A 57,671-nucleotide genomic window follows, 5' to 3' on the forward strand; every position below is an offset into this window, starting at 1 on the left:
GCCCGCCGGAGAATACCGAAGCGATGAACAAGGCGCTGATCGCCGCCGGCAACCCGCCGGAAGGCATGATGATCACTTCCGGCGAGATGCACGGTTTCTACAAGGACGAGAACAAGCTCAAGCTGTATACCGAGATGCTGGATTTCTTCGCGCGGCATATCGGCGGCAAACCGGCGGGCAGCGCGGCGCCCGGAAAATCGGCAAGCGCGCCGTAAGCCTCGCCTGCAACATCTCCGCCTGAAAGAACGGGCCGTTCGCCGGCCCGTTCTTGTCTAGCGGCTGCGCAGCGCACGCCGGCGATCACTCGCCGATGTGTTTCTTCAACCAGCCGTTGACCGTGTCGTGCCACTGCACGCTGTTCTGCGGCTTCAGTACCCAGTGGTTCTCGTCGGGGAAATACAGGAACTGCGAATCGATGCCCCGGCGCTGCAGCGCGGTGAACACGCCGATGCCCTGCTCGACCGGAATACGGAAGTCCTGCTGGCCGTGGATCACCAGCATCGGCGTCTTCCACTTCGAGACATGGTTCACCGGGTTGAACTGCTCGTAGTTCTTCGCCACGCCATACGGGGTGCCGCCCTGCTCCCATTCGGTGAACCAGAGTTCTTCGGTGGCGTAACCCATCATCCGCTGATCGAACACGCCGTCATGGCTGACCAGGCATTTGAACGGCGCGTTGCCCTGTTCGTCGAACCAGTTGCCGGCGATCCAGTTGACCATGAAACCGCCGTAGCTGGCGCCGAGCGCGCAGGCGCGATTGCCGTCGAGGAACGCATACTTCTTCTGCGCGGCGGCCCAGCCTTTCTGCAGGTCTTCCAGCGGACGGTCGCCCCAGTGCTGGCTGATCGCATCGGTGAACTTCTGGCCGTAGCCGGTGGAGCCGTGGAAATCGATCATCACCACCGCATAGCCCTGTCCGGCGTAGGTCTGCGGGTTCCAGCGATAGCTCCAGCCATCGCCGAAGCTGCCCTGCGGACCGCCGTGGATCAGGAACGCGACCGGATATTGTTTGCCTTCCTCGTAGTTCCACGGTTTCAGCACGTAACCGTGCACGGTCTCGTCGTTCCAACCCGGGAAGCGGAACTGTTCGTACGCACCGAAGCGCACCTCGGGCAGCATCTCGCCGGCGCTTGGCGTGATCGCACGCAGCGGCGCTTTGCCGTCGGCGCTGGTGGCGTAGATCACATCGCCGCTGTTCATCGAATTGGCGGACACGACCAGCGTGTCGCCCGCCAACTCGAACGCCGACACCGAACCGTCCTTGAAGATCGAGGTCACTTCGCCGCTGTCCACCGACACCGCGAACAGCGGGTGACGGCCGAGCTCCTGCGCGGTGGTGTAGATCGATGTGCCGTCGGCGGACAGGGTGATGCCGTCGGCGGACGCGTCCCACTTCGGCGCGAGGTCGCGCGCCTTGCCGGTGGCGAGATCCATCGCCATCAGCGCGAAGCGGTCGGCTTCGAAACCGGGGCGGGTCATCGCGCGGTAATACAGGGTCTTGCCGTCGGTGGAGAAGACGGGACCGGTGTCCCAGGCCTTGTTGGCTTCGGTCAGATTGCGCGCGGTGCCGCTGCCGTCGGCGGACACCAGGAACAGATCGAAATTGGTGTTCCACGGCTCGCTGCTGTCGGCCTTGCGCGCGGAGAGCACGAACGATGCGCCATCGGGCGACCATGCGAATTCGCTGGTGTCTCCGAACGGTTTCGACGGCACGTCGCCGATCACGTCGGTGCCGATCAGGGTCGCGGTCTTCAGCGGTGTTTCCTTGCCCTGCGGCAGGGTCGCGACGAACACGCGGTTGAGGCGGCCGTCGTTCCAGGTGTCCCAGTGGCGGATGAACATGCGCTCGTACACCACGCCGGTGGTCTTGCGCGCGCCGTTGTCGTCGAGGCGTTTTTTGGTGCAGGCGAGATCCGATTTGCAGTCGTCGAAGGTTTCCAGCGCCAGTGCGATGCGCTTGCCGTCGGGCGACAACTTGTAGGCACCGACATCCACCGGCAGTTCGGTCAGTGGCTTCGGCGTGCCGCCGGCGGCGGGAATGGCGTACAGCTGCTGGCTGCCGGTTTTCGCGCTGAGGAAATACACGGTCTTGCCGTCAGAGGAGAACGCCGGTGAGTTGACGTTCCAGCCTTCCGGGGTCAGCCGCTTCGGCGGCGCCGCGTCGCGGGCGGCCAGATCCTCGATCCACAGCGCGGTGGCGGATTTGTTCGCGGCGAAATCCACGCTGCGCTTGGCGAATACGACAACGCGACCATTGGGCGACAGGGTCGGCGAGGAATAACGATCGAGCGTGGCGAGATCGCGGACCTGCAATCCGCGGGCGGCTTCGGCGGCGGCGGGCATCAGCAGGCACAGGGCCAGCCACAGGGAGGTGCGCATCGGAGACATGGGACTTCCTGACGGGTTAGGCAGCGGATCGAACCGCGATGGTAGGCCTGCGGGTGGGGGGTCGCATAGCCCGAAAGACACCGTGCATACGGATGGTGGTGCCGGCCGGATCGGCGGACTAGTCTGGGGATGCAGGCATTCCGGTACCGCGCGGACCTGCACTCTGAACGATGGATCGCTGCTGCAACGCGGACAACGGAACTGCGAGGCATGGATCGCGCCGGCAATAAGCCAACCGCCCCAGAGCGGCCTGCCACCTGAACCGAGCAAGGGAGTTTGTCGATACCATGCCGCTGCGCATCCATCTTTATCGAAATCTGGCCTTGTGCTTCTCGAACAATCACCAGTCGAGCCTGCACGCGCATCAGGCGCTGCAGATGACCGTCGCACTGGATGGTCCGTTCGATCTCGAGATCGAAGAAGACGGTCGGCAGGACAGGACGCCGGAAGCGCAGTTCGCCTGCATCGCCCCGCAGAAGATGCATCAGATCGGCGCGAGGACATCGACGCTGGCCTACCTGTATCTGGACACCAATCCGGTGGCCTACACGAAATGGCGCGCGGCGGGCGGAACGCCGATCCCGCCGGACGCGTCGATCCTGGCCGCGTTGCGCGATCTGGTGCGAGACCGCAACGCCGACCGCGACACCGTGGAGGCATTGGCGTATCGCTGGTGCGAACACTCGCTGCCCGGCCTGCTCGCGGTCGGACCCTCCGATCCGCGGATCGCACGAGCGCTGGATATCATCGACCATGATCTGCTGCAGGCATTGAATTACGCAGGGTTGGCACGCCAGGTCCATCTGTCTCCCAGCCGCTTCGCGAACCTGTTCCGCGAACAGACCGGACTTCCGGTCAGGAACTACGTCCTGTGGCGACGGCTGGTGCATGTATTCGAACGCTTGGAACACGGCGACTCGATCACCTCCGCCGCGCACAACGCCGGCTTTTCCGACTGCGCGCATTTGAGCCGCAGCTTCCACCGGATCTGCGGCGCCAAGCCCTCCGACATGAATGTCGTGCAGCTTTCCGGACATTGATCAGGTTTCAAGCCGGTCGCCGTTGAAGTCAGCGATCTGATTCAAGCGCTGCGATGCGGGCGCTTGCTACAACACACTCATGTACGGAAACGTATCGCATCCGCCGATGCGCACACGCGACCCGGCTCCATGTATTGCCGGTTCCATGTATCGGGTGATGCACATCGCATTTTCCGTGGTATCGCCCGTGCCGGGCCCGTTCCTGCATGTACGGAGGGATCGCCGTGAGAACCTGGATCGTCAGCGCTGCATTCCTGTTGCTCGCGCTCTACCTGCTGCTGCACACCGAACCCGCCGCGACACGCGTGCAGTCGAGCGCGCTCGTGATCCAGGGAACGAAGGGGACCTACAGCGATGGTTCCCGCTCCGAACCCACCGCCGACACGCGGCTGTACTGGGCCGATGCGATGACCGGAACCATCCGTCGGAGCGCATTCGACGGCAGCGCGATGGAGATCGTCGCCGCAGAGGCGGGGTTGCCTTACGGCATGGCCTTCGATGCTGAAACGCAAGTCCTGCTGTGGACCGACTCCGCAGCGGAAACCGTGCGGAGCGTCGCTGTCGCTGGCGGTGTGCCGACGACACTGGCGACCGCGTTCGAGGAACCGTACGCGATCGATGTCTCCACCGGAACCGAATTCGCGTTCTACACCGCGACCGCGAACATCGTGTATCGCAACACCATCGATGTGCAGACCGGACAGGAAAGCAGCATCGAACTGCTGACGCTTCCGGACGCCGAAACCATCCACGGACTGGCGCTGGACAGCGATAACGGCGTGCTCTACGTGGGCGACGGAAACGGCCGCATGATCCGGAAATTCTCGCTGGCCGGAAAAGAAGCGCATTTGCTGCCGCATACCGACACCGAGGTGCCGCCGGATTCCACTCCGGCCGGCCCGCTGCCCGCGCTCGAACCGAATTGACGTCGAAAAGAACCGGACGTCGAAAGAAACGTTTGCCCGCACGGACATACCGCTTACGAGCAGAGGTGCGCCATGAAGCAATCCAGACGGTTTCTGATCAAGCTCGCCCTGGCGGTTTCCGCCGTTCTCGGCGGCGCCGCGCACGCGACAGTCGAAGGTTATGTCGACATGCACTCGCACCTGATGGGCGAGCATGCGTTCGGCGGAAGCTGGTTCTGGGGCAGCACCGAAGGGCCGATGCAGTCGGCGTTGGCGCGTTGCGACGGCAACTTCGGCTATCCCGCTGGAATGGGCAGCCACGCCGCAACCATCTTTCCTGGCGTCTCCGAAATACTGGGCAAGGACACCGGTTGGCATCTGTTCCGTCGACGCGGTTACGACAATCGCCGCTGCAGATATTTCCTGTGGTTTCCGATCCCGGGGACCTGCCCGCAGGAGCACTTCGAGGACTGGCCGAAGTGGGATGCGATCGCGCACCAGCAGATGTGGTTCGGGCATCTTCAGAAGGCGCACGCGAACGGCCTGCGGGTCATGGGCGTTTCGTTCGCCGAGTCGAACTTCCTGTGCCAGACAACGCCGCCGCTGCGCCGCCGCTACGATTGCGACGAAATGGCTTCGATCAAACGCCAGGCGCTGTTCCTGCGCGGCTTCGTATCCCGCAACAGCGGTTGGGTCGGGATCGCGGAAACGCCGGCGCAGGCAAGATCGCTGATCGCACAGGGAAAACTCGCGCTGGTGATGACCGCGGAAGTCACCCGGCTGTTCCCGGACGGCGACTACATTCCGCAGCTCAACGAATTGCATGCGCTGGGCATCCGTTCGCTGCAGCTTGTCCATCATGCGGACAACCGCTTCGCGGGCACTGCGCCGATCAACAATCTGCGCACGGCCGCCACCCTGGTCGAGGCGCTGACCTTCGGCGGCATCAACACCCGGATCAACGACACGGTCTGCAGGGATGGCAACGGCACGATCCAGATCGAAGGCATCCCTTCGTCGCAATGGATCATGCCGATCATCTATCGCCCGAAATGCGATGGCGAACTGCATCTCAACGACCAGGGGTTGACCCAGGACGGCAGAGGCCTGGTGAATGCGATGATCGATCGCGGGATGATCCTGGATGTCTCCCATCTCTCGCGAAAATCGCTGCAGCAGACGTATGGGATCGCGATGGGCAGGGGGCAGTATCCGTTGACCTATTCCCACGCGCACATGTGGGACATGATCGAGGGTGCGGGCCACGACGAGAAAAACGAGAAGTACATCCGCGCGGACGAGATCCACATGATCACCGACACCGGCGGCATGATCGGCCTGCGTACGGGCCCGGAAGCGGCCAATCCGTACATCCGGCCGCCGCAGTCGCAGCCGGTGGTCGCCAACAGTTGCAAGGGCAGCGTGCGGTCTTTCGCGCAATCGCTGATGTATGCGGTCGACAGGAACATCAATGTCGGCTTCGGCGGGGATTTCAATGGCTTCATCACCCAGAGCAAGGGCGTCTTCACCCGCTTCGACCGCAGCCCGCTGGGCGGTTCGCCGTTCTATCTGCCGGTCGGCTGCACCGAGGATTACCAGCAGCTCCTGGCGACGAACGGCTTCAACGATCTGCACAGGAAGGGCCTCGGCCATGTCGGCCTGCTGCCGGAATACATCGCCGATCTGAAACGCGTCGGGGTACCGGCGCAGTACATGGAGCATCTCGAAAAGCGTTCGGCGGAGACCTATCTGCGGATATGGGAACGCAGCCTCGCGCTCGCCGGTGGCGGCATTCCGTCCAACCTCGCGCTATCGGCCACCGCCACCGCTTCCAGCACGTACTGTGTCGGCCCGCCGCAGACTTCACCGGATTGTTACGCCGCATCGCGCGTCAACGACGGCATCGGCAGCACCGCGCTCGGCGGACAATCGAGCTGGGCGAACGACTGGGGCGTGCCGATGCCGCAGTGGGTCCAACTGACCTGGAGCGCTCCGGTCACGGCGTCGAGCGTTGTGGTGACCACGACCGCAGGCTACGCGGTGCGGGACTACGATATCGAGTACTGGAACGGCGCGACCTGGTTGCCGTTGGCGCATCGGGTCGGCAACACCGCACTCGGCAACACGGACAATTTCGCTCCGGTCTCGACCACGCGCATGCGCATTCTCGGCTGGCAGGGACCCGCCCATCAGCCGGGCCATGTTCGGATCAACGAGTTCGCCGTCTATTGAGGTGGTTGTCGCATCGTATTGGGTCTGTTGCCGCATTTTCCGGTCATGCGCCGCGGCAACGACCCGGTCTCCGCGTCGGGTGCAGGCGTCAGCACTCGCGTGCAGGTCTGTCGCTTCATGCTGCGGTCGCTTGATCGGAGCATGAGCGCCTGGCGCCATTGGAGTATTTCTCGTAACAACGCCATGGAGAACATCATGCACAAGCCAACAAGAGATTCGCGTTTCCGGCAAAAAGGACTGATGATCAAGGCTCGTATTCTGCTGCTTGTCCTGTCGGGCTCGGTATGCGCTTCCGTATTCGCGCAGTCCATCGATGACGGCGGCCAAAGCGGAGACCCCGGTTACAGCCAGCGGGTCATTTCCAGCGACGAGGGCTGGCAACTGATCGAAGCGACCGGCGTCATCGATTCAACCGGCAAACCCTTCAGCGAGCGCTATTACACGATCGACGGACCACTCGGCATCGCGACAGCGCCGATCCCCGAGCCCATCAAGCAAGGATTGATCGACGATCTGGCATCAAGACCGGAAGGCGAAGACCAGACCTTCGTGCTCAGCGCCTCTGTGGTCGAGGAAGTGCAGCGGTCGCTCGAACAAGGCAGCCCCACGCCGGGCCTGATCGAGATCGCATCGCAACCCGACGACGGGGATCCGTCCATCCCGCTGGCGCGCAGCGACGCTGCAAGAAGGCCTTGCACGGATGCCGACATCACCAAGAGCAAGCAGTTCAGCGCCAGTTCGCCGCTGAGTCGCAGTTGGGATCTGAACGGTGGGTTCACCGGAACCGTCGCCTTGACCGGCACGGCCGAGGTCAACGGTCTTGGCGAAATCAAGATCACCCTGAAAAAGACGCGCATCCTGTTTCTCTGCATACCTTACGGCGTGCGCTTCCGCCACGCGCGCGTGGCGGCGACTGCGATCGCCGACCCCGGCGCGACGGTCAGCGGGACGATCAGTTATTCGAATCCCGATCCGAAGGAGTGGCAGATCGCCAAACCGTTCCTGTTCTCGATCAATTTCATGGCGGGCCCGATTCCGGTCCATGTCGGCTTCAACCTGCCGATCACGGCGGGCTTCGATGCCAACGCCATCAATGCCAGCGTCACCGGCTCGGTCACTTACAGCGGGCGGCGCAGCGTCTCCGGCTATCTCGATTACTACTGCACGCCGGACGGCTGCACCGGAACCCGGAATTTCGACACCACCGACCTGGGCTCGCAGATATTCACCGCCGGGATCACCGCCCGGATCCAGCCATCGGTGTACCTGCAAGTGGCTTTCCGCGGCTACCTGTATTCGGAGAGCGTCGCCTACGCGCAAGCCGGTGTCCGTCCCTACCTGTACGCCGATCTCTGGGGCTATTACGGCAACAACTGCGGCGACGCCGACAGCGATGGCCATTTTGAAACCGTCGACGCGTTGACCTTCGATCTGGACTGGCAGCTGGCGATCACCGCGCAGGCGGATACCTTCCTGACCCGCGAATGGCGTCGCGAATTGTGGCGCTCGCAGCGTTGGCACGTGGGCTTCTGGGATCTCACGGAATCCGACGCGCTTTCGCCGATGCTGCAGGGCCCGGCCGTGGTGCCCGTCAACAGCGCCCAGAACTACGGCGCACGGATGCGGTCGTGCTGGCCATACACCGACAATGTCGACTACAGCCTCGACTGGGGAGATGGCAGCAGTGCGGCGTTCAACGGCCCTGCGGCAACCCTGACCGAGCACACGCACACATGGACGCAGTTGGGAGTCAAACCCCTGCGCCTGACCGCGCTTCGCGATGCGCACGGCCGGAATCTGAACCACAGCACGGCGCGCAACGTGCAGGTGAACGGCTACAGCGGACATGCGGGCATGACCTGGAAGTTGATCGAGCGCAACGGTTCCTACTCGCATGTCGGCGCCGACACGCAGACCAATCCATACATCGGCGATACCAACCCCGCCGTTTCGCTGCCGATCCTGTGCGTCCGCATCGACGGCCGCGCGCCGCCGCCGGGCATGAGTTTCGACTATTACAACGGCTGGGTCGCGGGCGAACTGCGCTTGACCGCACCGGTGAGCGGACTGTCGCTGACCTCGCGCGCGGTCTCCGACGGCCATTGCGCGAACATCTTCGGCCAAGGCTTCCGCATGGCCGAGTTCCACGATGGCGGCGGAGGCTGGACGTTCTGGGGACAGGGTGTACTCAGTGCCGCGAACCGCTTCTGGGTGGCGATCAACGATCAACCCGCCAACCCATGGGATTGATATCCACGGATCGTTGATTGCTTTCTCGAGACCCGCTTCACCGACCGCGCCGGCATCCGCCGGCGCGGTCGTATCGCTGATTCAACGGCGCCCGCATCCGCTTCCAGCGCCAGCCTCGCACGCAGGCTTGAGCCTGCAAGCAGCCGATCGCATATCCCGCCCGCCGCAGCGGAACGCATACGCGGTGTAGCGCGCCGGCACCAACCACGCATCTTCGCATCCGCATCGACGCGCCACGCATGCGCGTTGCGCGCTTCCGCGGGATCGGCGCGCATCGAGTCGCGCCGCGATCGATCCGCCGGGCATGGGCGCGCGCATCAATTTCCGTGCAATACGAATGCACACGCATGCATGCCGCGACAATTCCACTCGCGGCGCATCGACGGACCGCATGCATCGACGCATGAAATTTCTTTTTCGCCATCATCCCGATCGCTCGCACAAACGATCATTCGATGATCAACATCAGTGATCCGATTCAATCATGCGGCGAGCGATCGCGAGACACTGGTATCACAGACACAGATGATGAAATCAACAGTCACGTACACGAACGTGAGTCGAACAGAACAGCACTGAAAAGCACGACATCCGAACGCAGACGCCAAGCCGTCTCCGCGCTCCGGACACGCGTCACGACCATCGTCGCCCGAAATTCCGCCGCATCCGCGGCGGAGATGAACCCGCATGGCGGGCGATCCACTCCGCTCCACACTTCATCAGGAACAACATCATGAAAAAGAAAAATGTACTGGGCGTCGCAATCGCCTTCTCCTGCGTATTCTCTCCGATCGTTCTCGCCGAAAATTCGGAAGCCGAGACACCGCCGGAAGAATACGAGTTGGCCAGACAGACCGACCCGATGCCCGCATCCGTGAAATCCTTCATCGCACGCGTCCAGGATATCGACATGCGTTATCCGGACAGCGGCTCCGTGGACATCGATGCATTCATGGCGGCGGAGGGCGAACAGCTCGCGCTGAGCTATTGCGGCGCGATGGGATTCAAGGACGCCTGCACCGTCCAAGTGAAGGACGGCGTCGAAAGCTTCGTCGCGGTCGATGCGAAAGCCGTGGCGCGCGGGGCGGCAGGCAAGGAAAAATGGTGGCAATGGTTGTTCGACCATCTTTTCAATATCGGCGTCATCCCCGAAAAGGCCGCATGCCCCGCGCCGTACGCGTTGACCCAGATCCACATGGACGACGAGGATCGTCGCAACGCCAACGGCAGGGGCGGATGGATCGGTGCGATCACCTCGACGAACAACACGACGTATCGCTTCTGCAAGCTCGACACGCTGACGTCGCTGCTGTATCGCCCGCTCCCCAAGACCGGCAACGAGCACGACTACGCCGTGCTGAACATGGGCGTGCTGTGTCCTTCCGGCGCGCGCCGCGTGCTGCGCGTCGAAGAAGACGAGATCTGGCACAACACCAACAGCTCGAGCGGCGACAATTTCCCGAACTTCCGCATCTTCAATACCTGGTTCAATTTCTACTGCCATTTCGACGGCGGCGCGAAATCGGTGCTCGGGCAGATGCAGGCGTTCCCGAAACTCGGCTTCGCGCACGGCGTCTTCGCCCCCACCGCGCTGCCGGCGCCGTTCGCCCTGCAGCACGGCTGGGTCTTCCAGGACGACGAGGACACCCTCAACTGGAACGCCTGGTTCTTCGGCAGCGGCGACAGCGTGATGTACGACGGGCGCAACACGTGGCGCGGTACGGCCAAGGTGGAATGAGGGCCCGGGCGTATTGAAACCGCCCGTCCCGCCGGCCCGGCCGGGGCGAAGCCGCTGCGTAGGGGCTTCGTTCCGGCCTGCCCCGTGGCCAGGCGATGCACGGGCATGGGCGGTGACCGCCGCTATACTCCGGGACTGCCCGCTTCCCATTCCGGAGCCCGTCTTGAATTCGACCGCACCCGTCTCCGTACCGGCCCACGACGAACTGTTCGGCCATCCCAAAGGCCTCTACGTCTGCTTCCTGACCGAAATGTGGGAGCGCTTCGCGTTCTACGGCATGAAGGCGCTGCTGTTCCTGTACCTGACCAAGCATCACCTGTTCACCGACACCAACGGCTATCTGCTGCTCGGCACCTATGCCGGTCTGGCCTACGCATTGCCGCTGCTCGGCGGTCTGCTCGCCGATCGTTATCTCGGCATGCGCAAGGCGGTGGTGTTCGGCGGCATCCTGCTGGTGCTTGGGCAGCTTGGCATGGCCTATACCGGCCACGCCGCCAGCGGCACGGTCGACAGCGCGCAGCCGGACGCGTTCGCGGTGCAGATCATGTACGCCTCGCTGGCGCTGATCGGCGTGGGCGTGGGCTTCCTCAAACCGAACATCTCGACGATCGTCGGGCGGCTGTACAGCGACGCCGACCCGCGCCGCGATTCGGGGTTCACCATCTTCTACATGGGCATCAACGTCGGTGCGTGGCTGTCGTCGATCATCGTCGGTTACATCGGCATCGAATTCGGTTGGGGCTACGGTTTCGGCCTGTCCGGCGTGATGATGGCGCTGGGTCTGGTGCAGTTCGTGCTCGGCCGCAAACACCTGCTCGGACAGGCCGAGCCGGCGGATCCGGCATTGCTCAAGGCGCCGCTGTTCGCCGGCATTTCGCGCGAATGGGCGATCTATCTCGGCGGCATGGTCATGGTGGTCGCGGTGTGGCAGATCCTGCAGACGCGGATCGATCTCGGCCCGCTGTCCGCGCTCGCCGGTGGTCACGAAGTGACGCTCACCGAAGTGATCGCGGTGATCCTCGGCGCGGCGCTGTATCTGTGGTTCGTCCGCCTGCTGCTGTCGGGCATCAATGCGCGCGACAAGGGCCGGATGATCATGCTGATGATGCTGATCACGGTCAGCGCGCTGTTCTGGGGCCTGTACGAACAGACTTACGGCCCGTGGGTGGCGATGGCCGACCGCACGATGGATCTGACCACGTTCGGCATCACCTGGAACGGTCCGCAGACCACCAACTTCGGCGCGCTGTTCGTGATCCTGCTGGCGCCGGTCTTCGCTTGGCTGTGGCCGCGACTGGACAAGCTCGGCCTCAACCCCAGCTATCCGGGCAAATTCGCCTGGGGCCTGGTGTTCTGCGGTCTGGCGTTCGGCATCCTGGCGTTCTCGGCGGCCAATCCCGGCGCCGACGGCAAGGTCAGCCTGTGGTGGATGATCCTCGCCTACCTCGTGCTGGTGCTGGGCGAGATGGTGCTGTCGCCGATCGGCCTGTCGGCGGTGACGTCGCTGTCGATTCCGCGCGCGGTGGGCATGATGATGGGCGCGTGGTTCCTGTTCTCGGCGTTCGGCGAAATCATCGCTGGCCGGCTCGGGACCTGGGCCGCGATTCCGCCGGAGGCCTCGGTGGCCGATGCCTTGGCGACCTACGCCGATGTCTTCACCAAAATGATGTGGATTGGTTTGGCCGCCGGTGCGCTGCTGTTCCTCGCCACGCCGCTGTTGAAGCGCCTGACCCGCGAGTGACGATGCCGCCGCTGTCCGGCGGTGCCCGCACGGGCATTGCCGGATAGTGTCCGCCTCGGGCGCCGTGTCAACATTTGCGTATGCCTCCACACGATCATCATCACGACCACGCTGCGGAACACCCGCATGCTGAAGCACGCGAGCATGCCCATGGACATGGGCATGGGCATGATCGCGGCCACAGCCACGGCTTCGCCAGCGGCACCCGTGCGTTCGCGATCGCGACCCTGATCAATCTCGCTTACACCGCGCTGGAAGCGGGATATGGCTTCCATACCGATTCGCTGGCGCTGCTGTCCGATGCGCTGCACAACTTCGGCGATGTGCTGGGGCTCGCGCTGGCCTGGGGCGCGGCGACGATGGCCAAGCGCGCGCCGACCGGGCGCCACACCTACGGCTGGCGGCGCGCGACCCTGCTTTCGCCGTTGGGCAATGCGCTGCTGCTGGTCGGGTTCAGCGGCGCGCTGGGCTGGGAAGCGGTCCGCCGCTTCGCCGATCCGCCGCAGATCCCGGCGCTGCCGGTGATCATCGTGGCCGCGATCGGCATCGCGGTGAATCTGGGTGCGGCCTGGTTCGTGCGCGATGGTCACGGTGGACACAGCCACAGTCAGGATCTCAATCGTCGCGGTGCGTTCCTGCATCTCGTGGCCGATGCTGCGGTGTCGCTGGCGGCAGTGCTGGCCGGTTTCGGCATGCTGTGGCTGGACTGGCGCTGGCTGGACCCGGCGACGGCGGTGCTGGTGGCGGTGGTGGTCGCGCTGGGCGCGTTCCGGCTGCTGCGCGACGCCTTCGAGGCGGCGATGGACGCGGTGCCGCGCGGGATCGATCAGGGCGAGGTCCAGGCCTTCCTCTCCGACCAGCCGGGCGTGCAGGCGGTGCACCATCTGCACATCTGGTCGCTGGGTGCGGGCGAGATCGCGTTGACCGCGCACCTGGTGCGCCCCGGAGCGGCGGACCACGACGCCGCTTTCGACCACGACGCCTTCCTCGACAGCGTGGTGCATGCGCTCAACGACCGCTTCGGCATCAACCATCCGACGCTGCAGATCGAACACGGGCAGACTTGCGGTCACGACCGCCACGACCTCGCCCCGCACGGCGGCGGCCCGCATCCCGGCAACCCGCACGCCGGCCACTGACGGCCACCGACGGCCGGGAGCCGCGCATCGCTTATAATCGCCGGCCTTGGCGCTTTGGCCGCGCCGCACCACCGGCTGCGGCCCTCCACCAGACAGAAGCACCTGACGAAAACAGGAACCGGCATGCTCAACGACATCAAGAAAGAGACGCAGGCGCGCATGGCCAAAAGCGTCGAAGCGCTCCGCCACAGCCTGACCAAGGTCCGCACCGGTCGCGCTTCGCCTTCGCTGGTCGATCATCTCAAGGTCAATTACTACGGCTCGGACATGCCGCTGTCGCAGGTCGCCAGCATCGCCGTCGCCGATGCGCGTTCGCTGCTGATCACGCCCTGGGAAAAGAACATGGTGTCCGCGGTCGAGAAGGCGATCTACGCCTCCGACCTGGGCCTGACCCCGAATACCGCCGGCACCGCGATCCGCATCAATCTGCCGCCGCTCACCGAAGAACGTCGCAAGGAGCTGTCCAAGCACGTGCACGCCGAGGGCGAAGACACCAAGGTCGCGATCCGCAACATCCGTCGCGATTCCAACCAGCAGGTCAAAGAGCTGCTCAAGGAAAAGAAGATCACCGAGGACGAAGAGCGCCGCAGCGAGGACGACATCCAGAAGCTGACCGACAAGGCGATCAAGGACGTCGACGATGTGGTGAAGGCGAAAGAGCAGGAATTGATGGCCGTTTGAGGCCACGTCCCGCATGAGCGCTCCGCCAGCGTCCCCGCGCGTTCCGCGCCACCTCGCCGTGATCATGGACGGCAACGGCCGCTGGGCCGAACGCCGTCGGCGCCCGCGCATCATCGGCCATCGCGCCGGCGCGCGCGCGGTGAATCTGTGCATCGACTATTGCCTGCAGCGCGGCATCGAGGCGCTGACCCTGTTCGCGTTTTCCAGCGAAAACTGGGGCCGCCCCGAGGATGAAGTCGGCGCGCTGATGAAATTGTTCCTCAACGCGCTGGAGCGCGAAGTCGATGAACTGCACCGTCGCGGCGTGCGCCTGCGCTTCATCGGCGAACGCCAGCGCTTCGCGCCCGAAATCCTGGCGCAGATGCGCGATGCCGAGCAGCGCACCGCCGGCAACCACGCGCTGCATCTGAGCATCGCCGCGAGTTACGGCGGCCGTCAGGACATCGCCCAGGCCGCCCGCGCGCTGGCCGAAGAAGTGGCCGCCGGCCGGCTGCGGCCCGATCAGATCGACGAAGCCGCCGTCGCCCGGCACATGGCGCTGGCCGACCTGCCGACCCCGGACCTGTTCATCCGCACCGGCGGCGACCACCGGATCAGCAATTTCCTGCTGTGGCAGTTGGCGTATACCGAACTGTGGTTCACCGAAATGCTGTGGCCCGAGCTGGATGTCGCGACCCTCGACCGCGCGGTCGAGGATTTCGCCGGCCGCGAGCGCCGTTTCGGCCTGACCAGCGCGCAGGTCGCGCCCGCGCCACCCACTCACGACAGGACCGACGCATGACCAAAACGCGCTTGCTGGCTGCTCTGGTCATGGCGCCGCTCGCCATCGCCGCCGTGCTGCTGCTGCCCACGCCGTGGATGGCTGCACTGAGCGCCGCCATGTTCCTGATCGGCCTGTGGGAGTGGTTGAAGCTGGCGGAGATCGAAGACACCCTCTCCCGCAGCGTGCTGCTGGTGGTCAATCTGCTGCTGATGGTGGCCCTGGTCTGGGCTTCGCGTTCGGCCTCGGGCGGGTCGCTGGTGCTGCTGCAGATCATGGTGATGATCGGCGTCGGCTGGTGGTTCCTGGCCGCGCTGTGGCTGCGGCATTACGATTTCGCTTCGGACCACGACACCCACGCACGGGTGTTCAAACTCGCCGCCGCCACGCTCAGCGTGATCCCGGCATGGTGCGCGCTGGCGCTGATCCACGCCAGCCAGCCGCACGGCAACCGCTGGCTGCTGGTGGCGCTGATGATCATTTGGGCGGCGGACTCCGGCGCCTATTTCGCCGGGCGCAAGTTCGGCCGCACCAAACTCAGCCCGCGGATCAGCCCCAACAAGACCGTCGAAGGGATGGTCGGCGGCATGGTCGCCGGCATGCTGGTCGCGCTGGTCGCCGCACCGCTGGCCAACGACGCGATCACCATGAAACAGCTGCTGTACGTCGCCATCGTCGCGGTCTGGACCATCCTGTTCTCGGTGGTCGGCGATCTGTTCGAGAGCCTGCTCAAGCGCCACGTCGGCGCCAAGGACTCGGGCAACCTGATCCCGGGCCACGGCGGCGTGCTCGACCGCATCGACAGCGTGCTGGCGGCGCTGCCGGTGTTCGCGCTGGGCAAGCTGTTGTTCGGCTTCTGAGTCCTGAACTTGACCCGTCGCCCACGGTCCATGACCGCCATGCCCTCGCCCACCACGCGCTGCGCCACGCACGGCACCACTGCCGGAGAACGCCGATGAGGCGCGTCGCCGTGCTCGGCGCCACCGGCTCGATCGGCAGCTCGGCGCTGGACGTGATCGCGCGCCACCCGGACCGACTGCAGGCGCACGCGCTGGTCGCAGGACGCAATGTCGATGCGCTGATCGCGCTGTGCCGTACCCACCGCCCGGCGCATGCCGCCATCGCCGACGAACAGGGCTACGCCGCACTGCGCGACGGCCTGTGCGCGGCCGGTCTCGACACCGAAGCCCACGCCGGCATGACCGCGATCGACGCCCTCGCGGCGGACGCGGGCAACGACACCGTGGTCGCGGCGATCGTCGGCGCCGCCGGGCTGTCGTCCACGCTCGCTGCCGCACGCGCCGGCAAGCGCCTGCTGCTGGCGAACAAGGAGTCGCTGGTGCTGGCCGGCGAACTGCTGACCGCCGCCGCACGCGACGCTGGCGCGACGATCGTGCCGATCGACAGCGAGCACAACGCGATCTTCCAGTGTTTGCCGAACGCCGAAGCGCATGCCGGCCTGAAGCGGATCCAGCTCACCGCGTCCGGCGGCCCGTTCCGGGGTCGTTCACGCGCGGAACTGACCGAAGTCACGCCCGCGCAGGCGGTGGCGCATCCGAAGTGGTCGATGGGTCCGAAGATCTCGGTCGACTCGGCCACGCTGATGAACAAGGGCCTCGAAGTGATCGAGGCGCACCATCTGTTCGGCATGCCCGGCACGCGCATCGATGTACTGGTGCATCCGCAGAGTCTGGTCCATTCGCTGGTCGAATTCGTCGACGGCTCGATGCTGGCGCAGCTCGGCCTGCCCGACATGCGCACCGCGCTGGCGGTGGGATTCGCATGGCCGGAACGCATCGCCTCCGGTGTCGCCGGGCTCGATCTGCTCGCGCATGGGCGGCTCGATTTCGAACCGCCGGACCTCGACGCGTTCCCGTGTCTGCGTCTGGCCTACGCCGCGCTCGACGCCGGCGGCAGTGCGCCCGCCGTACTGAACGCCGCCAACGAGGAAGCGGTTTCAGCCTTTCTTCAGGGCCGGATCGGTTTCCTGTCCATCCCCGCTCTGGTCGAAGAGGCGCTGCAACACATGTCGCACGCCGCCGCCGATTCGCTCGATGCCCTGCTCGACGCCGACGCCTCCGCGCGCGCGGCGACTGTCGACGCCATCTCACGCAAGGTGAACGCATGATCGATGCCCTGAGTTCCATCTGGTGGTTGATCGTTGCGCTCGGCATCCTGGTCACCTTCCACGAATACGGCCATTACTGGGTCGCACGCCGCTGCGGCGTGAAAGTGCTGCGGTTTTCGGTCGGCTTCGGCAAACCGCTGTGGATGCGCAAGGGCAAGGACGGCACCGAATGGGTGGTCGCCGCGATCCCGCTGGGCGGTTACGTGAAGATGCTGGACGAGCGTGAAGGCGACGTGCGCGCCGACGAGCTCGATCAAGCCTTCAACCGCAAGACCGTCTGGCAACGCATGGCCGTGGTCGTGGCCGGCCCCCTCGCCAACCTGATCCTGTGCATCGCGCTGTTCTGGCTGATGTTCGTCATCGGTCGTCCGGACTACGCGCCGGTCGTCGGTGAGACCCAGGGCATCGCAGCCGAGTCCGGAATGCGTCGCGGCGACACCCTGCTCGCGATCGGCGAGCGCGAAACGCCGACCTGGACCGAGGCCAGCATGGCGCTGGTCACTTCGGCCATCGACCGCGCACGGACGCCGATCCGCGTCCGCACCCCCGAAGGCGCCGTGCTGACCCGCCAGGTCGACTTCTCCAGGTTGCCCAAGGGCAACGACCTGATGCAGACCCTCGGTCGGATCGGCATCATCCCGCGCCACCAGATGCAACCGGCCGTGGTCGGCGAAGTCGTGGCCGGTTCTGCGGGCGACGGCAAACTCCGCGTCGGCGACCGGATCGTCGCCATCGGCGGCACCAAGGTCCAGTACTGGGCCGATATTTCCCCGCTGGTCGCCAGGATCGGCGAGCTCGGGGGCGGCGACATCGATCTGGTCCGCAATGGCGCCCCGCTGACCGTCGTGGTCAGCCCGAAGTCGCAAAGCATCCCGGGCGACGCCGCCGGCAGTGCCCCCACATGGCTGCTGGGCGTGCGCGCCGCCGATACCGGCAAAGCGCCGAAAGACGCGGTCCTGCGCTACGGGCCATTGGCCGCTTTCCCGGCGGCGCTGCGCGAGACCCGGTTCCAGACCGGCGAGCTGTTCGGGATGATCCAACGGGCCTTCAGCGGCCGGCTGGCGGTGCAGAACACGGTTTCCGGCCCGATCGGCATCGCCCAGGCAGCCAACGCCTATGCCAAAAACGGGGTCGCCTGGTACCTCAGCCTGCTGGCCGCACTCAGTCTGAGCCTGGCGATTCTCAACATGCTGCCCATTCCGGTCTTGGATGGGGGGCACCTGCTGTATTACCTTATCGAGTTGCTCAAAGGCCGGCCGTTAAGCGAGCGTGCGATGGCCGCCGGGCAATATGTGGGGCTTGCCCTGTTGTTCGGGCTCATGGGCCTCGCCTTCTACAACGATCTGCAAAGGCTGATCCAATGACGCGACCCAGCACCACGCGCCACCGGCAGCACGTCCCATCGCCGCCTGATCCCGATGCCGATGGAACGGCTGCACCCGTTGCGCCGATTGCGATCCACCGTTCCGTTTCCAGTGTTGTTTCCTGATTTTTTCGCCGACCTCCGATCCACGTCGTGATCCACCTCCTGTCGATCCACATGTTGATCCGCCCGCTCCAGCCCCGCCCCATAACCGGACGTATTTGATGACGCGCACGCCACCCCGCCGCCTGTTGGCCCTTGCCCTTGCCACGAGCCTGGCTTCGCTCCACACCGCGCCGACCCTGGCGCAAACCGCGTCCGCGCCGTCCGCCTCCAGCTTCACCGTCTCCGACATCCGTATCGACGGCCTGCAGCGCATCGGGGCCGGCACCATCTTCACGTACCTCCCGATCGAGCGCGGCGACACGATCGACTCCGCACGTATCGGCGAGGCCATGCGCGCGCTGTACAAGACCGGCTTCTTCGAGGACATCCGCCTCGATCGGGACGGAGGCATTCTCGTGGTCACGGTCACCGAACGGCCCGCGATCAACACCCTCACGCTGTCCGGCAACAAGGACCTCAAGACCGAGGACCTGATGACGAACCTCAAGGAAATCGGTATCGCCGAGGGCGAAACCTACGACCGCCTGGCGCTGGACCGGGTCACGCTGGAACTCAACCGCGCCTACAACAATCGCGGCAAGTACAACGTCGAGATCAACCCGACCATCACCCGCCTGGACCGCAACCGCGTCGACGTCACCATCAACATCAACGAAGGCAAGGCCGCGCGCATCCGCCACATCAATCTGACCGGCAACGAGAAATTCGAGGAAGAGCAACTGCGCGAGCGCTGGGAATCGAACGAGAGCAACTGGCTCAGCTGGTATCGCCGCGACGACCAGTATTCCCGCGAAAAACTCTCCGGCGATCTTGAAAAACTCAACGAGTTCTACCTCGACCGCGGCTACGTCGACTTCAGCGTCGACAGCACCCAGGTGGCGATCAGTCCGGACAAGAAGGACATGTACGTCACCGCCGGCATGACCGAAGGCGAGATCTACACGCTGTCCGAGGTGAAGATCACCGGCGACACCGTGCTGTCGCAGGAACAGATCAAGCGTTACGTGCTGGTCAAGGAAGGCCAGATCTTCTCGCGCACCTTCCTGGAACTGACTTCCGACTCGATCATCGCGGCGCTCGGCAACATCGGCTACGCCTTCGCCGAAGTGAATCCGATCCCCGATATCAATCGCGAAAAACGCACCGTCGGCATCAATCTGCAGGTCGTGCCCGGCCCGCGCGTCACCGTGCGCCGCCTCGCCTTCAAGGGCAACACCCGCACCACCGACGAAGTGCTGCGCCGCGAAATGCGCCAGTTCGAGGGCGCGTGGTTCTCGCAGGCCGCGATCGACCGCTCCAAGGTCCGCCTGCAGCGGCTGGGCTTCTTCGAAAGCGGTTCGGTCGAAGTCGAAACCGTGCCCGTGGCCGGCACCAGCGACCAGGTCGATGTGGTCTTCAACGTCAAGGAAACCACGTCGGGCAGTTTCACCTTCGGCTTCGGGTATTCGCAGCTGTCGGGGCTGACCACCACCCTGCAGCTGTCGCAGAACAACTTCCTGGGCACCGGCAACCAGATCAGCGTGGAAGTGCAGCGCAACACTTACCTGCAGCGCTATTCGTTCTCGTTCCTGAACCCTTATTTCACCGATGAAGGCCTGTCGCTCGGCTACAACATGTGGTGGCGCGAGTTCGACAACTCCGACTTCAACACAGCGCAGTATTCGAGCACCAGCGCCGCAGCGCAGGCCGTGCTCGGCCTGCCGCTGACCGAGAACGACAGCGTCTCGCTGGTGTTCGGCATCGACCGCAACCAGATCCTGGCGTTCCCGGGCTCGTCGCCGCGAACGGTCACCGATTACATCGATGCCTTCGGCCAGAGCACGTTCCACTCCTGGCGTGCCGAGCTGGGCTGGGCGCGCGATACCCGCAACGACTTCTTCACGCCGACCTACGGTACCTACCAGCGCCTGTCGGCGGAAGTCACCCTGCCCGGCTCGACCGCCGAGTATTTCAAGCTCAATTACGAGTTCTCGAAATACTGGCCGTTGAACCGCTACATGGTCCTGAACACGCGCGCGCAGTTGGGTTATGGCGACAGCTACGGCAGCGACAGCATCCGCGTGATGTGCCGCGCTGAAGGCAGTCCGCCGCCGATTCCGCGCAAGACCTATTCCGACGCCGATTGCGCACCGGGCACCACGCTCGACCGTGTCGTCGTGGGGACCGGCCTGCCGTTCTTCGAGAACTTCTACGCCGGCGGCGTGCGCTCGTTGCGCGGTTTCCGCGACAACACCCTGGGTCCGGTCGATTTCGCGACCGGCAGTTCGTTCCGCCAGCCGATCGGCGGCGCGGTGAAGACCACCGGTTCGCTGGAAATGTATTTCCCGGCGCTGCTCGACACCCCCGCAGCGCGCGTCTCGGCGTTCCTCGATGCCGGCAACGTCTTCAAGGATGTCGACAGCTTCGACGTGGGCGAACTGCGCGCATCGGCCGGTGTCGCCCTGCTGTGGCGCGCACCGGTCGGCCCGATCTCGATCAGCTACGCGTTCCCGCTGCGCAGCGAGGAAACCGACGATCTGGAACGGCTGCAGTTCACCTTCGGCGGCGCGTTCTGACCACGACGCGCTGAGCTGCGGACCGCACGCCCCATGCCGACGCATCACCACACCGCCGCCGCGCTGGCCGAACGCTTCGACCTGATCCTGCGCGGCGACGGCGAGCGTCGCATCGATGGCGTCGCCACGCTTGCGCGCGCCGGCGCTTCGCAGCTCGCGTTCCTGGCCAATCCCCGCTATCGCAGCCAGCTCGACGACTGCCGCGCGGGCCTGGTGGTGATGCGCGAAGAGGACGCCGAAGGTTATGCCCGCGATGCGTTGATCGCAAAGGATCCCTACGCCGCGTTCGCGAAAATGTCCGCGTTGTTCGACCACCGCCCGGCATTCGTGCCGGGCATCCACGCCAGCGCGGCGATCGACCCGTCGGCGGAGATCGCGCCCGACGCCAGCATCGCGGCCTTCGTCAGCATCGGCCCGCGTACGCGCGTGGATGCCGGGGCCTTCATCGGCCCGGGCTGCGTCATCGGCGAGGACTGCGCGATCGGCGCCGGCAGCGAACTGAGCGCACGCGTCACCCTGGTCCGTCGCGTGCGCCTCGGCCGCAGGGTGCTGATCCATCCCGGCGCGGTGCTCGGGGCGGACGGCTTCGGCCTCGCGATGGAGCACGGCCACTGGCTCAAGGTGCCGCAACTCGGCGGCGTGACCATCGGCGACGATTGCGAGATCGGCGCCAACACCACCATCGACCGCGGCGCGCTCGACGATACCGTGCTCGAAGAAGACGTGCGCCTCGACAACCAGATCCAGATCGGCCACAACGCGCGTATCGGCGCGCACACCGCGATGGCAGGCTGTTCCGCCGTCGCCGGCAGCGCCACCATCGGCCGCTACTGCCTGATCGGCGGCGGCGCGGGTATCCTTGGCCATCTGGAAGTGTGCGACCGGGTGGTGGTCACGGCGATGAGCCTGGTCACCAGCACGATCCGCGAGCCCGGCGAGTATTCGTCGGGTACGCCGCTGATGGACAACCGCAGCTGGCGCAAGAGCGCCGCCCGCTTCAAACAGCTTGATGCCCTGGCCCGAGACATCGGCGGGCGAAACAAGGAACCGCGATGACGTCGATCGAGACCAGCGACACCGACCTGCAGCCCGCGCTGCCGCTCAGCGCGAGCGATATCCAGAAGCTGCTGCCGCATCGGTATCCGTTCCTGCTGATCGATCGCGTGATCGAATTCGAGCGCAACAAGCGCGTGGTCGCCTACAAGAACCTGACCATCAACGAACCCTTCTTCCAGGGCCACTTCCCGGCGCAGCCGGTGATGCCGGGCGTACTGGTGATCGAAGCGCTGGCGCAGGCCGGCGGCGTGCTCTACCAGTTGAGCAAAGGCGCCGCGATCGAGGACAAGGTGTTCTATCTGGTCAAGGTCGAGAATGCCCGCTTCAGCAAGATCATCGTCCCCGGTGATCGCATGACCCTGGAAGTGTCGATCAAGCGCCGCATCCGCAACATGGCCTGGTACAGCGGCACGGCCAGCGTCGACGGCAACGAGGCCGCGCGCGCCGATTTCCTCTGCGCCGAAGCGCAGAACTGAGGCGCGAAGACGATGAGCCGCACCGGCATCAGTCCGCTGGCGCAGATCGACCCCGGTGCACGCATCGGCGCGAACGTGGAGATCGGGCCGTTCACGGTGATCGGTCCAGGCGTCGAGATCGGCGACAACACCCGCATCGGCCCGCACTGCAGCCTGCACGGCCCGACCACGATCGGCCGCGACAATCGCATCCACGGCCACGCCGCGATCGGCGGCGACCCGCAGGACAAGAAATTCGCCGGCGAGCGCACCGCGCTGGCCATCGGCGACGGCAACACCATCCGCGAGTTCGTCACCATCAACCGCGGTACCGGCAGCGGCGGCGGCATCACCCGCATCGGCAACCACAACTGGTTCCTCGCCTACACCCATGTCGCCCACGACTGCCGGGTCGGCGATCATTGCGTGTTCTCGAACAACGCCACGCTCGCCGGCCATGTCGAAGTGGGCGACCACGTGATCCTCAGCGGTTTCACCGGCGTGCACCAGTTCTGCCGGATCGGCGCGCACGCCTTCATCGGCATGGGTGCGTTCGTCAACGGCGATGTGCCGCCGTATCTGATGGTGGCGCAGGAAGACTACGGCCGGCCGCGCGGCATCAACAGCGAAGGTCTCAAGCGCCGCGGTTTCGACAGCGAGCGCGTGGCCGCGATCAAACGCGCCTACCGCGCGCTGTACATGTCCGGCGCGAATCTGGTCGATGCCAAGCAGCAGCTCGCCGCACTGGCCGAATCCAGTGACGACGTGCGCGCGTTCCTCGATTTCATCGAACGCGGCGAACGGCCGCTGTTGCGCTGATCCGCGCATGGGCCTCGCGCCGTGACGGAGCTCCGATGAAGATCGCCCTGGTCGCAGGCGAAGCCTCCGGCGACCAGCTCGGTGCAGGTCTGATCGCCGAATTGCGGATACGCTTCCCCGACGCGGAATTCGCCGGCATCGGCGGCCCGGCGATGCGTGCGGAGGGTTTGGATGCCTGGCACGACAGTCAGGAACTTGCGGTGATGGGGCTGGCCGAAGTGCTGGCGCATCTGCCGCGCCTGCTGCGACTGCGCTGGCGTCTGCGCAAGCGCGTATCGGCCTGGAACCCCGACGTCTTCATCGGCATCGACGCGCCCGATTTCAATCTGGGCGTGGAGAAATGGCTCAAGCATCGCGGCATCCGCACCGTGCACTATGTCAGCCCGTCGGTCTGGGCCTGGCGGGAAGAGCGCGCCGCGAAGATCGGCGAAAGCGCGGACCGCGTGCTCTGCCTGTTCCCGATGGAGCCACCGATCTACGCGAAGCACGCGGTGGACGCGCGTTTCGTCGGCCATCCACTGGCCGATGCGATTCCGCTGGAGCCCGATCGCCGCGCCGCACGGCATGGGCTGGCGGTTCCCGAACACGGACCGGTGCTGGCGCTGCTGCCGGGCAGCCGGCTCGGCGAAATCGCGAGGATGCTGCCCATCTTCCTGGATGCCGCAGACCTGATCGCGCAGCGGATTCCGTCCCTGCTGATCCTGTTGCCGGCGGCGAACGCGCAATGCGCCGCCGCCATCCGCGAACAGTTGCATCTGCAGCCGAAACTCGCGGTGCGCGTGCAGGTGCTGGATGGCGACGCGCAGCGCGCGATGATCGCCAGCGACGTGGTGCTGTTGGCATCGGGCACGGCCGCGCTCGAAGGCATGCTCTGCAAACGGCCGATGGTGGTCGGCCACCGGATTTCGCCCACGACCTACCGCATCGTGACCCGGCTCGGCCTGCTCAAGTCGCGCTTCGTCAGTCTGCCGAACGTGCTGGCGGATGCGCCGCTGGTTCCGGAATTGCTGCAGCACGACTGCACGCCGGACAAGCTGGCCGCCGCCTGCCTGCGCTGGTTCGGCCAACCGGACATGGTGGACGCACTGCTGCCGCGCTTCGTCGATATCCACAGGCAATTGCGCTGCGACGCATCCGCCCGCGCCGCCGATGCGGTGGCCGCATTGATGGTTTCGACACCGGTCGACACCGCGCCTGCCACCATCGCACCATGAGCCGACGCAGAGCTTCGCGCGACGCCGGCCCCGGGACGCTGTTCGGGGGCCGACGGCTTGAAGGCATGCCGACCACGATCGCAGGCACGCCTGCACTGCGGATCGCTGGCGTCGATGAAGCCGGTCGCGGCCCGCTGGCGGGGCCGGTGTCGGTCGCGGCCGTCATCCTCGATCCGCAGCGCCCGATCGAGGGCTTGAACGACTCCAAGAAACTCAGCGAAATGCGGCGCGAAGCGCTCTATCCGCTGATCGTCGAGCGCGCGCTGGCATGGCGGATCGAATTCGTCGAATGCGGCGAGATCGACCGGCTCAACATCCTGCAGGCGACCCTCGTCGGCATGCGCCGCGCGATCGAGGGGCTGTCGCCATCGGCGGACGCCGCACGCATCGATGGCAACCGCCTGCCCCGGGGCCTGCCCTGCCCAGCGGAAGCGCTGGTCGGCGGCGATGCGATCGAGCCGGCGATCATGGCCGCCTCGATCCTCGCGAAAGTCGCGCGCGACCGGCGCATGCGCGAACTGCATGCCCTGCACCCGCAGTACGGTTTCGACCGCAACAAGGGCTATCCCAGCCCGGCGCATCTCACGGCGCTGGTCGCCTACGGGCCGTGCCCGGAGCATCGGCGCAGTTACGCGCCAGTACGGGAAGCCCTGGCCGTTCGCGGCACCCCTGCCCCTGGCCGATAGAGGACCATCCGTCGGCGCACCCCGTGATGGAACGCACGCGCCGGGCCACGGCAGGCGTCCGCAGCCTGGACGATTGATACCATCGATCGGCTGCAGCGCACGTCAGGGCACGCGCGTCGTCCTCCCACAGAGAACGACCGCACGCGCTGCAGTCAGGGGGACGCCCGATCCCGACACTGCACCCATAAGGAGATGAACATGCATCACGTATTCACCCGTACCGCAGCGCTCACTGCCGCACTCGCTGCAACCCTGTCCGCCGGTCTGATGACCCCTACCCCGGCGCAGGCCGCTGTTCCGACCATCACGACCTTCGCCTGCCCGCTGGACAACGGTGGCGGTCGCTTCTACTGCTTCATCGACTACAGCTCCGGCAGCGCGGCCACCGTCGCCTGGTCCGTGTACGGCACCGTCATCAACGATCCTGGACACAGCGACCTCTACGGATATTGCGCGATCAACGACTACCTGACGGTGACCGTCACCGTGACCAACAGCTCAGGCGCGACCTCGCGGACCAGTCGCCGGTTCCGCTGCAACGGTGGCCCGATCATCCTGTAATGGGCCCACCAGAACGTCCATCCGCGAGGGGGCAGAGGCTCCCTCGCGGCCGGTCGCAGGGTCGAAATACGGACGTCAAGCCTTGCCGGAACGTTCCCCGGGCCATAACCTGACGAGCTGCGCTTGCCGGCCCGCCGATGTCCTCCCGCTTCGTCCATCTCCACCTGCACAGCGAGTATTCGCTCGCCGATTCGACGATCCGCATCCCGGAACTCGTCGGCCGCTGCGTGGCGCAAGGGCAGCCGTCGGTGGCGATGACCGACCGCAACAACCTGTTCGCGCTGGTCAAGTTCTACAAGGCTGCAGAAGGTGCGGGCATCAAGCCCATCGCCGGGGCCGACATCAGCGTCGCGGAAGGCGACGAGACGCCCTGGAAGCTGACCCTGCTGTGCCGGGACCGCAGCGGCTACCTGTCGCTGTCGCGGCTGCTCAGCCGGGCGTGGATGGAAGGCCAGCGCCACGACGGGGTGATGGTCCGCCCGCAGTGGCTGCAGGACGCCAACGCCGGGCTGTTCGCGCTCGCCGGTCGCCACAGTCAGGCCGGGCAACTGCTTGCCGGCAATCGCCCCGATCTCGCGCTGCAGTCCTTGGCCGACTGGCAGCGGCATTTCGACGACCGCTTCCATCTCGAACTGACCCGCTGCGGTTTCGAAGCCGAAACCCCGTTCAACGCGTTCGCGCTGCACGCAGCGGCCGAGCGCGGATTGCCGGTCGTCGCCAGCAACGATGTGCGTTTTCTCGACGCCGACGGCTTCGAGGCCCACGAAGCGCGCGTCTGCATCTCGTCCGGGCGTGTCCTCGACGATCCGAAACGCCCGCGCGACTACACCGCACAGCAGTACCTGAAAACGAACGAGGAGATGTCGGCGCTGTTCGCCGACGTGCCGGATGCGATCGACAACGCGGTCGATCTCGCCAAACGCTGCAACCTCGAACTCTCGCTGGGCAAGTACTACCTGCCGGCATTCCCGGTACCGAGCGACCACACGCTCGACAGCTGGATGCGCAAGGAAGCGCGCGACGGTCTCGAAAAACGCCTGCGGAAATATCCGATGGCCGCGGGCCACGATCGCGCCAGCTACGACGCACGCTTGGAAATCGAGCTTGGCGTGATCGTGTCGATGGGCTTCCCGGGCTACTTCCTGATCGTCGCCGACTTCATCAACTGGGGCAAAGCGCAGGGCATCCCGGTCGGTCCCGGCCGCGGCTCCGGCGCCGGTTCGCTGGTCGCATGGGCGCTGGGCATCACCGATCTGGATCCGCTGCCCTACGACCTGCTGTTCGAGCGTTTCCTCAACCCCGAACGCGTGTCGATGCCCGACTTCGACATCGACTTCTGCATGGACCGCCGCGACGAGGTGATCGATTACGTCGCCGCCAAGTACGGTCGCGACCGGGTCAGCCAGATCATCACCTACGGCACGATGTCGGCGAAGGCGGTGGTGCGCGACACCGGTCGCGTCTTGGGCTATCCGTACGGCTTCGTCGACGGCATCGCCAAACTGATTCCGCTGCAGCCGGCCGACCCGCTGTCGCTGGAAGACGTCCTGGGCCGCAGCGAAAAAGCCAGAAAAGACCCGGAACGCGCGATCGGCGAATTCGTCGAGCGCTACAACACCGAAGAGGATTTCCGCGAACTCATCGACCTGGCGCTGGACCTCGAAGACCTGACCCGCAACGCCGGCAAACACGCCGGTGGCGTGGTGATCGCGCCGGATCCGCTGTCGGATTTCTGCCCGCTGTTCGCCGAACACGACGGCCAGGGCGGCGGCAAGAACCCGGTCACCCAGTTCGACAAGGACGACGTCGAAACGATCGGCCTGGTGAAGTTCGACTTCCTCGGCCTGCGCACGCTGACGATCATCGATTGGGCCGTGAAGGCGATCAACGCCGGGAAAGCGGCGGTCGACGCCCTTCTCGACATCACCGATCTGCCGCTCGACGACAAATCGACTTACGAACTGTTCGCGCGCGGCGACACCGTCGCGGTCTTCCAGTTCGAATCGCGGGGCATGCGCGAGCTGCTCAAGCGCGCCAAGCCCGACACCTTCGAAGACATCATCGCGCTCGCCGCGCTGTTCCGCCCCGGCCCGCTGGGCTCGGGGATGGATCGCGAATGGGTGGACCGCAAGCACGGTCGCACCGAGGTCAGCTATCCGCACCCGGCGCTGGAGCCGGTACTGAAGCCGACCTACGGCGTGATCGTGTACCAGGAACAGGTGATGCAGATCGCCCAGGTGCTGGCCGGCTATTCGCTGGGCGGCGCCGACCTGCTGCGCCGCGCGATGGGCAAGAAGAAAGCCGAGGAAATGGCCAAGGAACGCGCCAAGTTCGAGGCGGGATCGGCCGAACGCGGCGTCGATCCGCGCACCGCGACGCAGATCTTCGACCTGATGGAGAAATTCGCCGAGTACGGCTTCAACAAATCGCACTCGGCCGCCTATGCGCTGGTCGCCTATCAGACCGCGTGGCTGAAGGTGCACTACCCGGCCGAATTCATGGCGGCGGTGCTGTCCTCGGACATGGACAACACCGACAAGGTCGTCGGTTTTCTCGACGAAGCGCGGACGCTGGGCCTGCTGGTCATGCCGCCGGACGTGAATGCGTCGGGCTTCATGTTCGAGGCCATGGACGACCATACGATCCGCTACGGCCTGGGTGCCGTGAAAGGCGTCGGCCGCGGCGCCTGTGATGCCATCGCGGAAGAACGCCATCGCGGCGGCGCATACGCCGATCTGCTCGATTTCTGCAAGCGCGTCGACAGCAGCAAGCTCAACCGGCGCACGCTCGAAGCCCTGGTCAGCGCCGGTGCGCTGGATGCGCTGGGCGGCAACCGGCCGTCGCTGTTGCTGCAATTGCCGGAAGTGCTGAAAGCCACCGAGCAGCTGGCGCGCGAACGCGACGCAGGGCAGGTCTCGTTGTTCGGCAGCTTCGCCGAAGCCGCACCGGAGCTGAAACTCGAACTGCCGGAAACGTCGGACTGGCCGCTGTCGCAGAAGCTCGCGGGTGAGCGCGAAACCCTCGGCCATTACCTCAGCGGCCATCCGCTCGACCCTTATCGGGAAGAATTGAACGCGCTGGTCGGCACCGACCTGGGCAAGCTCGATCAGCTGTGGGAAGGGGCGCAGTCTTCACGCGGGCGTGGCCAGCGTGCCGGCGGCGATGCGGACGGCGGTGGTCGCCAATGGCGTGCAGAAGCGACCGTGATTCTCGCCGGCCAAGTGGTCGGCATGCGCAAACGCGGCGACTCCCAGGCATTCGTCCATCTGGAGGACGGCCGTGGACGGATCGAATGCGCCTTCTTCGCCGAGGCATTTTTCGAATACCAGACGCTGCTCACCCGGGACCGGATCCTGGTGATCGAAGGTGGTCTGCGTGAGGACGAATTCAGCGGCGGCTTCTCGCTGCGTGCCCGGCGCTGCTGGGACTACCGCCAGATCTGCGCACAACAGGCACAGCGGCTGTCTCTGCGGCTGGACCTGCGCGAGCCCGGGCTGATGCAGCGGATCGACGGTCTGCTCGCACAACATCGCCCGGGGCCAACGCCATTGCGCTACGACCTGCTGCTTCCGCAAGGCACCGCCGGCACACTCGATCTCAACGGCCCGCAGTCGGTTCGCGTGGAGGCCGACCTGCCGAGCGGGCTGCGTGCGTTGCCCGGCGTACGTACGGTGAAAGTGGCAATGAGCAAGCCTTGGGCCTGATGACTGCCGTGATGACGACCCGGCCGGGTCCGCCTTGCCATGGCGTGTCCATACGCAGTCGTACGGTATTCTCCGGAATCCTCGGCTAGACTTGCGATCCTCTGGTCCACGGCCCATCTCCGCGCATGAATCCGAATTACCTCGACTTCGAAAAGCCGATCGCCGACCTGGAGGCCAAGATCCAGGAACTGCGCCATGCCAGCACTGGCCCCGAGGTCAATATCGACGCCGAAATCCACGCGCTTCAGGACAAGTTGCGCCGGCGCACCGCGCAGATCTTCCGCGACCTCAGCGCCTGGCAGGTTTCGCAGCTGGCACGGCATCCGGCAAGGCCATACACGCTCGACTACCTGCGCGTGATCTGCGACGAGTTCCAGGAACTCGCCGGCGACCGCGCCTTCGCCAACGACAACGCCATCGTCGGCGGCCTGGCCCGTATCGGCGGACGCAGCGTGATGGTCATCGGACACGAGAAAGGCCGCGACACCAAGGCCAAAGTCCGCCGCAATTTCGGCATGCCCAAACCCGAGGGTTATCGCAAGGCGCTGCGCCTGATGAAGATGGCCGAGCGCTTCCGGTTGCCGGTTCTTACCTTCATCGACACCGCCGGCGCATGGCCCGGGATCGATGCCGAGGAGCGCGGACAGTCCGAAGCCATCGCCCGCAACCTGCTGGAAATGTCCGAACTGAAAGTCCCGATCCTCTGCACCGTGATCGGCGAAGGCGGTTCCGGCGGCGCGCTCGCAATCGGCGTCGGGGACCGCACCCTGATGCTCGAATACAGCACCTACTCGGTGATCTCGCCGGAAGGCTGTGCCTCGATCCTGTGGAAAACCGCAGACAAGAAACAGGAGGCCGCGCAGGCGATGGCAATCACCGCAAAGCGCCTGCATGAGCTCGGCCTGATCGACAAGATCGTCCGCGAACCCATCGGCGGCGCGCATCGCAACCCGGTGCAAATGGCGAAACGCCTCAAGCCGATCCTGATCAACGAACTGGATGCGCTGGCAGCGTTGCCGGTCGGTGAACTGCTCGACCTCCGCTATCGCCGCCTGCGCGGCTACGGGGCTTACGAAGCGGCCTGAACGCGAATTCAAGGCTGACAAATCGAACAAAACTTGACTCTGCTCAAGCGCGTCGCGCACCGTCGACAGACGATGACATCGGTTTCCCGCGTACCGCAGCAGGTACCGGGCATTTTCACCGCCGTCAGGAGCCTCGCCAGTGCCCCGTTCCCGCAGCGCCACAGCGCCCCGCAAGCCGAATCCGCCACGCAAGACCCGCGCACGCAAGCTCGCGCAAGTCACGACGGAAGCCAACATCCTTCCGGAGAGCGTGGGCACCGCGGCGATGCCTGTGCTCGAACCCGGTCTTTCCATCGAAGCCGCGCAAAGGATGGATGCGGTACCGCTGACCGACGAAGACAGTACCAGCGCACCGTTACCCGTAGGCTACCCCTACCGCACCCGTCTGCGCCGCGGCGAGTACGAGGCCGAAAAGAAGAGGCTGCAGATCGAATTGTTGAAGGTGCAGAATTGGGTCAAGGCCACGGGCCAGCGCGTCATCATCCTGTTCGAGGGTCGCGATGCCGCAGGCAAGGGTGGCGCCATCAAGCGCTTCACCGAACATCTCAACCCGCGCGGCGCGCGCGTGGTCGCGCTGGAAAAGCCGAACGACCAAGAGCGGGGCCAATGGTATTTCCAGCGTTATATCGAACATCTGCCGACTGCGGGCGAACTCGTGTTCTTCGACCGCAGCTGGTACAACCGCGCCGGTGTCGAACGCGTGATGGGCTTCTGTTCGTCTGCGGAATATCTGGAATTCCTGCGCGAAGCCCCTGAATTCGAACGGATGCTCGTGCGCAGCGGCATCCGTGTCTACAAGTTCTGGTTCTCGGTCAGTCGCGAAGAGCAGTTGCGACGGTTCAAAGCCCGCCGCAACGACCCGCTCAAGCATTGGAAGCTCTCGCCGATCGATCTGGAATCGCTGGATAAATGGTCGGAATACACCGAAGCCAAGAATGCGATGTTTTTCCATACGGACACTGCGGATTCTCCTTGGCTGGTCGTCAAATCCGACGACAAGAAACGGGCGCGACTCAACTGCATGCGTCATTTCCTCGATACCTTGCCATATCCTGGGAAGGACCCGCGCAGCGCACGCAGCGCAGACCCATTGATCGTCGGTGCAGCATCGGATGTATTGATGAACGGCGACGGCCCATGACCTCGACAGCGCCTGAACGGGCGATGCGATTGCCGCGAACGCTTCGATCAACCGGGTGCCCGGACTCACAAGCGTTCGAAGCATCCGGTCCGAAACAAGCCGCGACCGGAAGCAGTTTCAACATGGCGACCGGTCCGTTCCGAGCTGCCACGAATCGAATCGCGCTGCCATCGGCGGCACCCACCGCGGCTTTATCCGGGCGAACCCACGAAATCTCATGTGTCTTGCGTCCGAACTCCACGAACCCACGGTCGGCCGAAAGCAGGGAAATCAAAAAAGCCTGAAAAAAAGCCTTCCAGGGGACTTGGCGTCAGCACGACCTTGGCCTACAGTGCGCAAGTCGGCATATCGTCCGGCCCAGCCACAAATCAACCCCATTCGACGAGGAAATCGAACTCTCATGGCAACCAAAAAGAAACCTGCCGCCAAGAAGGCCGCTGCCAAGCCGGCTACCCCGAAGCCGATCAAGGACGTGATGAGCAAGTCCGCGCTGATCGCCCATATCGCTGGCGCGACGGACGTCGCCGCGAAGGACGTGCGCAGTGTCATGGCTGCTCTCGAGGCGGCCATTCACGCATCGGTCGGCAAGAAAGGGGCTGGCATGTTCGTGTTGCCGGGCGTGCTGAAGATCACTGCCGTCAGCGTTGCCGCCAAGCCGAAGCGCAAGGGCATCAATCCGTTCACCGGTCAGGAAACCACTTTCGCCGCCAAGCCGGCCACCGTGAAGGTCAAGGTCCGTCCGATGAAGAAACTCAAGGACGCCGCCACGGCCTGAGCACCGCAGCCGTACGATGATTCCCGCGGGTTCGCCCGCGATGGAGAAAAAGCCGTATTCCGCAAGGAATACGGCTTTTTTGTGTCTCCCGTTACGACTCACTGCCATGGCCAATGGACCTGTCTCTCCACGCTCCCGCATCACCGACACCCCGAATACCGGTCGAACGCTTACAAGCGGTATCCCCGTCTCTGCACGCTCAACGGTGTACGTCCGTCCCTGCGCGATCGATAGTTTGCGCGGCTACACCTTGGGTACTGCGCACCCCTGAAAGGTGCATCATTGTCAGCCATCCGGCACGAGCGGCGGGCACAACAGTCCACGCTCTTGGCATAAGCTTCCGGTCTCAGCTTCCGACCTGACCCAGGAGTCGCCATCATGACCGGCACGCGCCGCGCTTTCCTGCGCTCCGCTGCACTCTTCTCCGTCGCAGTCTACTTGAGCGGCTGCGCGACCCTGAACGCCGCCAGCGCGCTGCTCGGCAACCAGCTCGTCTTCTCCACACCGCAGTTGCAGGAGTATCTCGACAGGCACTACCCACGCAGATACGACGCGGCAGGCGGGCTTGTCGACCTCACCGTGAGCCAGCCACAGATCTCGATCCCACCGGACAGTTCTCGACTACACCTGGATTTCGACGTGGGTATCGACGGTCTCGGCATGCGTAGCGACAGGCATACCGGGCATTTCGCGATCACCAGCGGTCTGCGCTACGACACCCGCAGCCATGCGCTGTACCTGGAAGAACCCGAGCTGGAATCGGTTCAACTGCCGTTGCTCGGCGACCGGATGACCACGACAGGACGCGAGCTGATCAACGGCTGGCTGCGCGACTATGCGCGCAACGAGCCGGTCTACCGGCTGGAGCAGCGCATGCTCGACACTCTCGGCTCGAGGCGGGTGTCCGGCACCCTGATCCAGGACGGACGTGTGGTCATCAAGCTCGACCGGTAATCGTCGGGACGGCCGTGCAACCTCAGATCCCGTCGCCTTCAGATCTCGAACCGGTAGGACAGCTTCACCAGCAATTGCTCGCTATCGCGGAGGTCGAACGCGCCGCTGAACTCGTCCCGCACCGAATATGGGCCGGCACCAGCGCCGAACAGGGAGCCCCCACGGACGTAAGCCAGATACAGGTACGACAGCGGCGCGAATTCGTAGCGGTAGCGCACCTGGAAGCCGAGATTGCGCAGGGCGAAATCATCGAGCGCATCGTGGCTGCGCACCGGCGTACCGTCAGCCGCGACCCGCCAAGCGCGTTTGGCCTCGGCATCAAGCCCCAGCGCTTCGAGACGGACGCGCAGTTCCTGCTTCGAGCCGATCAACCAGGCGGTGCCTGCGTTGAGGAAAACCTGTTCGGAACCGAACGTACCCAGCAGATCGCCGCCACGCCACAGGGTCAGGTCAGGATTGCGTTGCAATTCCAGGCCGGCGAAGACGCTGAGATTGTCGTTGACGGCGTAGGTTGGCTCAAGGTAGAGCGCCCATGCCCCGCGGTCGATACCGCCGAGTCCTTCGGCGTTGTAGTTCACGCTCCCGTAGAAGGACCAGTGTTTTTTCCTCGGGAAGAAGCGCTCGGCGAACGCATACAGCTTTCCCGGATGATCGACCACGCCGTTGCCCCGGGTGATCAGATCGTCGTGGCCCGGCGTCCAAGCCGCGATCTCGAAGAACTGATTGCCGCCGTCGCGGCGTTCACTGTTGCGGTTGACCGCGAAGGCATTGCCGATATGCACGCCATTATCGTTGCTGCGCCGCGAGGCCGCGACCCGCCACTGGTGGGATGCGTAGGGTGAACTCTCCGGCAGCGACGTGAACCGTCGCGAGATTTCATAACGCGCGTAATTGAAATTGTTGCGATCGAGGAAACCGAAGTCGTTGAGCTGCAGGTCTCCTCCGCTATGCAGCATGTAGAACTGCTGGCGCCAGCCGTCGCCGAGTTCATGGTCGATCCGCACTTGGGCACCGGTATCGCGCACGGTTTCGCCACGCTGGTCGATACTGGAGCCGACGAGATTGGTGCGGATATTCCAGCGCGCGTCCGGTGCCCATTGGTGATCGAAGGAATATACCGTCGCCTCGCGACCGAGGAACGGGCGATTCACCCGCGTCACCATCGCGCCGATGCTCTGCCCCTCGAATCCGCGGGTCGCGCGCAGGGCATAAAAATCGCGACCGACGCTGTCGCCCTCGGTGGCCGCGAACACGCCGTAGCCGAAACCGCCGACACTGCCATTGATCTTGACCGCAGCGGTCACGTCGCCGGAACCGCTGCCGTCGTCGGCGGGCGCGCCGACGCGCCGGGTATAGATCAACTGCTGGGCGTTGCCGAGCGAACCGAACGGCACCTCGAAATAGCCCTGGTTCTCGGTGAAGAACGGGCGTTTGTCGCCGAAGAAGGTTTCGATTGCGCTGAAATTGACGACGATGCCGTCGCTCTCGACTTGACCGAAATCCGGGTTGAGCGTGGCGCTGAGCTGGAACTGGCCGTTGGGCTTCCAGAAGAGGTCGACCCCGGCATCGATGTCCGCCCCGCCATCGATGTTGTCGTACAGCCCGACGATATACGGCGTGACCGCGAGCAGCGACTGGCTGAACTGCGGCACTTCGACCTTCTGCAATGCACTGAGGTAACGCTGCTCGGTGTAACTCACCGCCGGCCACGCCATGCGCTCGCCGGTGTCGCCGACCACACGGTCGAGCGAAAGACCGATCGTGCGGGTGTCGCCGTCGGTACGCCGCATCGGTGCGATATGCCAGGGAATCAGGATCTCGGCGGACCAACTGTCGCCGTCCTCGGACACTGCATGCTGCCAGGCGCCATCCCAGTCGGTATTGAACTGGTTTTCGTTGGCGATCGTGCCATCGCCGATCCCGTCGGACAACGCCAGCATGAAGTTGTAGCCGCTGCGCCCGTCGCCGTCGAAATCGACATAGACATTCACGCGATCGACGTTGCCGTTGTCGTCGCGCTGGAACCGCTGTCGCGTGCGCGGAACATCGCTGGGTTGATGGTTGCGGAACGCGAACGCAAGCCCATCGGCGGTCGCCATGTACCAGGCTTCGGTCGCGTGCCGGCTCGGCTCGCGGGTCAGCGGCTGGGTCATGCGGAAATCGTCGACCCGCTGTGCGCTGGACCATTCCGTGGGATCGACCTTGCCGTCGATGTCGAGGGCGAGCGTCGGCAGAGGCAGCGAGACGACCATCGCGAGAAGCAGTGAACGCATGGCGAGGTCCGGAAGAAACGTGACCGCATCGTGCGGCAGTCGTCCGGTGCGGACGACTGTCTTAAGTCATGGAAACGCCATGCCCGGCGTATCCGCTGTCATTTCGGCCTTGCGGAGTTTGGCGAGAACGCCGCTGTCGCTTCAGCGCTTGGGCTGCAGCATCGTGCCCGTGCACTTCCTGGCGCCGCATTTGCAGCCCCAGATTTTCTTCAACTTCGCGGTATGCGGCTCGTCGAGCACGATCCCGTAGTTGTAGGTCAGCTCTTCGCCGGGCTCGATTTCGCGGATCGCTTCGATGAACACCTTGTCCTTGTGGCCTTTGCCCTTGCTGTTTTCTTCGAGTACCGCCTCGCAGTTGGGCGCGCAGCTGTGATTGATCCAGCGCGCGACATTGCCGTCGACATTGGCATCGATCACATAGTCGTCGTTGAGGGTGAACAGAAAGGTGTGGCCGTTCTCGTCGATTTCGCCGTAGGCCTCGTCCACCTCGTCGTGCGTCCTCACCTTGCCCTTGTAACGCACGATGCGATCGCCCTTCTGGATCGCTTCATCGGCGAATACGCCATTGCCGTGGATGGGCGACAAACGGGCGACGATCTTTTTCTTCGACATGGGGGTGCGGCTCTCGAACACATTGGAATTCTTCGGAATTATCCATGATTCCGCGCCATGTGTGGCGGTGGTGTCGCGGCGGTGGCGTCTGCTTTCCCGCTCGTCACAGCGTCCCGGTCGCCCGCATCGCGGCCCAGACCATGCCGCCGATCACCGATGCGCCGATCCCGAGACGGAAGCAACACCGCTGGCGATTCCGAAAGCCGTCACCGCCAGCGCAGCAGATGCGAGCGTTCGCCGGCGGACGTGGCGGACGACGCGCGCCGAAGAGACGCTCGACAGCGGACTGGAACGATGAGGACGGTGTGGTGGGCTGGCAGTGCCCGTGGCGGGCTCCTGTGTCCGGGGGGGACGTTGCGCATTCTGCGCAGCAGCGCCGGCGCGGTGTAATGACCGCCATCATTCGCTTGGCGCAGCATGGATTGAGCCATTCAGGATGAAAGCGTACAATTTCAGTCCTGTATGAAGATGACGGCCGATCCTCTCGGCCCGAGACCTGCGATAACCCATGCTTCGAGTCACCAAACTCACCGACTACGCAACCGTCGTGCTGACCGTTCTGGCCAGCGCCAGCGAAACCATGCTCAGCGCGAACGGCTTGGCGGAGCGCGCGGGCCTGGAGGCACCGACGGTCGCCAAAGTGTTGAAACCCCTGGCGCAGGCGGGGTTGGTGCAGGCCTTTCGTGGCGCGACCGGCGGCTACCGTCTCGCCCGCCCGGCCAGCGAGATTTCCCTCGTGGAGATCGTCGAAGCGATGGAAGGCCCGCTGGCGATGACCGAATGCAGTGTCCATGACGGCCACTGCGGGATCGAACAGTCCTGCGGCGCCCGCGCCAATTGGCGGCGGATCAACGATGTCGTCGCCGACGCCCTGCGTCGCGTCACGCTGGCGGACATGACGCTGCCCGCTGGCGCAGCGTCGCGCAAAACCATACCCGTCGCGCTGTCGGCCCGCTGAGGAGTTCCCATGAATCGCCCCGACCCGCAGATCTTGCAACGCGCACCTGCCCAGGCGGCAGCTGTCAAGAACGCCGAGATCATCGAACAGCTCGGCCGCCGCTACGACGCCGGCTTCGTCACCGACATCGAATCCGACACCCTGCCGCCGGGCCTCAGCGAAGAAGTCGTGCGCTTTCTTTCGGCGAAGAAGAACGAGCCCGAGTGGATGACCGAATGGCGGCTCGCCGCTTACCGCCACTGGCTGACGATGACGCCGCCACATTGGGCCAAGCTCGACATCGCGCCGATCGATTTCCAGTCGATCAGCTACTACTCCGCGCCGAAAGCCAAATACGCGTCGCTCGACGAGGTACCGCAGGAACTGCTCGACACCTACGACAAGCTCGGCGTACCGCTGCACGAGCGCGCGAGGCTGGCGGGCGTCGCCGTCGATGCGGTGTTCGATTCGGTGAGCGTCGGCACCACATTCCGCAAGGAACTGGCGGAAAAAGGCGTGATTTTCTGCTCGATTTCAGAAGCGCTGCACGATTATCCGGAGCTGGTCCGCCAGTACCTCGGCAGCGTGGTGCCGGCGGGCGACAACTATTTCGCGGCGTTGAACGCTGCAGTATTCTCCGACGGCAGTTTCGTGTTCATTCCAAAGGGCGTGCGCTGCCCGATGGAACTCAGCACCTACTTCCGGATCAACGCGATCAACACCGGCCAGTTCGAGCGCACGCTGATCATCGCCGAAGAAAAATCCTACGTCAGCTATCTCGAAGGCTGCACCGCGCCGATGCGCGACGAGAACCAGTTGCACGCAGCGGTGGTCGAGCTGGTGGTGCTGGACGATGCCGAGATCAAATACTCGACGGTGCAGAACTGGTACCCCGGCGACGAGAACGGCGTTGGCGGCATCTACAACTTCGTGACCAAGCGCGGCGAGTGCCGCGGCGCGCGCAGCAAGATCAGCTGGACCCAGGTCGAGACCGGCTCGGCGATCACCTGGAAATACCCGTCCTGCGTGCTGCTCGGCGACGATTCCAGCGGCGAATTCCATTCGGTCGCGCTCACCCACCATCGCCAGCAGGCCGACACCGGCACCAAGATGATCCACATCGGCAAGCGCACCAAGTCGAAGATCGTCAGCAAGGGCATCAGCGCCGGCCGCGGTCAGAACAGCTATCGTGGCCTGGTGAAAGTCGAACGCGGCGCCGACGGTGCGCGCAACCATACCCAGTGCGACAGCCTGCTGATCGGCAAACGCTGCGGCGCGCACACCTTCCCGTACATCGAAGTGAAGAACCCCAGTGCGACCGTCGAGCACGAGGCCACCACCTCGAAAATCAGCGACGACCAGTTGTTCTACTGCCGCAGCCGCGGCATCAGCGAAGAGAACGCGGTGTCTCTGATCGTCGATGGCTTCTGCAAAACGGTCTTCCGCGAACTACCGATGGAATTCGCGGTGGAAGCCAAGAAACTGCTGGAAGTCTCGCTCGAAGGTTCGGTCGGATGAACGCGGTGGCCGTCGGCGAAACCGATCTGCAGCGGCTGCTGGCCGGGCTGGCGCCCGAGCTGGTCGCGCAACCGCGCGCGATCCGCTCGCAGCCGGTGGACGGGCCGGTTCCCATCGACGCAGTCATGCTGTTCCGGGAACGGGAAGGCACCACGGTCGTCGTCGCGGTCGATGACACGCAGGACGAAACCCTGTGGGCGCAGATCACACTACGCATCCACTCCAGTCTCGAAGCCGTCGGGATGCTGGCGGCAATCGCCGGCGCGTTGGCGGCGCGCGATATTCCGTGCAACGCAGTGTCCGCTTACTACCACGATCATCTGTTCGTGCCATGGACGCGCCGCGACGAGGCCATCGATGCGCTGCGCGAACTCTCGGATGGCAATCGCACATGACAACCAGCGACATCATCGGCACGCTCGGCGTGTCCCTCCTGTTGATCGCTTTCGTGCTCAACCAGCGGCGGACGATTTCCGAACATTCGCGCGCATTCCTCGCGATGAACATGGTCGGCGCCGTGCTGTGCGGCTACTCGGCCTGGCTGGTCAGCTTCATGCCTTTCGTGGTCCTCGAAGCCGTCTGGGCTCTGTTCGCCGCCTGGGGCCTGCTGCGCTGGTCGCCCGAGCGGCAGGACTGACGGAAATGGACCCTGTCATGAAACCACTGTTGTTCGTACTGACGGTACTGCTCACGGTCGCTGCCTGCACGGAGAAATCCGGGCATCAGGCCACGACCGCGCCGCCATCGAAGGCCGCACCTGCCGCATCTCCGGTGCCGCCGACCGCAGCTTCTGCTGCAGTACCAGCCGCCTCCACCGTGCCCGCGATGCCTGCAGTGGAAACAGCTGCTACCTTCGAGTTCGCATTTTCCAGCACCCACGCCGACGGCAGGGAAGGCGACGACCCCCGCATCCTGCGCTGGGAAGACGGGCCATGCGGCGGCAGCCCGGTGGTGCGCGTGTCGCGGATGCCGTTGAACGATCCGGCGCTGGCGCCCGACTATGTCGTCGAATTCGACGACAGTGGCAAGGAACTGAAGCGCTGGGGTAAACCCTACGAAGCCGAAGTGCTCGGTCTGGATGACGACCTGCTGAAATTCCGCGTCGACGGCGAACCGCCGCGCGCATTCTGGACCGATCTTCAAGGCCGTATCGGCACGATTGCAGGCGATGCGACGACGATTCCGGAACTGGATACACCGACTTTAGAGTGCCCGACACTGCCGACGTTCGCCAATTCCAGCTACGCCTTCTGTTCGATCGTGACCGATGCCGCCGGCAGGCCGCGCAGGCTGGCATGGGAAGGCCCCTGCACCTGAGCGCCAGCTTCCTCAAGAATCGCCGCAAAAAAAAGACGAACCCATCATGTTGAAGATCGACAACCTCCACGCCCGCGTCGCCGGAAAAGACATTCTCAAAGGGCTCACGCTCGATGTGAAATCCGGCGAAGTGCACGCCATCATGGGTCCGAACGGGGCCGGAAAATCCACGCTCGGCAACATCATCGCCGGCCGCGACGGCTACGAGGTCACCGAAGGCGGCGTCATGTTCGAAGGTCGCGATCTGCTGGCGCTGGCGCCCGAAGAACGCGCTGCGCTCGGCGTGTTCCTCGCATTCCAGTACCCGGTCGAAATCCCGGGCGTGAACAACACCTATTTCCTGCGCAGCGCGCTCAACGCGCAGCGCAAGGCGCGCGGCGAAAGCGAACTGGATTCGATGCAGTTCCTGAAACTGGTGCGCGAGAAACTCGCGGTGCTGCATCTCAAGGACGAACTGCTGCATCGCGGCGTGAACGAGGGTTTCAGCGGCGGCGAGAAAAAGCGCAACGAGATTTTCCAGCTCGCGGTGCTGGAACCGAAGCTGGCGATCCTCGATGAGACCGATTCCGGCCTCGATATCGACGCGCTGAAAGCCGTCGCCGATGGCGTGAATGCACTGCGCAGGGCGGACCGCGCGTTCGTGGTCATCACCCACTACCAGCGCCTGCTCGATTACATCAAGCCGGACGTCGTGCATGTGCTCGCCGATGGCCGTATCGTCGAAACCGGCGGCCCGGAACTGGCGCTTGAACTGGAAGAGCACGGCTATGCGTGGATCAAGGACCGCGTGACGCCGGAGGTCGCGGCACGATGAGCGCATTGCTCGACTCGTTCGCGACCGCGTTCGACGGTCTCGCCCAGCGCGAGGCTGCGGATCTCGGCGCGCACCGGCGCAAAGCGCTGGACGCGGCGCTGCGCGACGGCATGCCGGGGCCGCGCAGCGAAGCCTGGAAATACACGTCGCTGCGTGCGCTCGAACGCCGTGCGTTCGCATCGCCGGCGCCCCGGGAGATCGATGCGGATGCATTGGACGCGGCGCTCGCCGACGTGCCGTTTCCGCGCATGGTGTTTGTCGACGGTCGCCATGACGCCGCGCGCAGCAACGTTTCCGCGATCGTGATGCCGGGCATCGAAGTGCAGCCACTGTCGCAGGTACTGCGCGAAGGGGAGCCGCGCGACGCGAATTTCCTCGCCCGCATTTTCGCCGGGGCAGACGAAGTCTTCGCCAACCTCAACGCCGCGCTGGCCGAAGAAGGCGCGGTGATCCGCCTGGACCGCGAATGCGGCGATGTCTTCCCGTTGCACCTGGTTTTCGTCGCCAGCGGCAGGCAGCCCGACGCAGCCGTGCACATGCGCCATTTCATCGACATGCGCATGCACAGCATGCTGACTGTGGTCGAACACCATCTCGCGCTGGGCGAGCACCGCGGCCTGTCCAACCATGTCTTCCACATGCATGTCGGCGAAGGCGCCCGGCTCGCGCATGTCCGCGTGCAAGGCGAAGCTGCGGGCGCCACCCTGATCGCCCGCAGCGATGCCGTGCTCGCGCGCCGGGCGCACTATGACCGCCTCGATCTCGAACTGGGCGCCGCGCTCTCGCGACACGAGCTGAATGTCCGGCTCGAAGGCGGCTTGGCGCGCCTCGCCGCGTCCGGCGTGCTGTTCGCCGACGGCAAACGCCACGTCGACACGCGTCTGGGTATCGACCATATCGCCCGCGACACCGCCTGTGACCTGTTCTGGCGCGGTCTCGCCACCGATCGCGGTCGCGCTGCATTCCACGGCGGCATCGTGATCCGCGAAGGCGCCGACGGCAGCAACGCCAATCTGTCGAACAAGAATCTCTTGCTGTCTTCGCAGGCCGAAATCGACACGCAACCGGTGCTGGTCATCCATGCCGACGAAGTGCAGGCCGCACACGGCGCCACCGTCGGCCAACTCGATCCTACCGCGCTGTTCTACCTGCGCACGCGCGGACTGCCCGAAACCGAAGCGCGCGCGCTGCTGACCACGGCGTTCTGCCGCGAAGCGTTGAACATCGTCGCCGCCGGGCCAATGCGCGACGCGCTGACCGCGATGCTCGATGCCCGCCTCGCAGGAGCGACCGGACCATGATCGCGCAGAGCACCGGCACGGCAAGCATCGACTGGAGCGCGATCCGCGCCGACTTCCCGCTGCTGACCCGTGAAGTCCACGGCAAACCGCTGATCTATCTCGATTCCGCCAACACCGGGCAGAAGCCCGCGTCGGTCATCGACACCGTCGACGATTTCTACCGCCATCACAATGCCAACGTCAGTCGCGCGGTGCATGCGCTGGGCACCGAAGCCACCGAAGCCTACGAAGCGTCGCGCACCAGGCTCGCCGGTTTTCTCAAGGCGCACCGCGACGAGCTGGTGCTGTGCAGCGGCACCACGTTCGCGATCAATCTGGTCGCGTATTCATGGGCCTTGCCGCGACTGAAACCCGGCGACGCGATCCTGCTGTCGCGGATGGAGCATCACGCCAACATCGTGCCGTGGCAGTTGGTCGCCGAACGCACCGGCGCGACGATCAAGGTCGCCGAAATCCGCGAAGACGGCACGCTCGACCTCGATGCGCTGTCCGCGGCGATGACGCCGGAAGTGAAGATCCTCGGCCTGACCCACGTCAGCAACGTGTTGGGCACCGTCAATCCGGTGCGCGAGATCTGTCGCGAGGCCCGCAAGCGCGGCATCGTCACCGTGATCGACGGCTCGCAGGCGGCGCCGCATCGCGTGATCGACATCCCGTCGCTCGGCTGCGATTTCTACGCAATCACCGGCCACAAGATGTGCGGCCCGACCGGCACCGGCGCGCTTTGGGCACGTCGCGAGCATATCGCCGCGATGCCGCCGTTCCTCGGCGGCGGCGAGATGATCAAGGAAGTGCGCTTCGAGGACACGATCTTCAACGATGGTCCGCACCGCTTCGAAGCGGGTACGCCGAACATCGCCGGCCATATCGGTCTGGGCGCGGCGGTCGATTACCTCACCGCCATCGGCATGGATGCGATCGAAGCGCGCGAAGCCGAACTGCTGGCGCATGCCACCGAAGTGCTCAACCGCATCGACGGCCTGCGCATCCTCGGTAGCGCGCCGGAGAAAGCCGCGGTCATCAGCTTCCTGGTCGAAGGCGCGCACGCGCACGATCTGGCGACGCTGCTTGATCTGGAAGGCGTCGCAGTGCGCTCCGGCCACCATTGCGCGCATCCGCTGATGCAGTTCTTCGGCGTGGCCGCAACCTGCCGCGCGTCGTTCGCGTTCTACAACACGCACGACGAGATCGAACGCTTCGCCGCCGCGCTCACCAAAGTCCGCCGCCTGCTGGGTTGACCGCAACGCCGCGCAAAAGGAACCCATCCTTTGTCTCTCATGCTCAGCTTCCGCACCGCCACGCACGACGATATTCCTGCGCTCATCGAGCTTGTCACGTCTGCCTATCGCGGCGATGCCAGCCGCCAGGGTTGGACCACCGAGGCCGATCTGCTCGATGGCCAGCGCATCGATGCCGACATGCTGCGCACCGATCTGGATACGCCGGGCAGCATTGTTCTGCTGGCGATCGACAGTCGCGACGACGATCGGCCACGTCTCGTCGCTTGCGCCAATATCGCAGCGCAAACCGGCAGCGACGCGATTCCCACGGCATATTTCGGCATGTTCTCGGTCAGCCCCGACGTGCAGGGCGGAGGCGTCGGCAGGATCGTGTTGGCGGAAGCGGAGCGCATGGCGCACGAAACGCTGGGCTGTTCCCGCATGCGCATGACCGTGATCGATGCGCGAGAGGAATTGATCGCGTATTACGAACGTCGCGGCTACCTCCGCACCGGGATCAAGAAACCGTTTCCCTACGGCGACCCGCGCTACGGGCTGCCGAAACGCGACGACCTGCGGTTCGAGGTGCTCGAGAAAATGCTGGAGGCCACACCGTGAGCGATTGGACATTCGTCTGCGCAACCGCGCAGTTGCTGCCCGGCGAGAAGACCGTGGTCTGGGCGGATGAAACTCCCATTGTGGTGATCAATCTCGACGGCGAACTGTATGCCCTCGAAGACCGCTGCACGCACGACGAATTCGAATTGTCGTCGGGCGATATCGACACGGACGAGGGCAGCATCACCTGTGTGCTGCATGGCGCACGTTTCGACATCCGCGAAGGCACCGCACTGTGCGCGCCCGCCTACGGGCCGGTAGCGAAATTTCCGGTGAAGATCGAACACGGCGGCATCTGGGTGCGCGACGACCGTTGAACATCGCATCGGGTGCGCGTGTCGCGCACCAGCGCTTGCTTCGATGACCGGGGCGCGGTGCGCGACACGCGCACCCTATGACAGGAATCGCGGATATTCGTGATTGGCGGGTGCGGCGCGAATCGCGACAAACAGCATCAAGACAACGCGCCCAACCCCAACGTGGCCAGCATCTCGACCATGCGCCCGGCCTGCACGGCCTGTTCGCTCGATGCATTGCCCTGCTCCGCACGTTTGGCCACGCCCTGCGCGATGGCGGCGAGGCGGAAGAAACTGAAGGCCAGCACGAACGGCCAGTCGGCAGGAATCGGCCGGCCGGTCACCTGCGAATAGCGCGCGAGCAACGCAGCCTCGTCGGGAATCCCCAGCGCGGCGCGATCCAGACCGGCCAATCCCGGCAGCGCCGGATTGCGCGGCAGGCGCAGTGCCATGCAGAAATAACCGAGATCCGCGAGCGGGTGCCCCAACGTCGACAGCTCCCAATCGACGATCGCGATCACGCGCGGTTCGTCGGGGTGGAACATCAGGTTGTCGATGCGGAAATCGCCGTGCGCCAGCGCGGCCACGCCATCATCGGCCGGACAGCGTGCGGGCAGCGCGTCGATCAAGGCATCCATCGCCGCGATCGGCCGCGTTTCGCTGGCACGGTATTGCTCGGTCCAGCGCTTGATCTGGCGCTCGAAGTAATTGCCGGATTTGCCGTAGTCGCCCAGTCCGACGGCGACCGGATCGACGGTGTGCAGCGCCGCCATCGCATCGATGATGCCGAGATAGATGCTGGCGCGGCCGGCCGAATCCATGTCGGGCAACGACGGGTCCCAGAAGATCCTGCCGTCGACGAAACCCATCAGATAGAACATCGATCCGATGACCGACTCGTCGCTGCACAGGTGCAGCGGCTGCGCCACCGGCACCGACGTGCCGTGCAGCGCTTGCAGCGCGCGGAATTCGCGATCCACGGCGTGCGCGGATGGCAGCAACCGGCCGGGCGGCTTGCGGCGCAGCACGTAGGTTCCGCTGGCGGCATCGATGCGGTAGGTCGGGTTGGATTGGCCGCCCTTGAATTTGGCTGCCGTCAGCGGGCCGCGAAAACCGGCGACGTGCGTTTCGAGATAAGTCGCGAGCGATTCGACGGGCAGATCGAGCGGGTGGGCCATGGTCATGCCGTTGATTTCATCCTTTCAGCATCGAGCGCGCGAGCGCCGCGATGTGCACTTCGTCCGGGCCATCCGCCAAGCGCAGCGAACGCGCGCCGGCATAGGCCTGAGCGAGGAAATAATCCTGCGAAAGTCCACCGCCGCCGTGGATCTGCATGGCGCGGTCGATCACTGCGCAGGCCATGCGCGGCGCGACGATCTTGATCATGCCGATCAGATCCTTCGCACCCTTGTTGCCATGCGCATCCAGCGCCGCCGCCGCCTGCAGCGTCAACAGGCGCGCCTGTTCGATCTCGCAACGCGACAGCGCGATCGCTTCCTGCGCCATGCCGTGCCCGCCCAATGGTCGGCCGAAGGCTTCGCGAGTGCGCGCACGCTGGACCATCAGCTCCAGCGCACGCTGCGCCAGGCCGATCGAACGCATGCAGTGATGGATGCGCCCCGGGCCCAGCCGTGCCTGCGCGATCTCGAAACCGCTGCCGGATTCGCGCAGCAGATTCGCGACCGGCACGCGGACATTCGTGAACTCGATTTCGACGTGGCCGTGCGGCGCATCGTCGTAGCCGAACACCAGCAGCGGCCGAAGCACGCGCACGCCCGGCGTGTCCATGGGCACCAGCACCATCGACTGGCGGCGATGGGCCGGCGCATCCGGATCGGTCACGCCCATCACGATCAGGAGTTCGCAACGCGGATCGCCTGCGCCGGTGGTCCACCATTTGCGACCGTTGATGACGAACGCGTCGCCATCGCGCACGATCGGCAGCGCGATATTGGTGGCGTCGGAACTGGCGACATCGGGCTCGGTCATCGCGAACGCCGAGCGGATTTCGCCGGCCAACAGGCGCGGCAACCACGGCGCCTGCTGTTCCGGCGTGGCGAAGTGCAACAGCACTTCCATGTTGCCGGTATCGGGCGCGCTGCAGTTGAACACTTCCGGTGCGAACAGACTGCGGCCGGTGAGTTCGGCGATGGGCGCGTAATCGAGATTGCTCAATCCCGCGCCGCGCGTGGCATCCGGCAGGAACAGATTCCACAGTCCCTGCGCTTTGGCCTCGGCCTTCAGCGATTCGAGCAGCGGCGGAATCGTCCAGCGCGTCTGCGGATCGGCTGCGTGCGCCTGGAATTCGGCTTCGACGGGGATGATCCTGTCGGCGACGAAGCGCGCGACGGCAGCCTGCAGTCCGCGCGACCGTTCGGAAAAGGGAAACAGGCTTGCGGAGCGATCGGTGCTCATCGGATTCTCGGAAACGTGCGCAATGGCGAGATCAATAGTACGTCCACAGCGCACGTTCGCCGTGCAGATGCGGCAGCGCGTTCCACGACCCCATCCGCAGCCGGCCGCCGTGCGGGTGGAACTCCGACAGTGCGGTGTTGCGCAACGACAGATTCAACTCGACCGCGCGGGTATCGGGCACCTCCAGCGCGATCTGCGCCAGACGCGAGATCACCCCGCCGGAGCTGAGCACCAGCACCTCGTCGTCGCCCGCCAGCGCTTCCAGCCGATCGCCCGCCGACTGCACGCGCTGGCCGAATGCGTTCCAGCTTTCCGGAAGACCCGGCAGTTCGTCGCGCGCCCACGCCAGCAGCGCGGCCTGCAGCATGGCGCCGACATCGCGCGGCTGGCCGCTGTGGCTGGCCACGACGATCGGGTGTTCCGGATCGCGCGACTGATACGCGCCGAACACCGCCTGGTGATCGAACTCGGCAAAACCCGGATCGGTTATCGGCTCGGGCAGCGGTTGTCCCTGTTCCGAGAAAGCCAATGCCACGCCCTCGGCGGTCTGCCGATGCCGGCGCATCCCGCCCACCACCACCGCCCGGAACCGGTGGCCGCCGCGCGCCAGCCAATCGCCCAGCCGACGTGCCTGCAGATGTCCGCGCTCGGACAGATTGTCGTAGTCGGCGGCGCCGTAGCTCGCCTGTCCGTGGCGGACCAGGAGCAGGCTCACGGCAGGACGCCTTCGCCGATCCAGCGGTTCTCGAAACAAGGGCCACAGGGGCGATCCAGATTCACGTGCAGAGGTGTCCAGCAGGCATGGTCGCGGCATCGTACGCGGTGGACCCTGCCGATCAAAGCAGCCATGCACGGGCTGCGCGGCGCCAGGCAGCATCATTCATGCGAATGAATTGCATTTGAGAATTATTATCATTAACATGCTCCCACGACGCCTCCCCACGGCGTACTCGAGGGTTTTTCATCGCCATGACGCGCAGGCTACCCCACCCAACCCCGTTGACCCTCGCATGTCTGGTGGCCCTCGCAGGCCTCGTTTCCGACCCGGCTTCCGCAGCAGCGGACATGCCCGCCGCCGAGAAGGAAGCGGTGGATCTGGACACCATCCGCGTGCGCGGCCAGCGCCTGAACACCTATCAAGTCGAGCGCAGCACCAGCGCCACGAAGACCGACACCCTGCTGCGCGATGTGCCGCAGGCGATCACGGTGATCACCGGGAAGCAGATGCGCGACCAGGCCGTGCAGGGCATGGCCGATGCGGTGCGCTACGTGCCGGGCATCGGTACCACCCAGGGCGAAGGCAATCGCGACGGGCTGGTGTTCCGTGGCAACAGTTCGACGGCGGATTTCTTCGTCGATGGCATGCGCGACGATGTGCAGTACTACCGCGACACCTACAACATCGAGCGCATCGAAGCGTTCAAGGGCCCCAACGCGATGATCTTCGGACGCGGCAGCCCCGGCGGGCTGCTGAATCGCGTGACCAGGACCGCCGATTGGCGCGAGGCGCTGAATCTGGGCGTGCAGTTCGGTTCGTGGCAGAAACGTCGCGCGACCGCCGACTACGCGCATCCCTTCAGCGACGCCTTCGCGTTCCGCGTGACCGGCGTTCACGAGGATTCGGAAGGGTTCCGCGACGGCTACGAAGCGATGCGCCGGGGTCTGAATCCGACCGCCGCGATCCACGCCGGCGAAAACACGCTGATCACGCTGGGCTACGAATACTTCCGCGACGAACGCACCGCCGATCGCGGGATTCCGTCGTACGCGACCGCATTCGATGGCACGCGCCATCCGGTCACGACCGATCGCGCAACGTTCTTCGGCGACCCCGAAGCGAGCCGTGCGGATGTCGAAGTGAACGCCTTCAACGCGCTGGTCGAACACGATTTCGGCGACGGCACCGTGCTGCGCAACCGCACCCGCGTGGCCGATTACGCCAAAACCTACCAGAACGTGTTCCCCGGCAATGTCAACGCCGCAGGCACCACGGTCGCGCTTTCCGCCTACAACAACGCGACCGACCGCAAGAACCTGTTCAACCAGACCGATCTGATCTTTTCCGCGACCACCGGCGCGGTGGAACACAAGTTCATGACCGGAATCGAATTCGGCCGCCAGGACACCGACAACCTGCGTCGCAGCGGGCTGTTCGCGCTGGGCGCGGGCTCGCCCTGCCTGAATCCGACCGGCGCCAGCAGCTGCTTGGTGCCGCTGACCTCGCCCACGGTGTCGCCGATCGTGGTCTACGCCAACAACAGCAGCGGTGGCAGCGGCGACGCGCGCAACACCGGCGCTGCGGAAGCGGCTGCGATCTACGCACAGGATCAGATCGAGTTCTCGTCGCAATGGTCGGCCATCGTCGGTCTGCGCTACGACCGCTTCGATGTCGATTTCACCGATCTGCGCACGGGCGTCGCGGCGGATCGGCGGCAGCTGTCGTCTTCGGACACGCTCTGGTCGCCGCGCGTCGGCGTGGTGTTCAAACCGAGAGAAGACGTGTCGCTGTATGCCAGCTACGGCATGACCTATCTGCCGCGTTCGGGCGAACAGCTCGGCTCGCTCGCCTTCAACAGCCAGTCGCTCGACGCGGAGGAGTTCGAGAACACCGAAGTCGGCGCCAAGTGGGAAATCCGCCCCGGGCTCACTGCAGAAGCGGCTGCATTCCGCCTCGATCGCAGCAACGCCGCGATCACCGACCCGGACGATTCGACCCGCCTGATTCTGCTGGAGGGAAACAGCCAGGGCGTCGACGGCGTCGAACTCTCGCTTGCCGGCAAGCTCGCCGACAAGTGGCAGGTCATCGGCAGCTACGCCTGGCTGGACGCGCGCACCGTGCGAACGGTCGGCACCACACCCGCCGGCCGGGTGCTGGCGCAGACGCCGGAGCACTCGTTCGGGCTGTGGAACCGCTACGATTTCAGCGATCGTTGGGGCGTTGCGCTCGGCGCGACCTATCGCAGCGAGTCCTACGCCACCATCAGCAACGCGGTGACACTCGAAAGCCATACCCGCTACGATGGCGCGGTGTTCTACAGATTCGACGAGCGTTTCTCGGCGCAGCTCAATATCGAGAATCTGTTCGACAAAGCGTATTACCCGTCGGCGCATACCGACAACAACATCACGCCCGGCGCACCGCGTTCTGCCTACGTCACCCTGAACTTCAGGTTCTGACGATCCATATCGCGCAACGCCTCACGTCCACCCGATCGCAGCCTCTCCATGTCCGCATCCATCGTCGCTCCCTCCACGCGTCGCCCGCGCGCCAACCTGCATCGCTGGGTCAGGCAACTGCATTTGTGGATCGGCGCATGGGGCGCGCTGGCGGCCGTGTTGTACGGCAGCACCGGCCTGATCATGAGCCACCGCTTCGGCGATGGCGCATGGCCCCAGGGCAACAACGAGGACATCGACAAGCGTGAGCTGCCGGTTCCCGCACCGGCACGCAGGAGCGCGGAAGCGTTGTCGCTGTGGCTGGCGCAAACCGAAGGGCTGGAGGCGCAGATCATCCGCAAACCGCCGCCCGGCGAACCCGCGAAAGGGCCCGCGCGCTGGACCTTGAACGGTGGCACCGCCAGCGAAGGCTGGACGCTGGAGTACAAGGTCGGCGGCGGGACTGCCGAATTGAAGCGATCCCGGCACAGCACGCTCGCCGCATTGAACCGGCTGCACAAGGCCGTCAGCGGCGGCCCGGGCTGGCGCATCCTCGGCGACAGTTTCGCGATCGGCATGATCCTGCTGGGGCTGTCGGGTCTGTGGCTGTGGGCGCGCGGGCGTACGCCGAAACAGATGCTCGCCAGCGTGGCCGCAGCGTCGGCAACCGCCATGGTCGTGGTGCTGGTCGCGAATCTGTTCTGATCGCGATCGCACCCCACAACCGCCGGTTTCAACGCAACCCGGGCACCACGGTGCGCATCACCTGCGGCCGGTAATGCTCCTGTTTCATCATATCCACCCCGCATTCCAGCCGTTGCAGCCAGTCGAGCAGCGCGCGCTGCGCGTCGCCACGGAACGGCATGCCGTGCTGCGGCACGATCATCGACGGGTTCAATTCCCGCACCATGTCCACCCAGAATCGCACCACGCGATTACTCGCCATGTAGCGGCGGTGGAAGCCTTCCATGCACGGGCGATAAGCCTCGAAATCCTCGACGAAGCCATAGGTCCCGCCGCTGGTCACCAGTCCCGAGCAGATGTCGCCGGAAAACAGGATCCCGCTGGTTTCGTCGAAGAACGAAAGATTGCCGACCGAATGCATGAAATGCGCCGGCAGCGCCAGCACATCGGCATCGCCCAGCGGAATGCGTGCGCCTTCGTCCTCGACCAGCAGATAGCGTTCGCTGCCGGCGTTCTCCATGTAATGCGGAACGAGATGCGGAACGAAGCGTCCCCACAGCCGCGAGCAGACGACCTTCGCCTGCGTGTACAGCAGCCATTTGTCGACCGAACCGATCACATCCGGGTCCTGGTGCGAACACAGGATCAGATCGATCTGGTGCGGGCGGACCTTGCGTCCGAGCGCGAGCAGCAGCGGCGTATAGAGCAGGGAACCACCCGGATCGATCAATGCGGAATGCGCGTCGTGCTTGATCAGGAACTGGTTGGCCTGGACGCCGTCATCGCCACGGACGAGGTTGTTGTAGGCGATGCAACTGTGTTCGCCGGATTCATACAGCACGAATCCCATGAGGGACGTCCTTGCGCAGAGGGAAGTGGCGCGCAGGTTAGGGACGCGCACCACGGCGCTTTTTGATCATGCTCAACATTCGCGAATTCTCCGCATGTTTCGCGGTATTCGCGTGTCCGCGTCGCGAATGCGAACCGCTCCCGGTCACATTTCAGTGCGCTTTGCACGCCGCAGGCGGATGACGAGCAGCTCACCGCCACCTTCCAGCGCGAAACGCACGCGCTGCGGAATCGCGCGCAATACAAGGGTGTCGCCCATCGAGGCCGTGACGCGATTCACCGCGTCAATCGCCAATGCGCGGCCCGACAGGACATGGACGACCCACTCTTCGCCGGGCTCGACGAACAACACCATCGAACCCACCAGCGGCCGATGCCAGAGTTCGGCATCGATACGGTCGCGTCGCCACATCAAGTTGAAATCATGGGTCGTTCCGTCGATCAATTCACCGGATACGACCCGCTCTCCCGCGAAACGCACCCGCCCATGCGGCGGCTCGACTTCGCGCACTTCGCCGTCGTCGAAACGCAGGCGGACGCCATGGCCATGCAGCAGCACCAGTTCGCGCTCGATGCCCGGGAACGATGAAAACGGCCCGTCGCGCTCGATTTCTGCGATCGACAGCCGCCAGTCCCAATCGTCGCCGGCCTCGGGCGAGCGCAGGATCTCGCGGGTCCAGCCGAAGCCGTTGCGCCAGCGTTCGCGGCGGTATTCGTGGGCGGGAATCAGCTGCAGGCGGTCGTACATGCGGGGCTCCGGGACGGACGCTGCGAGTGTAGCGAAGGAGACTCGCCGCTCACCTCTCATCCACCCAGTATCGAGTACGAAGCTGAAGGCGCTTCGCGCACCCTCTCCCCGCAGGCGGGAAGAGGGTGCGCGAGCACAGCAAGCGAGGGTAAGGGGTTGCATCAGCGCTTCTTGGGCACGGCCGCCGCCGGGGCCTTCGCTGCGGTCGGCGCAGCGGCACCGCCGCCGATCAGGATCATCTCGCGGTTCTTCTCGACCGTCTTCAGACCGATACCGTCGACCTGGGCCAACTGCTCGGCGCTGCGGAACGGGCCGTGGGTCTTGCGATAGGCGACGATGGCCTCGGCTTTGCTCGGGCCGACATTGACCAGCACGCGGTCGATGGTGGCGGCATCCGCAGTATTGATGTTGACCTTTTCCGCCGCGAAAGCGGTACCCAGCAGACCCAGCGACAGGGTGGCGACGGCGATCAGGGACTTGAGGTTGAACAGGTTCATGATGGTTTCCTTTGTGTGAAAGATGAGTGGGTTTGACGGTGTCGACCGGTTGGTCTTCGCTGTCGGCGTCTTGGCTTCAACCAAGCTTGCGTCGACAGGGACAGTCTCCGGATCCGGACCCCCCGCCCATATCGCCGGACCACCCGCCCGGAGGCGGGCGAACGCCGCATGCGGGTGTAGGAAAACCCCTACAACCGAAGCTCGCCGGTGGCGGGCGTACAATGTCGCCACTTCTTCCTACTGGTCTTCCACGCCATGGACATCAGCAAATTCGAGCCGGCATCCATCCTGGATTTCGTCGGCAATAAATGGGACGACGAGATCGTTCCGCAACTCGTCGAATACATCCGCATTCCCAACAAGTCGCCGATGTTCGACAGCGACTGGGTCACGCACGGTTACATGGATGCTGCCGTGGCGCTCATGGAAACCTGGGCGCGGGCGCAGAACGTGCAGGGCATGCAGGTCGAAGTGGTGCGCCTCGAAGGCCGCACGCCGCTGATCTTCGTCGACATCCCGGCCAGCGCCGATGCCGGCACCGGCGACGACTGCGTGCTGCTCTACGGCCACCTCGACAAACAGCCGGAAATGACCGGCTGGGACGACGATCTCGGCCCCTGGACACCGGTGATCAAGGGCGATCGCCTGTACGGCCGCGGCGGCGCCGACGACGGTTACGCGATCTACGGCTCGATCGCGGCGATCCAGTCGCTGCAGGTGCAGGGCGTACCGCACGCGCGCTGCGTGCTGATGATCGAAGCCTGCGAGGAATCCGGCAGCTACGACCTGCCCGCCTACGTCGACCATCTCGCCGCGCGCATCGGCAAGCCGTCGCTGGTGGTCTGCCTCGATTCCGGCTGCGGCAACTACGAACAACTGTGGTGCACCACCTCGCTGCGCGGCCTCGCCGGCGGCAACCTCACCGTCAAGGTCTTGAACGAAGGCGTGCACTCCGGCGATGCGTCCGGCGTGGTGCCGTCGAGCTTCCGGATCCTGCGCCAGCTGCTGTCGCGGATCGAAGACGAAAACACCGGTCGCATCCTGCTGGACGGTCTGCATGTCGAAGTCCCCGCCGACCGCATGTTGCAGGCCGAAACCTGCGCCGCCGTGCTGGACACGGCGGTCTACGACAAATTCCCGTTCCTGCCCGGCATGACGCCGATGCATGCGGACCTCACCCAACTGGTGCTCAACCGCACCTGGCGCCCGGCGCTGTCGATCACCGGCGTGGACGGCATGCCGCCGCTGTCGTCTGCTGGCAATGTGTTGCGTCCCTACACTTCGGTGAAGCTGAGCCTGCGTCTGCCGCCGACGCTGGACGGCAAGCGTGCCGGCGAATTGCTGACCGCAGCACTGCTGCGCGACCCGCCCAACGGCGCGGAAGTCACCCTGCATCTGGAAAAGGATTCGACCGGTTGGAACGCGCCGACGATGACACCCTGGCTGGAGCAGGCCATCGACGCCTCCAGTCGCGACTTCTTCGGCAAGCCGGCGATGTACATGGGCGAAGGCGGCACCATTCCGTTCATGGGCATGCTCGGTGAGAAATTCCCGGGCGCGCAGTTCATGATCACCGGCGTGCTCGGCCCGCACTCCAACGCGCACGGCCCCAACGAATTCCTGCATATCCCGATGGGCAAACGCGTCACCGCCTGCGTGGCCCGTGTGATCGCCGAACATCGCAATGCCAGCGTGCGCGGCGAAACCACCGGCGTGGCCGCAGTCGCCGGTGGACACCATCACGGCGATCACGGCTGCTGCTGATCGGCGGCGCGGGGCTGTTAGGATGCCGGGGCGTCGATTCGACGCCCTGCAATCGAGGGGACATCTCCATGTTTGAAGGCATCCTGGGTTACATCATCGGCGGCGCGGTCATCGGCCTGCTGGCGCGCCTGTTCAAGCCCGGCGCGGATGCGATGGGTTGGATCATGACGATCCTGCTCGGCATCGGCGGCGCGGCGATCGGCGGTTACCTCTACCCCGGCCACGGCATCATGACCTGGGTGGTGGCGATCCTCGGCGCGATCGTGCTGCTGTTCGTGTTCGAGATGATCCGCAAGAAAAAATAAGCGTTCAGCTGCCGCAACAACGGCGATTTCGACATGACGACGCCCGGCTCCCCGCCGGGCGTTTTGTTTGCGGTGCGTCAACCACCCAGCAACCGCTTCACCACTTTTTCGGCCAGCGCTTCCGGGGTCTCGGCCAGCGTGTCCAGGGTCAACTCGGGCGCCTCCGGCACTTCGTAAGGCGAATCGATACCGGTGAAGTTGGGAATCTTGCCGGCGCGCGCTTTCGCGTACAGGCCCTTCACGTCGCGGCTTTCCGCGACCGCCAGCGGCGTATCGATGAACACCTCGATGAACTCGCCGTCGTCGAACAGCTCTCGCGCCATCCGCCGCTCGGCGCGGAACGGCGAGATGAAGCTCACCAGCACGATCAACCCGGCATCGACCATCAGCCTGGCGACCTCGGCGACGCGACGGATGTTCTCGACGCGATCCTCGTCGCTGAAGCCCAGATCCTTGTTGAGACCGTGACGGACGTTGTCGCCATCGAGCAGGTAGGTATGCAGACCGCTCGCCATCAGCCGCTTGTCGACCAGATTGGCGACCGTGGACTTGCCCGAGCCCGACAGGCCGGTGAACCACAGGCAGCGCGGCGATTGGGCGAGGCTGCGCGCGCGCGCGGCCTTGTCGACCGTCAGATGCTGCCAGTGGATGTTGGCGGCGCGGCGCAATGCGAAATCGAGCGTGCCCGCCGCGACCGTGGCGTGCGTCTGCCGGTCGATCAGGATGAAACCGCCGAGTTCGCGGCTGTCGGCGTAGGTCTCGAACGGCACCGGCTGGTCGAGATGCAGATTGCAGTAACCGACTTCGTTGAGATCGAGCGACTTGGCGGCCAGGTGCTCCTGGGTGTTCACGTCGACGCGGTGCTTGATCTCGGTGATCGATACGCCGACGGTGCGCGCGCCGATCTTCATCCAGTACGGGCGCCCCGGCAGCAGCGCGTGCTCGCCCATCCACAGCAGGTGCACGGCGAACTGGTCGGCCACTTCCGATGGTGCGTCTGCTGCGGCGATCACATCGCCGCGACTGATGTCGATTTCGTCTTCCAGCGTCAACGTGATCGCCTGTCCCGCCGCAGCGCCTGCGAGATCGCCGCCATCGCCGGCAACGATGCGGGCGACGCGCGAGCGACGGCCGGACGGCAGCGCGACGATCTCGTCGCCCGGCGCGACCGCACCGGACACGATCGTGCCCGCGAAACCGCGGAAATCCTGATCCGGGCGGCAGACCCACTGCACCGGCATGCGCAGGCCCAGGTCGCGGCGGGCATCGCCGATGTCGATGGTTTCCAGATGTTCCAGCAGGGTCGTGCCGGTGTGCCACAGCATGCGCGCCGAGGGTTCCAGCATGTTGTCGCCGTTGAGCGCGGACAGCGGAATGCAGGTGACCTGCGCGATGCCGAGCTGCGCGGCCAGCGCGCGATAGTCGTCGACGATCCGCATGAACACGGCTTCGTCGTAGTCGACGAGATCCATCTTGTTCACGGCCAGCACCACATGACGGATACCCAGCAGCGACACGATGTAACTGTGACGACGCGTCTGGGTCAGCAGGCCCTTGCGCGCATCGACCAGCACGATCGCCAGATCGGCGGTGGATGCGCCGGTCGCCATGTTGCGGGTGTACTGCTCGTGTCCCGGGCAATCGGCGACGATGAACTTGCGGCGGTCGGTATTGAAGAAGCGATACGCGACATCGATGGTGATGCCCTGCTCGCGTTCCGCTTGCAAGCCATCGACCAGCAACGCGAAATCGATCTGCCCGTTCTGGGTGCCGTGGCGCAGGCTGTCGGCTTCCAGCGCCGCGAGCTGGTCGTCCAGCAGCAATTTGGTGTCGTGCAGCAAACGGCCGATCAGCGTGCTCTTGCCGTCGTCGACGCTGCCGCAGGTGATGAAGCGCAGCAGCTGTTTGTGTTCGTGCTGCAGCAGGTAGGCCGCGACGGCGGCATCGGCGTCGTGGTGCTGGGTAGTGGCGTGCTGGATGGTGGCGGACATCAGAAATAGCCCTCCTGCTTCTTCTTCTCCATCGAAGCGGAAGGATCGTGGTCGATCACCCGTCCCTGGCGTTCCGACGTGGTCGCGACCAGCATCTCGGCGATGATTTTTTCCAGCGTGTCGGCCTCGGATTCGATCGCGCCGGTCAGCGGATAGCAGCCGAGGGTACGGAAGCGCACGCGCTTGTGCGCGGGCGTCTCGCCCTCGCGCAGCGGCAGGCGATCGTCGTCGACCAGGATCAGCGCACCGTCGCGTTCGACCACCGGACGCTCGGCGGCCAGATACAGCGACGGGACCGGAATCTTTTCGCGATAGATATACAGCCACACGTCCAGTTCGGTCCAGTTCGAGATCGGGAACACGCGCACCGACTCGCCCTTGTGGATGCGGGTGTTGTACACGCTCCACAGCTCCGGGCGCTGGTTCTTCGGGTCCCAGCGGTGCTGCGCGGAGCGGAACGAGAAGATGCGTTCCTTGGCGCGCGATTTCTCCTCGTCGCGCCGCGCCCCGCCGATGGCCGCATCGAAACCACCGAGATCCAGCGCCTGTTTCAGCCCCTGGGTCTTCATCACGTCGGTGTGCACGGTGGCGCCGTGCGTGATCGGGCCGATGCCCTGCGCCACGCCATCGGGATTGGTGTGCACGCGCAGCGCGATGCCGGTTTCCGCGGCGCGGCGATCGCGGAACGCGATCATCTCGCGGAATTTCCAGCCGGTATCGACGTGCAGCAGCGGAATCGGCGATCGCGCGGGCGCGAAGGCTTTCTGCAGCAGGTGCAGCAGCACCGAACTGTCCTTGCCGATCGAATACAGCATGACCGGATTGCGGAATTCGGCCGCGACTTCGCGCAGGATATGGAT

50 protein-coding genes (2 of these 50 only partly in view) are annotated in these 57,671 nt (G+C 64.9%); 39 read left to right on the plus strand and 11 right to left on the minus strand.

Annotated elements, in window-relative coordinates; translation table 11 throughout:
* Window positions 1-215 carry the 3' end of a S9 family peptidase gene (locus HOP03_01365; GenBank protein ID NOT86814.1) on the plus strand. 1,669 nt of this gene lie to the left of the window's left edge, so the window shows 215 of its 1,884 coding nt (coding positions 1,670-1,884); its start codon lies off the left edge, out of view; it ends in the stop codon at window positions 213-215.
* A gap of 85 nt (window positions 216-300) precedes the next feature.
* Here the strand turns inward: HOP03_01365 and HOP03_01370 are convergent, their stop codons facing one another.
* A complete protein-coding gene (locus HOP03_01370; protein NOT86815.1) occupies window positions 301-2,388 on the minus strand; it encodes a S9 family peptidase in 2,088 nt (695 codons plus the stop codon).
* 287 nt (window positions 2,389-2,675) lie between these two features.
* Here HOP03_01370 and HOP03_01375 point away from each other — a divergent pair, with 287 nt between their 5' ends.
* From HOP03_01375 to HOP03_01490, 24 genes are all read left to right on the plus strand, one after another.
* A complete protein-coding gene (locus tag HOP03_01375) occupies window positions 2,676-3,428 on the plus strand; it encodes a helix-turn-helix transcriptional regulator (protein NOT86816.1) in 753 nt (250 codons plus the stop codon).
* Window positions 3,429-3,652: 224 nt separating this feature from the next.
* Window positions 3,653-4,354: a hypothetical protein gene (locus HOP03_01380; protein NOT86817.1), complete on the plus strand. Its 702-nt coding sequence runs from the start codon at window positions 3,653-3,655 to the stop codon at window positions 4,352-4,354.
* 72 nt (window positions 4,355-4,426) lie between these two features.
* Entirely contained in the window at window positions 4,427-6,565 is a 2,139-nt protein-coding gene (locus tag HOP03_01385; protein NOT86818.1) for a hypothetical protein, read from the plus strand.
* A gap of 195 nt (window positions 6,566-6,760) precedes the next feature.
* Window positions 6,761-8,815, plus strand: a complete 2,055-nt coding sequence (locus tag HOP03_01390) for a hypothetical protein (protein NOT86819.1) — start codon at window positions 6,761-6,763, stop codon at window positions 8,813-8,815.
* A 733-nt stretch (window positions 8,816-9,548) separates the two neighbouring features.
* Window positions 9,549-10,553: a hypothetical protein gene (locus tag HOP03_01395; GenBank protein NOT86820.1), complete on the plus strand. Its 1,005-nt coding sequence runs from the start codon at window positions 9,549-9,551 to the stop codon at window positions 10,551-10,553.
* A gap of 163 nt (window positions 10,554-10,716) precedes the next feature.
* Window positions 10,717-12,294, plus strand: coding sequence for a peptide MFS transporter (locus HOP03_01400; protein ID NOT86821.1), 1,578 nt, complete (start codon window positions 10,717-10,719; stop codon window positions 12,292-12,294).
* 80 nt (window positions 12,295-12,374) lie between these two features.
* Window positions 12,375-13,433: a cation transporter gene (locus HOP03_01405; protein ID NOT86822.1), complete on the plus strand. Its 1,059-nt coding sequence runs from the start codon at window positions 12,375-12,377 to the stop codon at window positions 13,431-13,433.
* Between the two features lie 123 nt (window positions 13,434-13,556).
* A complete protein-coding gene (frr, locus tag HOP03_01410; GenBank protein ID NOT86823.1) occupies window positions 13,557-14,114 on the plus strand; it encodes a ribosome recycling factor in 558 nt (185 codons plus the stop codon).
* Window positions 14,115-14,127: 13 nt separating this feature from the next.
* The gene (gene uppS, locus HOP03_01415; protein NOT86824.1) at window positions 14,128-14,895 is read left to right on the plus strand and encodes a di-trans,poly-cis-decaprenylcistransferase; all 768 of its coding nucleotides are present in this window, start codon (window positions 14,128-14,130) and stop codon (window positions 14,893-14,895) included.
* Window positions 14,892-15,734 (plus strand): phosphatidate cytidylyltransferase, encoded by an 843-nt coding sequence (locus HOP03_01420; GenBank protein NOT86825.1) that lies wholly within the window; start codon window positions 14,892-14,894, stop codon window positions 15,732-15,734. The genes uppS and HOP03_01420 overlap by 4 nt, the downstream gene beginning before the upstream one ends.
* Before the next feature lie 95 nt (window positions 15,735-15,829).
* Window positions 15,830-17,002 (plus strand): 1-deoxy-D-xylulose-5-phosphate reductoisomerase, encoded by a 1,173-nt coding sequence (locus HOP03_01425; protein ID NOT86826.1) that lies wholly within the window; start codon window positions 15,830-15,832, stop codon window positions 17,000-17,002.
* Window positions 16,999-18,366 (plus strand): RIP metalloprotease RseP, encoded by a 1,368-nt coding sequence (gene rseP, locus HOP03_01430; GenBank protein ID NOT86827.1) that lies wholly within the window; start codon window positions 16,999-17,001, stop codon window positions 18,364-18,366. The genes HOP03_01425 and rseP overlap by 4 nt, the downstream gene beginning before the upstream one ends.
* Window positions 18,367-18,589: 223 nt before the next feature.
* A complete protein-coding gene (bamA, locus tag HOP03_01435) occupies window positions 18,590-21,046 on the plus strand; it encodes an outer membrane protein assembly factor BamA (protein ID NOT86828.1) in 2,457 nt (818 codons plus the stop codon).
* A 33-nt stretch (window positions 21,047-21,079) separates the two neighbouring features.
* Window positions 21,080-22,102: a UDP-3-O-(3-hydroxymyristoyl)glucosamine N-acyltransferase gene (gene lpxD / locus HOP03_01440; protein ID NOT86829.1), complete on the plus strand. Its 1,023-nt coding sequence runs from the start codon at window positions 21,080-21,082 to the stop codon at window positions 22,100-22,102.
* Complete coding sequence (gene fabZ, locus HOP03_01445) at window positions 22,099-22,578, plus strand: 3-hydroxyacyl-ACP dehydratase FabZ (protein ID NOT86830.1); 480 nt, start codon at window positions 22,099-22,101, stop codon at window positions 22,576-22,578. Before lpxD ends, fabZ begins: the two co-directional genes overlap by 4 nt.
* Before the next feature lie 12 nt (window positions 22,579-22,590).
* Complete coding sequence (gene lpxA, locus HOP03_01450; protein ID NOT86831.1) at window positions 22,591-23,376, plus strand: acyl-ACP--UDP-N-acetylglucosamine O-acyltransferase; 786 nt, start codon at window positions 22,591-22,593, stop codon at window positions 23,374-23,376.
* A 35-nt stretch (window positions 23,377-23,411) separates the two neighbouring features.
* Window positions 23,412-24,590: a lipid-A-disaccharide synthase gene (lpxB, locus tag HOP03_01455; GenBank protein NOT86832.1), complete on the plus strand. Its 1,179-nt coding sequence runs from the start codon at window positions 23,412-23,414 to the stop codon at window positions 24,588-24,590.
* Between the two features lie 65 nt (window positions 24,591-24,655).
* Window positions 24,656-25,276: a ribonuclease HII gene (rnhB, locus tag HOP03_01460; protein NOT86833.1), complete on the plus strand. Its 621-nt coding sequence runs from the start codon at window positions 24,656-24,658 to the stop codon at window positions 25,274-25,276.
* A gap of 198 nt (window positions 25,277-25,474) precedes the next feature.
* Window positions 25,475-25,837 carry a hypothetical protein gene (locus tag HOP03_01465; GenBank protein ID NOT86834.1) on the plus strand — a complete coding sequence of 121 codons (363 nt, stop codon included), beginning with the start codon at window positions 25,475-25,477 and terminating at the stop codon, window positions 25,835-25,837.
* Window positions 25,838-25,974: 137 nt separating this feature from the next.
* A complete protein-coding gene (gene dnaE / locus HOP03_01470; protein NOT86835.1) occupies window positions 25,975-29,541 on the plus strand; it encodes a DNA polymerase III subunit alpha in 3,567 nt (1,188 codons plus the stop codon).
* A gap of 125 nt (window positions 29,542-29,666) precedes the next feature.
* Window positions 29,667-30,626 carry an acetyl-CoA carboxylase carboxyltransferase subunit alpha gene (locus HOP03_01475; protein NOT86836.1) on the plus strand — a complete coding sequence of 320 codons (960 nt, stop codon included), beginning with the start codon at window positions 29,667-29,669 and terminating at the stop codon, window positions 30,624-30,626.
* A 265-nt stretch (window positions 30,627-30,891) separates the two neighbouring features.
* Window positions 30,892-31,767 carry a polyphosphate kinase 2 gene (gene ppk2 / locus HOP03_01480; protein NOT86837.1) on the plus strand — a complete coding sequence of 292 codons (876 nt, stop codon included), beginning with the start codon at window positions 30,892-30,894 and terminating at the stop codon, window positions 31,765-31,767.
* A gap of 400 nt (window positions 31,768-32,167) precedes the next feature.
* Complete coding sequence (locus HOP03_01485) at window positions 32,168-32,542, plus strand: DNA-binding protein (GenBank protein NOT86838.1); 375 nt, start codon at window positions 32,168-32,170, stop codon at window positions 32,540-32,542.
* A gap of 378 nt (window positions 32,543-32,920) precedes the next feature.
* Window positions 32,921-33,496, plus strand: a complete 576-nt coding sequence (locus HOP03_01490; protein ID NOT86839.1) for a DUF1439 domain-containing protein — start codon at window positions 32,921-32,923, stop codon at window positions 33,494-33,496.
* 38 nt (window positions 33,497-33,534) lie between these two features.
* Here the strand turns inward: HOP03_01490 and HOP03_01495 are convergent, their stop codons facing one another.
* Window positions 33,535-35,769 carry a hypothetical protein gene (locus tag HOP03_01495; protein ID NOT86840.1) on the minus strand — a complete coding sequence of 745 codons (2,235 nt, stop codon included), beginning with the start codon at window positions 35,767-35,769 and terminating at the stop codon, window positions 33,535-33,537.
* Window positions 35,770-35,910: 141 nt separating this feature from the next.
* Entirely contained in the window at window positions 35,911-36,381 is a 471-nt protein-coding gene (locus tag HOP03_01500; protein ID NOT86841.1) for an SET domain-containing protein-lysine N-methyltransferase, read from the minus strand.
* 508 nt (window positions 36,382-36,889) lie between these two features.
* Here HOP03_01500 and HOP03_01505 point away from each other — a divergent pair.
* The 10 genes from HOP03_01505 to HOP03_01550 are packed head-to-tail and all read left to right on the plus strand — an operon-like array spanning window position 36,890 to window position 44,423.
* Window positions 36,890-37,339: an SUF system Fe-S cluster assembly regulator gene (locus tag HOP03_01505; protein NOT86842.1), complete on the plus strand. Its 450-nt coding sequence runs from the start codon at window positions 36,890-36,892 to the stop codon at window positions 37,337-37,339.
* A gap of 9 nt (window positions 37,340-37,348) precedes the next feature.
* On the plus strand, window positions 37,349-38,836 hold the full coding sequence (sufB, locus tag HOP03_01510) for a Fe-S cluster assembly protein SufB (GenBank protein ID NOT86843.1): 1,488 nt from the start codon (window positions 37,349-37,351) through the stop codon (window positions 38,834-38,836).
* Window positions 38,833-39,231 carry an ACT domain-containing protein gene (locus tag HOP03_01515; GenBank protein NOT86844.1) on the plus strand — a complete coding sequence of 133 codons (399 nt, stop codon included), beginning with the start codon at window positions 38,833-38,835 and terminating at the stop codon, window positions 39,229-39,231. The genes sufB and HOP03_01515 overlap by 4 nt, the downstream gene beginning before the upstream one ends.
* On the plus strand, window positions 39,228-39,473 hold the full coding sequence (locus HOP03_01520) for a hypothetical protein (GenBank protein NOT86845.1): 246 nt from the start codon (window positions 39,228-39,230) through the stop codon (window positions 39,471-39,473). Before HOP03_01515 ends, HOP03_01520 begins: the two co-directional genes overlap by 4 nt.
* Window positions 39,474-39,490: 17 nt before the next feature.
* Window positions 39,491-40,153, plus strand: a complete 663-nt coding sequence (locus tag HOP03_01525) for a hypothetical protein (GenBank protein ID NOT86846.1) — start codon at window positions 39,491-39,493, stop codon at window positions 40,151-40,153.
* Between the two features lie 46 nt (window positions 40,154-40,199).
* On the plus strand, window positions 40,200-40,967 hold the full coding sequence (gene sufC, locus HOP03_01530; protein ID NOT86847.1) for a Fe-S cluster assembly ATPase SufC: 768 nt from the start codon (window positions 40,200-40,202) through the stop codon (window positions 40,965-40,967).
* Window positions 40,964-42,268: a Fe-S cluster assembly protein SufD gene (gene sufD / locus HOP03_01535; GenBank protein ID NOT86848.1), complete on the plus strand. Its 1,305-nt coding sequence runs from the start codon at window positions 40,964-40,966 to the stop codon at window positions 42,266-42,268. Before sufC ends, sufD begins: the two co-directional genes overlap by 4 nt.
* Window positions 42,265-43,506: a cysteine desulfurase gene (locus HOP03_01540; GenBank protein ID NOT86849.1), complete on the plus strand. Its 1,242-nt coding sequence runs from the start codon at window positions 42,265-42,267 to the stop codon at window positions 43,504-43,506. The genes sufD and HOP03_01540 overlap by 4 nt, the downstream gene beginning before the upstream one ends.
* Before the next feature lie 39 nt (window positions 43,507-43,545).
* Window positions 43,546-44,106 carry a GNAT family N-acetyltransferase gene (locus HOP03_01545; protein ID NOT86850.1) on the plus strand — a complete coding sequence of 187 codons (561 nt, stop codon included), beginning with the start codon at window positions 43,546-43,548 and terminating at the stop codon, window positions 44,104-44,106.
* Complete coding sequence (locus tag HOP03_01550) at window positions 44,103-44,423, plus strand: non-heme iron oxygenase ferredoxin subunit (GenBank protein NOT86851.1); 321 nt, start codon at window positions 44,103-44,105, stop codon at window positions 44,421-44,423. The genes HOP03_01545 and HOP03_01550 overlap by 4 nt, the downstream gene beginning before the upstream one ends.
* A gap of 137 nt (window positions 44,424-44,560) precedes the next feature.
* Here HOP03_01550 and HOP03_01555 read toward each other — a convergent pair whose 3' ends face one another.
* The 3 genes from HOP03_01555 to HOP03_01565 are packed head-to-tail and all read right to left on the minus strand — an operon-like array spanning window position 44,561 to window position 47,532.
* Window positions 44,561-45,580 carry a phosphotransferase gene (locus tag HOP03_01555; protein ID NOT86852.1) on the minus strand — a complete coding sequence of 340 codons (1,020 nt, stop codon included), beginning with the start codon at window positions 45,578-45,580 and terminating at the stop codon, window positions 44,561-44,563.
* A gap of 16 nt (window positions 45,581-45,596) precedes the next feature.
* Window positions 45,597-46,817: an acyl-CoA dehydrogenase gene (locus HOP03_01560; protein NOT86853.1), complete on the minus strand. Its 1,221-nt coding sequence runs from the start codon at window positions 46,815-46,817 to the stop codon at window positions 45,597-45,599.
* A 31-nt stretch (window positions 46,818-46,848) separates the two neighbouring features.
* Entirely contained in the window at window positions 46,849-47,532 is a 684-nt protein-coding gene (locus HOP03_01565; protein ID NOT86854.1) for a histidine phosphatase family protein, read from the minus strand.
* Window positions 47,533-47,882: 350 nt separating this feature from the next.
* Here HOP03_01565 and HOP03_01570 point away from each other — a divergent pair, with 350 nt between their 5' ends.
* Window positions 47,883-49,994, plus strand: a complete 2,112-nt coding sequence (locus HOP03_01570; protein ID NOT86855.1) for a TonB-dependent siderophore receptor — start codon at window positions 47,883-47,885, stop codon at window positions 49,992-49,994.
* 48 nt (window positions 49,995-50,042) lie between these two features.
* The gene (locus HOP03_01575) at window positions 50,043-50,678 is read left to right on the plus strand and encodes a hypothetical protein (protein ID NOT86856.1); all 636 of its coding nucleotides are present in this window, start codon (window positions 50,043-50,045) and stop codon (window positions 50,676-50,678) included.
* A 28-nt stretch (window positions 50,679-50,706) separates the two neighbouring features.
* Here HOP03_01575 and HOP03_01580 read toward each other — a convergent pair whose 3' ends face one another.
* The 3 genes from HOP03_01580 to HOP03_01590 all read right to left on the minus strand — a co-directional run bounded on the left by HOP03_01580 (window position 50,707) and on the right by HOP03_01590 (window position 52,751).
* Window positions 50,707-51,507 (minus strand): MBL fold metallo-hydrolase, encoded by an 801-nt coding sequence (locus HOP03_01580; GenBank protein ID NOT86857.1) that lies wholly within the window; start codon window positions 51,505-51,507, stop codon window positions 50,707-50,709.
* A gap of 144 nt (window positions 51,508-51,651) precedes the next feature.
* A complete protein-coding gene (locus tag HOP03_01585) occupies window positions 51,652-52,254 on the minus strand; it encodes a HutD family protein (GenBank protein NOT86858.1) in 603 nt (200 codons plus the stop codon).
* 161 nt (window positions 52,255-52,415) lie between these two features.
* Window positions 52,416-52,751 carry a ComEA family DNA-binding protein gene (locus tag HOP03_01590; GenBank protein ID NOT86859.1) on the minus strand — a complete coding sequence of 112 codons (336 nt, stop codon included), beginning with the start codon at window positions 52,749-52,751 and terminating at the stop codon, window positions 52,416-52,418.
* A 255-nt stretch (window positions 52,752-53,006) separates the two neighbouring features.
* Between HOP03_01590 and HOP03_01595 the strand changes: the two genes are divergently transcribed.
* Window positions 53,007-54,515, plus strand: coding sequence for a M20/M25/M40 family metallo-hydrolase (locus HOP03_01595; GenBank protein NOT86860.1), 1,509 nt, complete (start codon window positions 53,007-53,009; stop codon window positions 54,513-54,515).
* Between the two features lie 68 nt (window positions 54,516-54,583).
* Entirely contained in the window at window positions 54,584-54,820 is a 237-nt protein-coding gene (locus HOP03_01600) for a GlsB/YeaQ/YmgE family stress response membrane protein (protein ID NOT86861.1), read from the plus strand.
* Window positions 54,821-54,897: 77 nt separating this feature from the next.
* Here the strand turns inward: HOP03_01600 and cysN are convergent, their stop codons facing one another.
* Together cysN and cysD are read right to left on the minus strand one after the other, a co-directional pair.
* Window positions 54,898-56,811: a sulfate adenylyltransferase subunit CysN gene (cysN, locus tag HOP03_01605; protein NOT86862.1), complete on the minus strand. Its 1,914-nt coding sequence runs from the start codon at window positions 56,809-56,811 to the stop codon at window positions 54,898-54,900.
* Window positions 56,811-57,671 carry the 3' portion of a sulfate adenylyltransferase subunit CysD gene (gene cysD / locus HOP03_01610; GenBank protein ID NOT86863.1) on the minus strand. 48 nt of this gene lie beyond the right edge of the window, so only the last 861 of its 909 coding nucleotides appear in the window; its start codon lies beyond the right edge, outside the window; its stop codon occupies window positions 56,811-56,813. The genes cysN and cysD overlap by 1 nt, the downstream gene beginning before the upstream one ends.

It is taken from the genome of Lysobacter sp., from assembly GCA_013141175.1.
GTDB lineage: Bacteria > Pseudomonadota > Gammaproteobacteria > Xanthomonadales > Xanthomonadaceae > Lysobacter_I.

Coding starts and splice junctions, on each gene's coding strand:
- sufD (NOT86848.1), top strand. CDS start 40,964: ATGAGCGCATTGCTCGACTCGTTCGCGACCGCGTTCGACGGTCTCGCC.
- frr (NOT86823.1), top strand. CDS start 13,557: ATGCTCAACGACATCAAGAAAGAGACGCAGGCGCGCATGGCCAAAAGC.
- HOP03_01560 (NOT86853.1), bottom strand. CDS start 46,817: ATGAGCACCGATCGCTCCGCAAGCCTGTTTCCCTTTTCCGAACGGTCG.
- HOP03_01485 (NOT86838.1), top strand. CDS start 32,168: ATGGCAACCAAAAAGAAACCTGCCGCCAAGAAGGCCGCTGCCAAGCCG.
- HOP03_01370 (NOT86815.1), bottom strand. CDS start 2,388: ATGTCTCCGATGCGCACCTCCCTGTGGCTGGCCCTGTGCCTGCTGATG.
- HOP03_01375 (NOT86816.1), top strand. CDS start 2,676: ATGCCGCTGCGCATCCATCTTTATCGAAATCTGGCCTTGTGCTTCTCG.
- HOP03_01525 (NOT86846.1), top strand. CDS start 39,491: ATGAAACCACTGTTGTTCGTACTGACGGTACTGCTCACGGTCGCTGCC.
- HOP03_01405 (NOT86822.1), top strand. CDS start 12,375: ATGCCTCCACACGATCATCATCACGACCACGCTGCGGAACACCCGCAT.
- HOP03_01425 (NOT86826.1), top strand. CDS start 15,830: ATGAGGCGCGTCGCCGTGCTCGGCGCCACCGGCTCGATCGGCAGCTCG.
- HOP03_01495 (NOT86840.1), bottom strand. CDS start 35,769: ATGCGTTCACTGCTTCTCGCGATGGTCGTCTCGCTGCCTCTGCCGACG.
- HOP03_01395 (NOT86820.1), top strand. CDS start 9,549: ATGAAAAAGAAAAATGTACTGGGCGTCGCAATCGCCTTCTCCTGCGTA.
- HOP03_01545 (NOT86850.1), top strand. CDS start 43,546: ATGCTCAGCTTCCGCACCGCCACGCACGACGATATTCCTGCGCTCATC.
- HOP03_01585 (NOT86858.1), bottom strand. CDS start 52,254: ATGTACGACCGCCTGCAGCTGATTCCCGCCCACGAATACCGCCGCGAA.
- HOP03_01500 (NOT86841.1), bottom strand. CDS start 36,381: ATGTCGAAGAAAAAGATCGTCGCCCGTTTGTCGCCCATCCACGGCAAT.
- HOP03_01385 (NOT86818.1), top strand. CDS start 4,427: ATGAAGCAATCCAGACGGTTTCTGATCAAGCTCGCCCTGGCGGTTTCC.
- HOP03_01515 (NOT86844.1), top strand. CDS start 38,833: ATGAACGCGGTGGCCGTCGGCGAAACCGATCTGCAGCGGCTGCTGGCC.
- cysN (NOT86862.1), bottom strand. CDS start 56,811: ATGTCCGCCACCATCCAGCACGCCACTACCCAGCACCACGACGCCGAT.
- HOP03_01600 (NOT86861.1), top strand. CDS start 54,584: ATGTTTGAAGGCATCCTGGGTTACATCATCGGCGGCGCGGTCATCGGC.
- HOP03_01570 (NOT86855.1), top strand. CDS start 47,883: ATGCCCGCCGCCGAGAAGGAAGCGGTGGATCTGGACACCATCCGCGTG.
- HOP03_01575 (NOT86856.1), top strand. CDS start 50,043: ATGTCCGCATCCATCGTCGCTCCCTCCACGCGTCGCCCGCGCGCCAAC.
- HOP03_01465 (NOT86834.1), top strand. CDS start 25,475: ATGCATCACGTATTCACCCGTACCGCAGCGCTCACTGCCGCACTCGCT.
- uppS (NOT86824.1), top strand. CDS start 14,128: ATGAGCGCTCCGCCAGCGTCCCCGCGCGTTCCGCGCCACCTCGCCGTG.
- ppk2 (NOT86837.1), top strand. CDS start 30,892: ATGCCTGTGCTCGAACCCGGTCTTTCCATCGAAGCCGCGCAAAGGATG.
- HOP03_01505 (NOT86842.1), top strand. CDS start 36,890: ATGCTTCGAGTCACCAAACTCACCGACTACGCAACCGTCGTGCTGACC.
- lpxD (NOT86829.1), top strand. CDS start 21,080: ATGCCGACGCATCACCACACCGCCGCCGCGCTGGCCGAACGCTTCGAC.
- lpxA (NOT86831.1), top strand. CDS start 22,591: ATGAGCCGCACCGGCATCAGTCCGCTGGCGCAGATCGACCCCGGTGCA.
- bamA (NOT86828.1), top strand. CDS start 18,590: ATGACGCGCACGCCACCCCGCCGCCTGTTGGCCCTTGCCCTTGCCACG.
- HOP03_01520 (NOT86845.1), top strand. CDS start 39,228: ATGACAACCAGCGACATCATCGGCACGCTCGGCGTGTCCCTCCTGTTG.
- HOP03_01490 (NOT86839.1), top strand. CDS start 32,921: ATGACCGGCACGCGCCGCGCTTTCCTGCGCTCCGCTGCACTCTTCTCC.
- sufC (NOT86847.1), top strand. CDS start 40,200: ATGTTGAAGATCGACAACCTCCACGCCCGCGTCGCCGGAAAAGACATT.
- HOP03_01555 (NOT86852.1), bottom strand. CDS start 45,580: ATGGCCCACCCGCTCGATCTGCCCGTCGAATCGCTCGCGACTTATCTC.
- fabZ (NOT86830.1), top strand. CDS start 22,099: ATGACGTCGATCGAGACCAGCGACACCGACCTGCAGCCCGCGCTGCCG.
- HOP03_01475 (NOT86836.1), top strand. CDS start 29,667: ATGAATCCGAATTACCTCGACTTCGAAAAGCCGATCGCCGACCTGGAG.
- sufB (NOT86843.1), top strand. CDS start 37,349: ATGAATCGCCCCGACCCGCAGATCTTGCAACGCGCACCTGCCCAGGCG.
- rseP (NOT86827.1), top strand. CDS start 16,999: ATGATCGATGCCCTGAGTTCCATCTGGTGGTTGATCGTTGCGCTCGGC.
- dnaE (NOT86835.1), top strand. CDS start 25,975: ATGTCCTCCCGCTTCGTCCATCTCCACCTGCACAGCGAGTATTCGCTC.
- lpxB (NOT86832.1), top strand. CDS start 23,412: ATGAAGATCGCCCTGGTCGCAGGCGAAGCCTCCGGCGACCAGCTCGGT.
- HOP03_01390 (NOT86819.1), top strand. CDS start 6,761: ATGCACAAGCCAACAAGAGATTCGCGTTTCCGGCAAAAAGGACTGATG.
- rnhB (NOT86833.1), top strand. CDS start 24,656: ATGCCGACCACGATCGCAGGCACGCCTGCACTGCGGATCGCTGGCGTC.
- HOP03_01590 (NOT86859.1), bottom strand. CDS start 52,751: ATGAACCTGTTCAACCTCAAGTCCCTGATCGCCGTCGCCACCCTGTCG.
- HOP03_01595 (NOT86860.1), top strand. CDS start 53,007: ATGGACATCAGCAAATTCGAGCCGGCATCCATCCTGGATTTCGTCGGC.
- HOP03_01540 (NOT86849.1), top strand. CDS start 42,265: ATGATCGCGCAGAGCACCGGCACGGCAAGCATCGACTGGAGCGCGATC.
- HOP03_01580 (NOT86857.1), bottom strand. CDS start 51,507: ATGGGATTCGTGCTGTATGAATCCGGCGAACACAGTTGCATCGCCTAC.
- HOP03_01420 (NOT86825.1), top strand. CDS start 14,892: ATGACCAAAACGCGCTTGCTGGCTGCTCTGGTCATGGCGCCGCTCGCC.